Annotated in this window: 50 protein-coding genes and 1 tRNA gene (2 of these 51 only partly in view); 16 read left to right on the forward strand and 35 right to left on the reverse strand. The window is 71.6% G+C overall.

The window, feature by feature from the left end:
* Together CI089_RS03300 and CI089_RS16185 are read right to left on the reverse strand one after the other, a co-directional pair.
* Positions 1-1,679 carry the 5' portion of an alpha/beta hydrolase gene (locus CI089_RS03300; protein ID WP_094260245.1) on the reverse strand. It extends 25 nt beyond the left edge of the window, so the window shows 1,679 of its 1,704 coding nt (coding positions 1-1,679); the start codon lies at positions 1,677-1,679; its stop codon lies beyond the left edge, outside the window.
* A complete protein-coding gene (locus tag CI089_RS16185) occupies positions 1,676-1,969 on the reverse strand; it encodes a hypothetical protein (protein ID WP_143738861.1) in 294 nt (97 codons plus the stop codon). Before CI089_RS16185 ends, CI089_RS03300 begins: the two co-directional genes overlap by 4 nt.
* A 699-nt stretch (positions 1,970-2,668) precedes the next feature.
* Here CI089_RS16185 and CI089_RS03310 point away from each other — a divergent pair.
* On the forward strand, positions 2,669-4,096 hold the full coding sequence (locus tag CI089_RS03310) for a dihydrolipoyl dehydrogenase family protein (protein WP_094260247.1): 1,428 nt from the start codon (positions 2,669-2,671) through the stop codon (positions 4,094-4,096).
* Positions 4,097-4,129: 33 nt separating this feature from the next.
* On the opposite strand, the gene CI089_RS03315 is transcribed toward CI089_RS03310, so the two are convergent.
* The 14 genes from CI089_RS03315 to CI089_RS03380 form a co-directional block, all read right to left on the reverse strand.
* Entirely contained in the window at positions 4,130-4,795 is a 666-nt protein-coding gene (locus CI089_RS03315; protein ID WP_094260248.1) for a hypothetical protein, read from the reverse strand.
* Between the two features lie 13 nt (positions 4,796-4,808).
* Positions 4,809-5,618 (reverse strand): hypothetical protein, encoded by an 810-nt coding sequence (locus CI089_RS03320; RefSeq protein ID WP_094260249.1) that lies wholly within the window; start codon positions 5,616-5,618, stop codon positions 4,809-4,811.
* A complete protein-coding gene (locus tag CI089_RS03325) occupies positions 5,615-6,241 on the reverse strand; it encodes a hypothetical protein (RefSeq protein ID WP_094260250.1) in 627 nt (208 codons plus the stop codon). Before CI089_RS03325 ends, CI089_RS03320 begins: the two co-directional genes overlap by 4 nt.
* Positions 6,238-7,491, reverse strand: coding sequence for a hypothetical protein (locus tag CI089_RS03330; RefSeq protein WP_143738862.1), 1,254 nt, complete (start codon positions 7,489-7,491; stop codon positions 6,238-6,240). The genes CI089_RS03325 and CI089_RS03330 overlap by 4 nt, the downstream gene beginning before the upstream one ends.
* Positions 7,492-7,510: 19 nt before the next feature.
* Entirely contained in the window at positions 7,511-7,849 is a 339-nt protein-coding gene (locus CI089_RS03335) for a hypothetical protein (RefSeq protein ID WP_094260252.1), read from the reverse strand.
* Between the two features lie 85 nt (positions 7,850-7,934).
* Positions 7,935-8,222 (reverse strand): WXG100 family type VII secretion target, encoded by a 288-nt coding sequence (locus CI089_RS03340; RefSeq protein ID WP_094260253.1) that lies wholly within the window; start codon positions 8,220-8,222, stop codon positions 7,935-7,937.
* Positions 8,223-8,377: 155 nt separating this feature from the next.
* The gene (locus CI089_RS03345; RefSeq protein ID WP_094260254.1) at positions 8,378-8,863 is read right to left on the reverse strand and encodes a hypothetical protein; all 486 of its coding nucleotides are present in this window, start codon (positions 8,861-8,863) and stop codon (positions 8,378-8,380) included.
* 33 nt (positions 8,864-8,896) lie between these two features.
* Positions 8,897-9,571, reverse strand: coding sequence for a hypothetical protein (locus CI089_RS03350; protein WP_094260255.1), 675 nt, complete (start codon positions 9,569-9,571; stop codon positions 8,897-8,899).
* Positions 9,571-9,927, reverse strand: coding sequence for a hypothetical protein (locus CI089_RS16350; protein ID WP_094260256.1), 357 nt, complete (start codon positions 9,925-9,927; stop codon positions 9,571-9,573). The genes CI089_RS03350 and CI089_RS16350 overlap by 1 nt, the downstream gene beginning before the upstream one ends.
* An 80-nt stretch (positions 9,928-10,007) precedes the next feature.
* The gene (locus tag CI089_RS03360) at positions 10,008-14,585 is read right to left on the reverse strand and encodes an FtsK/SpoIIIE domain-containing protein (RefSeq protein ID WP_094260257.1); all 4,578 of its coding nucleotides are present in this window, start codon (positions 14,583-14,585) and stop codon (positions 10,008-10,010) included.
* A gap of 42 nt (positions 14,586-14,627) precedes the next feature.
* Positions 14,628-16,040: an RDD family protein gene (locus CI089_RS03365; RefSeq protein WP_179223213.1), complete on the reverse strand. Its 1,413-nt coding sequence runs from the start codon at positions 16,038-16,040 to the stop codon at positions 14,628-14,630.
* A 114-nt stretch (positions 16,041-16,154) separates the two neighbouring features.
* Entirely contained in the window at positions 16,155-17,759 is a 1,605-nt protein-coding gene (gene purH / locus CI089_RS03370; protein ID WP_094260259.1) for a bifunctional phosphoribosylaminoimidazolecarboxamide formyltransferase/IMP cyclohydrolase, read from the reverse strand.
* A gap of 39 nt (positions 17,760-17,798) precedes the next feature.
* The gene (gene purN, locus CI089_RS03375; protein WP_094260260.1) at positions 17,799-18,413 is read right to left on the reverse strand and encodes a phosphoribosylglycinamide formyltransferase; all 615 of its coding nucleotides are present in this window, start codon (positions 18,411-18,413) and stop codon (positions 17,799-17,801) included.
* 4 nt (positions 18,414-18,417) lie between these two features.
* Positions 18,418-19,704 (reverse strand): cell division protein PerM, encoded by a 1,287-nt coding sequence (locus tag CI089_RS03380; RefSeq protein ID WP_179223214.1) that lies wholly within the window; start codon positions 19,702-19,704, stop codon positions 18,418-18,420.
* A gap of 80 nt (positions 19,705-19,784) precedes the next feature.
* Between CI089_RS03380 and CI089_RS03385 the strand changes: the two genes are divergently transcribed.
* Positions 19,785-21,221, forward strand: a complete 1,437-nt coding sequence (locus CI089_RS03385; protein ID WP_094260261.1) for an NCS2 family permease — start codon at positions 19,785-19,787, stop codon at positions 21,219-21,221.
* Positions 21,222-21,315: 94 nt separating this feature from the next.
* Here the strand turns inward: CI089_RS03385 and sucD are convergent, their stop codons facing one another.
* From sucD to CI089_RS03405, 4 genes are all read right to left on the reverse strand, one after another.
* On the reverse strand, positions 21,316-22,218 hold the full coding sequence (sucD, locus tag CI089_RS03390) for a succinate--CoA ligase subunit alpha (protein ID WP_023955687.1): 903 nt from the start codon (positions 22,216-22,218) through the stop codon (positions 21,316-21,318).
* Positions 22,219-22,245: 27 nt separating this feature from the next.
* Positions 22,246-23,412: an ADP-forming succinate--CoA ligase subunit beta gene (gene sucC, locus CI089_RS03395; RefSeq protein WP_094260262.1), complete on the reverse strand. Its 1,167-nt coding sequence runs from the start codon at positions 23,410-23,412 to the stop codon at positions 22,246-22,248.
* A 133-nt stretch (positions 23,413-23,545) separates the two neighbouring features.
* Positions 23,546-24,148: a response regulator transcription factor gene (locus CI089_RS03400; protein ID WP_094260263.1), complete on the reverse strand. Its 603-nt coding sequence runs from the start codon at positions 24,146-24,148 to the stop codon at positions 23,546-23,548.
* Positions 24,145-25,407: a sensor histidine kinase gene (locus CI089_RS03405; protein ID WP_256977443.1), complete on the reverse strand. Its 1,263-nt coding sequence runs from the start codon at positions 25,405-25,407 to the stop codon at positions 24,145-24,147. Before CI089_RS03405 ends, CI089_RS03400 begins: the two co-directional genes overlap by 4 nt.
* 112 nt (positions 25,408-25,519) lie before the next feature.
* On the opposite strand from CI089_RS03405, the gene CI089_RS03410 reads away from it, so the two are divergent.
* Together CI089_RS03410 and CI089_RS03415 are read left to right on the forward strand one after the other, a co-directional pair.
* Positions 25,520-26,020, forward strand: coding sequence for a small multidrug efflux protein (locus tag CI089_RS03410; RefSeq protein WP_094260265.1), 501 nt, complete (start codon positions 25,520-25,522; stop codon positions 26,018-26,020).
* Between the two features lie 62 nt (positions 26,021-26,082).
* On the forward strand, positions 26,083-27,777 hold the full coding sequence (locus CI089_RS03415) for a long-chain-fatty-acid--CoA ligase (protein ID WP_094260266.1): 1,695 nt from the start codon (positions 26,083-26,085) through the stop codon (positions 27,775-27,777).
* 9 nt (positions 27,778-27,786) lie between these two features.
* Here the strand turns inward: CI089_RS03415 and CI089_RS03420 are convergent, their stop codons facing one another.
* Positions 27,787-29,310 carry an FAD-dependent oxidoreductase gene (locus tag CI089_RS03420; RefSeq protein ID WP_094261219.1) on the reverse strand — a complete coding sequence of 508 codons (1,524 nt, stop codon included), beginning with the start codon at positions 29,308-29,310 and terminating at the stop codon, positions 27,787-27,789.
* A gap of 61 nt (positions 29,311-29,371) precedes the next feature.
* Between CI089_RS03420 and CI089_RS03425 the strand changes: the two genes are divergently transcribed.
* Positions 29,372-30,037 carry a TetR/AcrR family transcriptional regulator gene (locus CI089_RS03425; protein WP_094260267.1) on the forward strand — a complete coding sequence of 222 codons (666 nt, stop codon included), beginning with the start codon at positions 29,372-29,374 and terminating at the stop codon, positions 30,035-30,037.
* 46 nt (positions 30,038-30,083) lie between these two features.
* Positions 30,084-31,331, forward strand: coding sequence for an acyl-CoA dehydrogenase family protein (locus CI089_RS03430; RefSeq protein ID WP_094260268.1), 1,248 nt, complete (start codon positions 30,084-30,086; stop codon positions 31,329-31,331).
* A 97-nt stretch (positions 31,332-31,428) separates the two neighbouring features.
* On the opposite strand, the gene CI089_RS03435 is transcribed toward CI089_RS03430, so the two are convergent.
* On the reverse strand, positions 31,429-32,421 hold the full coding sequence (locus tag CI089_RS03435) for a hypothetical protein (protein ID WP_094260269.1): 993 nt from the start codon (positions 32,419-32,421) through the stop codon (positions 31,429-31,431).
* A 72-nt stretch (positions 32,422-32,493) separates the two neighbouring features.
* Positions 32,494-34,365, reverse strand: coding sequence for an alkaline phosphatase (locus tag CI089_RS03440; RefSeq protein WP_094260270.1), 1,872 nt, complete (start codon positions 34,363-34,365; stop codon positions 32,494-32,496).
* Positions 34,366-34,584: 219 nt separating this feature from the next.
* On the opposite strand from CI089_RS03440, the gene CI089_RS03445 reads away from it, so the two are divergent.
* The 4 genes from CI089_RS03445 to CI089_RS03460 all read left to right on the forward strand — a co-directional run bounded on the left by CI089_RS03445 (position 34,585) and on the right by CI089_RS03460 (position 40,377).
* A complete protein-coding gene (locus CI089_RS03445; RefSeq protein ID WP_094261220.1) occupies positions 34,585-35,742 on the forward strand; it encodes an AI-2E family transporter in 1,158 nt (385 codons plus the stop codon).
* A 9-nt stretch (positions 35,743-35,751) separates the two neighbouring features.
* Positions 35,752-36,795, forward strand: a complete 1,044-nt coding sequence (locus CI089_RS03450; RefSeq protein ID WP_094260271.1) for an ATP-dependent DNA ligase — start codon at positions 35,752-35,754, stop codon at positions 36,793-36,795.
* A 103-nt stretch (positions 36,796-36,898) separates the two neighbouring features.
* Positions 36,899-39,007 carry a phosphatase PAP2 family protein gene (locus CI089_RS03455; RefSeq protein WP_094260272.1) on the forward strand — a complete coding sequence of 703 codons (2,109 nt, stop codon included), beginning with the start codon at positions 36,899-36,901 and terminating at the stop codon, positions 39,005-39,007.
* A gap of 71 nt (positions 39,008-39,078) precedes the next feature.
* On the forward strand, positions 39,079-40,377 hold the full coding sequence (locus CI089_RS03460) for a threonine/serine ThrE exporter family protein (protein ID WP_094260273.1): 1,299 nt from the start codon (positions 39,079-39,081) through the stop codon (positions 40,375-40,377).
* Positions 40,378-40,413: 36 nt separating this feature from the next.
* Here CI089_RS03460 and ligD read toward each other — a convergent pair whose 3' ends face one another.
* The 5 genes from ligD to CI089_RS03485 all read right to left on the reverse strand — a co-directional run bounded on the left by ligD (position 40,414) and on the right by CI089_RS03485 (position 47,158).
* Positions 40,414-41,439, reverse strand: coding sequence for a non-homologous end-joining DNA ligase (ligD, locus tag CI089_RS03465; RefSeq protein ID WP_094260274.1), 1,026 nt, complete (start codon positions 41,437-41,439; stop codon positions 40,414-40,416).
* A 186-nt stretch (positions 41,440-41,625) separates the two neighbouring features.
* Positions 41,626-42,705, reverse strand: coding sequence for an SseB family protein (locus tag CI089_RS03470; protein ID WP_094260275.1), 1,080 nt, complete (start codon positions 42,703-42,705; stop codon positions 41,626-41,628).
* Between the two features lie 45 nt (positions 42,706-42,750).
* On the reverse strand, positions 42,751-45,219 hold the full coding sequence (locus CI089_RS03475; RefSeq protein WP_094261221.1) for an ATP-dependent helicase: 2,469 nt from the start codon (positions 45,217-45,219) through the stop codon (positions 42,751-42,753).
* 45 nt (positions 45,220-45,264) lie between these two features.
* The gene (locus tag CI089_RS03480) at positions 45,265-45,924 is read right to left on the reverse strand and encodes a LuxR C-terminal-related transcriptional regulator (RefSeq protein ID WP_094261222.1); all 660 of its coding nucleotides are present in this window, start codon (positions 45,922-45,924) and stop codon (positions 45,265-45,267) included.
* Positions 45,917-47,158, reverse strand: a complete 1,242-nt coding sequence (locus CI089_RS03485) for an ATP-binding protein (RefSeq protein WP_094260276.1) — start codon at positions 47,156-47,158, stop codon at positions 45,917-45,919. Before CI089_RS03485 ends, CI089_RS03480 begins: the two co-directional genes overlap by 8 nt.
* A 114-nt stretch (positions 47,159-47,272) precedes the next feature.
* On the opposite strand from CI089_RS03485, the gene CI089_RS03490 reads away from it, so the two are divergent.
* The 3 genes from CI089_RS03490 (at position 47,273) to CI089_RS16355 (ending at position 49,210) form a co-directional block, all read left to right on the forward strand.
* Positions 47,273-48,730: a PspC domain-containing protein gene (locus tag CI089_RS03490; protein WP_179223215.1), complete on the forward strand. Its 1,458-nt coding sequence runs from the start codon at positions 47,273-47,275 to the stop codon at positions 48,728-48,730.
* A complete protein-coding gene (locus tag CI089_RS03495; RefSeq protein ID WP_094260278.1) occupies positions 48,727-49,071 on the forward strand; it encodes a hypothetical protein in 345 nt (114 codons plus the stop codon). The genes CI089_RS03490 and CI089_RS03495 overlap by 4 nt, the downstream gene beginning before the upstream one ends.
* Before the next feature lie 63 nt (positions 49,072-49,134).
* A tRNA-Met gene (locus tag CI089_RS16355) sits at positions 49,135-49,210 on the forward strand.
* Positions 49,211-49,218: 8 nt separating this feature from the next.
* Here CI089_RS16355 and CI089_RS03500 read toward each other — a convergent pair.
* The 3 genes from CI089_RS03500 to CI089_RS03510 form a co-directional block, all read right to left on the reverse strand.
* On the reverse strand, positions 49,219-49,524 hold the full coding sequence (locus CI089_RS03500) for a biopolymer transporter Tol (protein WP_094260279.1): 306 nt from the start codon (positions 49,522-49,524) through the stop codon (positions 49,219-49,221).
* A 44-nt stretch (positions 49,525-49,568) separates the two neighbouring features.
* Entirely contained in the window at positions 49,569-50,675 is a 1,107-nt protein-coding gene (locus tag CI089_RS03505) for a fatty acid desaturase family protein (RefSeq protein WP_373441587.1), read from the reverse strand.
* A 163-nt stretch (positions 50,676-50,838) separates the two neighbouring features.
* Positions 50,839-51,174 (reverse strand): DUF7882 family protein, encoded by a 336-nt coding sequence (locus CI089_RS03510; RefSeq protein WP_094260281.1) that lies wholly within the window; start codon positions 51,172-51,174, stop codon positions 50,839-50,841.
* A 133-nt stretch (positions 51,175-51,307) separates the two neighbouring features.
* On the opposite strand from CI089_RS03510, the gene CI089_RS03515 reads away from it, so the two are divergent.
* The 3 genes from CI089_RS03515 to CI089_RS03525 all read left to right on the forward strand — a co-directional run bounded on the left by CI089_RS03515 (position 51,308) and on the right by CI089_RS03525 (position 52,970).
* Complete coding sequence (locus CI089_RS03515; RefSeq protein WP_094260282.1) at positions 51,308-51,517, forward strand: hypothetical protein; 210 nt, start codon at positions 51,308-51,310, stop codon at positions 51,515-51,517.
* A gap of 189 nt (positions 51,518-51,706) precedes the next feature.
* Complete coding sequence (locus tag CI089_RS03520; RefSeq protein ID WP_094260283.1) at positions 51,707-52,033, forward strand: DUF7882 family protein; 327 nt, start codon at positions 51,707-51,709, stop codon at positions 52,031-52,033.
* A 19-nt stretch (positions 52,034-52,052) separates the two neighbouring features.
* Positions 52,053-52,970 (forward strand): helix-turn-helix domain-containing protein, encoded by a 918-nt coding sequence (locus tag CI089_RS03525; protein ID WP_094260284.1) that lies wholly within the window; start codon positions 52,053-52,055, stop codon positions 52,968-52,970.
* 11 nt (positions 52,971-52,981) lie between these two features.
* On the opposite strand, the gene CI089_RS03530 is transcribed toward CI089_RS03525, so the two are convergent.
* The 4 genes in view from CI089_RS03530 to CI089_RS03545 are tightly spaced (at most 10 nt apart) and all read right to left on the reverse strand, a layout consistent with a single transcriptional unit that may run on beyond the window.
* The gene (locus CI089_RS03530) at positions 52,982-54,160 is read right to left on the reverse strand and encodes a sensor histidine kinase (RefSeq protein WP_094260285.1); all 1,179 of its coding nucleotides are present in this window, start codon (positions 54,158-54,160) and stop codon (positions 52,982-52,984) included.
* A 7-nt stretch (positions 54,161-54,167) separates the two neighbouring features.
* On the reverse strand, positions 54,168-55,259 hold the full coding sequence (locus CI089_RS03535; protein ID WP_094260286.1) for an ABC transporter permease: 1,092 nt from the start codon (positions 55,257-55,259) through the stop codon (positions 54,168-54,170).
* Positions 55,256-56,197: an ABC transporter ATP-binding protein gene (locus CI089_RS03540; RefSeq protein ID WP_094261223.1), complete on the reverse strand. Its 942-nt coding sequence runs from the start codon at positions 56,195-56,197 to the stop codon at positions 55,256-55,258. The genes CI089_RS03535 and CI089_RS03540 overlap by 4 nt, the downstream gene beginning before the upstream one ends.
* Before the next feature lie 10 nt (positions 56,198-56,207).
* Positions 56,208-57,671, reverse strand: partial view of a PAS domain-containing sensor histidine kinase gene (locus CI089_RS03545; protein ID WP_094260287.1) — the 3' portion only. 159 nt of this gene lie beyond the right edge of the window; only the last 1,464 of its 1,623 coding nucleotides appear in the window; its start codon lies off the right edge, out of view — the gene reads right to left on this strand; it ends in the stop codon at positions 56,208-56,210.

Consider the following 57,671-nt stretch of genomic DNA (forward strand, 5'->3'; position numbering starts at 1 on the left):
AGCCAGTCCAGCCAGTCGGGCAGATCCCAGAAGCCGCGCTCGCTGCCTTCGCCGTCCATCTCCGTCCCGGGCTCGCCGGTGAGGATGATCTGCTGGATGTTGTAGAACGACTCCGATCCTTCCACGAGGTACCCCTCGCCGTCGCCGGAGGGAAGCGGTCCGTTCCCACCCGAGTGCGCGGCATGCCCGGGTGTCGGGGCGAGGTCCTCGCCGTCGGCGCGGCCGCCGTCGCTGCCGAACTCCGTCATTCCCGGAAGAGTCTCCGGCACGGTGCCGTGTGCGCCGCCCCAGCTCGTGTCGCGGCCGATCCGCGCCCAGGCGTCGTTCTCGGACAGCGTCGCGTAGAGCCTCAGGCCCTCGGCGTTCTGAAGGTTCGACAGGATCTGCGGGTCGCTCGGGAATCCGGCCGAGCCCACGGCGATGAACTGGTCGACGCCGAGAGCGTCCCGGCGTGACCCGATCGCGAGGGCGGCGGTCGTGCTGCCATAGGAGTGCGCGATGACGGCCTTCTCAGCTGCCGGATGCACGGCTTCGAGACCCAGCAGGAAGGAACGAAGAGCCGGGGCACCGTCGTTCGCCCGCTGCATGAACGGCTCCTCCGCGACGGTGGGCGAGTCGTATCCGAACCACACGACGCTCGCGATGTTCGACCCGGCAGCGTTGAGCGCACGGGCAGAATCGCCCCATTCGCCCATTCCCTTCACGTTCGAGAGCATCCCGGGCACGAGCACGTTGATGTCGGTCGCGGTCGCGAGATCGCCGTACGCGAGAGCCGCCGTCACCTGAGCCGACCCGCTCGGATCGAACGAGACCAGGAGCGGCGGCGGCGCGCCCTGCGCGAGGGTGTTCCACAGATTCTCGATCTGGTCGCCGAACTCCCCGGTCGGCTGGGTGTTGTAGAGCGCCTCCAGGCGGTCCTGGTTGATCTGCCCGCGGACGTCGTACGGGATGCCGTCGAGGTTCCCGATGATGTCGGGATGTGCACCGATGAGCTCGTCGATGAGCTCCTCGTGCAGCTCGGAGTTCGTCAGCCACAGCTCGAGCACCGCCTGCGGGGTGTCCGCCGCGAGCAACTGGTCGAGCAGGTTCTGCGCCTGCGACGTCATCGCCGGCCCCGCACCGCCGGCGAGCTCGGCGAGCGCCGCGTCGTAGGCCGCATCCCACGCCGAGTAGTGGCTCTCGAACTGCTCCCACAGATCGGCGAGATCCCGCGCCGCGGCGTCCCGGGCCGCGACGGCATCCTGCGCCGCATCGTTCGCGCGCCGGACGTCGGCAGGCTCTCCGGAGCGAGAGGTCCACAGAGCGTTCAGTCCCGCTTCGTCGGCCGCGGCCGATGCCGACGACAACGACGCGTGTGCGGACTCGACATCATCGATGAGCCGGTTCGCCGCCTCCGCCGACGACGAGAACGCGTCGGCGTACCGCTGCAGCACCCCCGCGAGGAGCTCCGCCTCGGCGATCTCCGCCGCGAGTCCGCTGGCGACCTCCTGCGCTTTCGAGCGCGCCGACCGGATCGACGCACCCACGCCGTCGAGGTCGGTCGCGGCCTGAACGGTGGTGCGGAGGTCGCCGAGCGACCCCGCGACGCGGCTGAACGCGCCGCTCCACCAGCTCATCGACCCGGGGTTGCCCTCGAGGCGCTCGAGCGGGTAGCCGCGGTTGGGTGAGGTGAGCGTCACGGCTGTTCCTGCCCGGTGAGCTCGACGTCGAGGTCGGAGTAACGCGTCGCGATCGCCGACAGCAGGGCGCCGACCTCGGATGCCGCGGTCGTGCGCTCGAGCACGGCGCGATTCAGCCCGCTCAGTCGCCGGTTCAGCTCCAGCCGGAGCGCGACCCGGTGCGCGGGGTTCTCGACGCCGGTGTCGTCGCCCTGGATGTCGGCGTTGTCGATCACCGCGTCGGAGACGCGTGCCTGGATCGCATCCGCCGCGCTCGTGAGCGCGTGGTAGTAGATCTCGACGTCCGACATGGGACCCTCTCCGCCGGCTCGCTCCGGCCGACGCCCACAAGCTATCGGCGGCCGGACGCCGCGTCGATGGGGAGAACTCCCCTGCTGTGGCCCGCGTCCTCCCCCGGTCTGCGGTACTCGCGGCCGGCGTGCCCGCGCCCCGCCGTGCCGCGCGGTGCCGCCGTGCCGCGCCGTGCCGCGCCGTGCCGCGCCGTGCCGTGCCGTGCCGTGCCGTGCCGTGCCGTGCCGTGCCGTGCCGTGCCGTGCCGTGCCGTGCCGTGCCGTGAACAGGCTCACCCGACTCCGGCACCCGCGCACACGAGGGATAGGACGGCTCAGCCTGTTCTCGGCACACTCCAACGCGCGGAGCGGTGCCGCTCCTGCCGCTCGGCCTGCGCGCCGGGCGGGTCACCTCGACGCCGGGCAGCCCTCGACCGCCGCCCGGCCGCCCGGCCGCCCGCCGACAGACCGTGCCGTGCCGTGCCGTGCCGTGCACAGGCTCCACACCCGCACCGTCCCCACCCGCCGGCCGGAACGAGCCGCTCAGCCTGTTGGCGGCACGCGCAACCGCACCGGCCGGAACGAGCCGCTCAGCCTGTTGGCGGCACGCGCAACCGCACCTGCCGGCACGCGCCGAGCGCACACGCGCAACCGCACCGGCCGGCACGCGCCGAGCGCAAGTGCTGGCGCGCAGCCCGCCCCCGGGGTTAGCGTCGCGGCATGAGCGAACGCACGTACGACCTCGTCGTCATCGGAGCCGGTCCTGTCGGAGAGAACGTCGCCGATCGCGCCGTGCAGGGCGGCTTGAGCGTCGCCATCGTCGAGAGCGAGCTCGTCGGAGGCGAGTGCTCCTACTGGGCGTGCATGCCCTCGAAGGGTCTGCTGCGGGCCGGCGCCGCCCTCCGCGCAGCGCGTGCTGTCGACGGTGCGAAGCAGGCCGTGACGGGCGATATCGACGTCGCCGGGGTGCTTCGCCGCCGCGACTCGCTCACCTCCGATTGGAACGACGCGTCGCAGGTCGAGTGGCTCCAGGGGGCTGGCGTCGACCTCGTGCGCGGGCACGGACGCCTCTCCGGCGAGAAACGTGTCGAGGTCACCGGACCCGACGGCTCGCTCACCACCCTGGTCGCACGCCACGCCGTCGCGGTGTGCACTGGTTCGGCGGCGCTCCTCCCCGACGTCCCCGGGCTCGCCGACGTCTCGCCATGGACGAGCCGCGAAGCGACCGCCGTGCAGGAAGTCCCGGGCTCGCTCGCGATCGTCGGTGGCGGTGTCGTCGCCGCGGAGATGGCCACCGCGTTCGTCGACCTCGGCAGCGACGTGACGCTCATCGCGCGCAGCCGTCTGCTCGGACCGATGGAGCCCTTCGCGGGCGACCTCGTCGCGCAGTCCCTCACCGACCGCGGCGCGCGAGTGTTGCTGCACACCGACCTCGTCTCCGCCCAGCGCGTCGACGACGGTCAGGTCGAGCTCGAGCTGTCCAACGGCACGCGCGTCCGCGCCGACCAGGTGCTCGTCGCGACCGGTCGCGTTCCCCGCACCGAGGATCTCGGACTGGATGCCGTCGGCTTCGAGCCCGGCTCGTGGCTGGATGTCGACGACACGATGCTCGTCCGCGGATCCGACTGGCTCTACGCGGTCGGCGACGTCAACCACCGCGCCCTCCTCACGCACCAGGGCAAGTATCAGGCGCGCGCCGCGGGCGACGTCATCGTCGCGCGCGCGACCGGCGGAACCGTCGACGACGCCCCGTGGGGCGCGCACGTCGCGACCGCCGACCACGCTGCGGTGCCGCAAGTCACCTTCACCGACCCCGAGGTGGCCTCGATCGGCGAGACCGAGGCGTCCGCGCGTGCCGCGGGGCGCAGCATCCGCGTGCTCGACTACGACCTCTCGTGGATCGCGGGCGCGTCGACGCGGTCGGACGCCTACACCGGGCAGGCGCGCGCGATCGTCGACGAGGATCGCGGCGTTCTCATCGGGGCCACCTTCGTCGGGGCGGATGTCGGTGAGCTGCTCCAGGCCGCGACGATCGCGGTCGTCGGCGAGGTTCCCCTCGCGCGACTGTGGCACGCCGTGCCCGCGTACCCGACGCTCAGCGAGGTCTGGCTGCGCTTCCTCGAGACCTACGGCCGCCCGAGCGTCTGACGCCCCGGGGCGGCGGGATGACCCGGGCTCGGCTCACGCGCCCGGCGTCTCCCAGCGCAGGCTCGAGACCGATAGGTCGAACAGCGTCTTCATCAGCACGAGCGGCTCGTCGTCGGCCGGCGCGTCGACCGGCCGCGCGATCGAGACGGTCAGCTGGAGCGCCTGACGGCGCCGCGTCCCGGGGATGGGAGTGAGGTAGCCGATCTCGGTCGCGAGATAGTCCTGACCATCGAGGGTGCGCCGCGTCTCGCGCTCGAAGCGCAGGAACCGCTTGTCACCGAGCAGCGGCGTGGCGCCGCCCTCGCGGATCAGCGCCCCGACGAGCGGATCGAGATTCTCGGCGGTGGCCGTGCGCGTGGACGCGATCATCGACGCCGGCAGCACGAGCGCGGCGTCGTCCTCGGCCGCGGGCGTGAAGAGGGCGATCACGTCGGCGGAGGCCATCGCGCCGAAAGCCTCGGCGAGCATGGGCTGCAGCCGGGCGTACAGGTCGGGCCGGTGCGCCTGCAGCAGGCGACGGCGCGCGTCCGACCGAAGCTGGTCGATCGTGGCGGTGTCGACGCCCCGCCGCACCCATCCCGTCGGGAGGGCGAGCACGAAGTCGGGCTTCTCGGGGAGCCCCATCGCGGCACGCAACGACACCCGCGCGGGGGCGGGCGACAGTTCGGACGGGGGCTGGGTCTCGGTCGTGTCGGTCACGATCGTCCTCTCGTCACCGGCGCCGTTCGGCGTCGATCAGGTGCAGGGTTCCGGGGTCTCGGGACAGCGCGAGTTCGAGGGTCTCCGCGTCGATCAGTCCGCGCTCGTGCAGGACGGTCAGTGCCGCGTTGCGGTCTTCGACCATCGCTTGACGCTCGTCCCACGGCAGCGCGGCGATGCGGGCGCGGATGTCGCCGGCGCCGAGCCCCGTGGCCGCCACGGCCTCGCCGTCGCCCTCGGGCTCGCGGACGCGGAAGCGCACCAGCATCGCGATCGCCGCGAGCGCCGCGACCCCGAGCGCGATGAACACGGGGGTGCGCCCCCACTCCCAGTCGGCGTAACCGTCGAGCTCGGCGATGCCAGGCATCGTCCCGAGGGTCAGGACGGCCATCGCGGCAGCGATGAGGGGGACGGCGAACTCGGGCCACGAGAACCGCGCCCCGCGAACGAGCCAGGCGACCAGGAACACCGCCTGCCCGACGGCCGTGATGGTGAACATCACCGCGGCGATCGGAATGGAGCGCTCGGCCTCGATCCGATAGAACTCGAACCGGTCGCCCATGAGCACGGCGAGCCCGAGCACCGGCACGATGGCCGCGGCGATCCAGATCGCGGCGACCGCGATGAACCCGATGCCGCGAAGCGGAGATCTCGAACGCGTCTTGCGCTCTCGCTGCGCGATCGCCGCGCCGTCGGCGCCGAAGTGCTCGAAGATCTCGGGATGCCGCTGGTAGGCCATGACCTCCAGCTGTGCGAGACGCACCTCGGACGCCAGCGAATGGTCCTCCGCCCAGGCTCGGGCGGACGGGTACAGAAAGCTCATGATGTCGGCACGGTATCAGGCCACCGTTCGTCGGCTGCGAAACCGCTCGGCAACGAAGCGACGACCGGGACGCCGTCCGGGCCCACGAGGGCGAGCGTCTGCACGAAGGAGTGGAACGAGCCCACCAGGAGCGCGAACAGCTCGGGGATGGTGGGCTGGAGACTCGCATGGACGACGACGTCGCCCGCGATGAAGAGGAAGTCGAGGCCGACGAGGTCGACGTCACCGGCATCCACGGTCGTCGGACGCTGGATGCCGACACCCATCCGCTCGGCCGAGTAGACGAGCCCCGCCCCCGGATCGAGCACGAAGCCCTCCGGAGCGGTGCCGAAGGCCACGAAAGCGTGTCCGACGAGCGGGGCCGGGGCCGGCCAGAGCTGGAACGCCAGCGCCGCCTCCTCGGGACGCGATGCCAGGCCTGCCCGGAGCAGCTCGGCCGCCGCCTGATCGCCGGAGGCGTCCCACCGCTCGGCCCACCCGTCGCGGAGCTGCGCGAGCGAGTCACTCACCCAGGCGTCGACATCCGCGACGTCGGCCGGCAGCAGGAGCCAGCCGCCCTGCTCGGAGGTCGCGTCCAGACGCCACTGCCCGGCGCCCCACCCCTCGGGCATGCGGTCGGTCACAGGACCGCCCCCACCCACGGGAAGACCGAGCTGGGCTTGCGGTCGGCATTGCCGGTCCACAGGGCGATCTTGTCGAGCGCGGCCCAGCTGCCGGAGGCCATCGTGTAGGCCCCCTGCCAGGCGCCGGAGATGACCGTGGAGTTGCACCAGCCGCGGGCCGAGCCGGCGACCGCCTCGGCCAGGTTCGTCACCCCGGCTGAGTTCTGCCCGAACATGAAGCGGCACATGATGTCGCCCACCCCGACCGGGTTGTTCATCTGCCACAGCCCGCGCGCGCCGTTGCCGATGCTCGAGAAGAATCCTCCGCTGAACCCGGAGATCGTGCGCAGCGAGCGCAGCTGCCCGGCGGCCGCCGACCAGTTCGCGGGCCGCAGGCCGAACGCCATGTCGGCGCCGAAGTCGAGCATGCCCGTCTTGCCCTGGAACAGCTTGCCGACCTTGCCGATCGGCAGGACGCTGATGATGGCGATGACGAGCTTCTCGGGCCCGGCATCCCCTCGGAAGACTTGATAGATGGTCAGCAGCAGCGTGATCACTCCGATGACCGCGCCGATGAGGGCGAAGATCGGGCCGCCGATGATGATGCCGAGGATCGCCACGGCGATGCCGATGTACCCCAGGACTTCGATGACGACGGCGATGACACCATCGACGTCGTCCCAGAAGCTGTCGCGGATGGAACCCTCGAGCACGTCCCCGATGGAGGATGCCGCGCGGTCGAACGCTTCTTCCCACGTGTCGTAATGGCGGTCGAAGGCCGCGCCCTCGTCGCGGAACTCGTCGTAGAGCTCACGCTTGCGCGCATCGTCCTCGGCCTGGTCGGCGAGCTGCTGCGCCGCAGCGGATCCCGGCTCGGGCTCGACGAGCGGGGCCGGCCGGTCATCGCGCGTTCCCGGAGCTCCGGCGTAGGCGCTCCAGGCCGCCTCGGCGGCCGACACCGCGGCGCTGATCAGCGGCTGCACCGAGGACACGGCCTGTCCGTACTCGACGAGGATCGGTCCGGTGGGTTCGTAGAGCTCACCTGCCCGCCGCAGCTCGGCGTGCGTGTCCCCGACGATCTCGCGCACCTTCTCGATCGCCTTGCCCTGCTGGCCGTCCTCCCCCTCGACGAGATCGCGCAGCACCTCGGCGCTCTGGACCATCTGCCGACCGATCGACTCGATGCGGTGCCCGCGCGTGGTGATCGTGCCGCCGTCGCCCTCGAGCACCTCGATCCGTCGACCTCGCGGCGACGCTTCCATTCCACTCATACCCGTCTCCCTCGATCCGTCACGCCGGCGTCGGACGCGACGCCGAGCTCAAGCCCGACGCGTCGACGTCCATCTGCGAAGCGGTCTCCTCGTCCCACTCGCGGAATCCGTCGAGCACGCCCACGACGTGCTCGCGGATCTTGGTGATGTCTCTCACCAGATCACCGCGCCGGTTGTCCCACCCCGACTCGAACGAGTCGACGCGGTCGCGCAGCTCGCCGCGACCGTAGGGCCGCCCGATCGCCCCGAGCAGGTCGCCGCTGAGGCTCGCCGCATCTTCGAGCTCGCTCAGGATGCGCTCGAGCTGACCGCTCGTGCGCTCCAACGTCGAGTACTTCACCCAGACCACATCAGCCATGACGTCTCCTCCCCCGCACCCCGGCTGGACTGCGGGCCGAGAGCCTCACGGCCCCGGCCCGCAGAAAGCGATATCCGACTCAGCGTCAGCTGCCGGCGAGCTGCTGGTCGAGGTCCTGGATCGCGCGCATCATGCCCAGCAGCGCCTCGGACATGTCGTTGATGCCATCGACGGCGTTCTTCAGACCCGTCGTCAGCTCGGAGTAACCCTCACCGAACTTGCCCGACGCGTGCTGCGTCTTGAAGTCCTCACCCAGCAGCGTGTCGACCTGCGACTTCAGGGTGTCCAGCTGACCCTGAAAGTCATCACGAGCCTGCGACAGCGAGCTCGCAACCTGCTCCATCTCGCCATAAGACGCACCGAAATCAGCCATGACGGCCCTCCTGAAAGTAGATGTCCCGACCCCCCTCCGGAGCCGACACCCAAAACCTATCGGCACCGATCACCCCAGGTCGATGGGGAGAACTCCCCACCCCGCGATCTGCTATGCAATCGCTTTCCGATGGCAGCTGAAACCGGTGATCTCCGTCAACGCGAGCCCGCGGCCGGAGAACGTCGCGAGACCACCGCGATGCCCACGACCAAGATCATGACGGCGAGGGCGCTGATCGGTGCAGCATTCCATTGCGCACCCCACACGGCGTCGCCGACTCGCACGCCGCGCTCCGGCGTCATGCCTGCGAACAGGACCGCGGCGATCGCGGCGGCGACGGTCGGCCCGATGAGGCCACGCAAACCGGACACGTCGCCGCGACGGGCCGTCGCGACCGTGACGACCGCGAGGGCGACGGATGCGGAGGCCAACGCGATCAGCACGATGGCGGGCATCACGAAGAGCGGGTATGGCACCGCAACGGACCACTTCACGCCCGTGGTCTCGCTGACCTGCCCACCGGAGAGGATCAGAGAGCCCACGAGGTACACGACCAGCGCGGCGGGGGGAACGATGGCGACGACGGCGGTAGCACGCGCGACGATAACGTGCGCGCGGGTCGTCGACGGTGAGGGGGCCACGCGGTCAGCGTACGCGGCAGTCGAGGTGCCGCGTCAGCGAGCGCGCACCGAGCGCGTCAGCCACGACCACAGCGGGTCGCCCGCACTCAGGCCGTTGACGATCCGCAAGACGCCGCCGATCTGACCGATGCCGCTCAGCGCGCCGCACACGCCGACGAGCAGGACCGGCACCGTGAAGATCGAGACGCCGGCGCCGAGGTCGCGCACGAAGACGGCGATCCCGCCGACAGCGACGAGCAGCGCGAGGGTCGCCGTGATCAGGCGGACCAGGATGCGCGGCTCGAGGTTGACGGTACGCGCCTGCACCCACCCGGCGGCGCTCGGCGCGCGCTGGCCCGCGCGGTACGGGGCGCGCAGCCAGAACGAGGCTGCGCGAGTCAGCGCACGGCCACTGCGCCACAGAGCCACGAGCAGCGCTGCCCCGGCGAGGGCGACCCCGGCTGAGATCGCGATAACGATCACGGTATCCGGCGTCACGACAGCCATCGCCACCACGGTCGCGACCAGCCCGCCCGCGAAGAACACGCCGCCCGCGACGGCGATGAATCCGACGATTCCGAGCGCCCAGCGCGACCATCGCTCGTAGTCGGCACGCAGGACGGCGACAGCACGATCGGCCTCGGCCGGCCCCGCGAATGCCGCAGGCTCCCCCGCCTCGTCTGCTCTGAGGAGCGGGCGGGATGCGGCCTGGATGAAAGCGAACGCCATCAGCCGCCGACCTCGTGCACGCGACGTGATCGCACCGCGATGATGCCGAGGCCCACGACCTGCGCCACGGCGAGCGCGAACCACAGCCCCAGCTGCGCTTCCGAGAACGACGTCCCCGCAGACGTGCCCACCACGGCGCGGTATCCGATCGCCCCGACCATCGCCACTGCGACGATCGTGGCGATGATCCCGGCATCCGTTCGCGGGGCCGCGGGCCGGACGACGGCCGCGACGCCGAGCGCGAGAACCGCGACGACGGATGCCGCCACCATGATCGGAAGGGCGAGGCCGGGGTCGAGCCGAATCCGCCGGAGCGGCGGGTACATGACCGCAGCCGAGACGACCGCGGACGTCATCCCGACACCCGCGACCCAGGCCCACCACCGCCTGCCCGCAGTGGCACGCGACGCGCGGCCCGGCCCCGACGACATCCGACTCAGCGAATGGTCTCGGTGACGGTGTCGGTCGACACGACCTCCGCCGCGCTGGCCGCCACAGGACGAGACGCCGCGACGGTCTCGGACTCCACCAGCGGCATCTGCACCGTGACGGCACGACCGGCCTGCACGAAGATCCCGCGGCCCTCGGGGAAGTCGCTGCGCTTGACCTTCGGGAACGGCACCTTGAACACGGCGTCTCCGTCGAAGGCATCCGGTTTGAGGATGATGCCCTTGCGGCCGCCCTTGAAGTCGCCGACGAGGCCGAATCCGCTGGTGACCTGCGTGACGTCGGCGTCGCCGATGAGCAGGTGATCGCTGCGGTTGACCGCCTGGAACAGCGCCTTCATCGGACGCTCGGCCGGCGAGTCGGCGAACTGCGGAACGTCTTCGACGACGATGAGGATGCGGCGCCCCAGCGTCTCGTCGGCGACGAGTTCGGCGAGCTCGGTCGCGAGCTCCTTCGCATCGTCGGGCGTCGTGGCGCTGCGCACCCACGGCGCGAACTCGCGCAGCTGCGACCGGCGCCCGCCGAAGTGGAACAGCGTCACCTCGGGGTCGAGGCGCGTCATCGAGGTGATGATGGCCTTCATCGCGGTCGTCTTGCCGGCCATCGGCGGCCCCGCCACGACGAACGTGCCCACGGGGTCGAAGTCGCGCGCAGCCAGGGTGTCTTCCGCGACGCCGAGCACCGGGAACTCGCCGATGCGGTCGGGAAGGTCCGCGGGTGCGAGACGCGTCGGCAGCGAACCGATCTCGGCGACCTCGCGCACGCCGCGCGAACGCAGCTCGTCGGCGAGCTGACCGAGCAGCTTCGTCTGCTCCGCGACGTTCGGCGTGCCGCCGAGGACGGCGATCTGCGTCTCGAAGCCGTCGACGATCGCGCGTCCGGGCGCGGATCGCTCGTCGAGCACGTCCTTCGGCGCGTTCAGCAGGGCGTAGGCGTTCTCGTCCGAGAGGCGCAGCACGACGCGGCGCGAGATGTTCGAGCTGACCGCCGTCGGCACCGAACCCGAGCGATCGGCGGTCGCCACGACGTGGACGCCGAGCGGGCGGCCCTCGCCGAGGATCCGCATGAACGCCTGATAGAACGGCATCCGTGCCGTCGTGGACTCCCACTCGGCCCGGAACTGCGGCAGCCCGTCGAGGAGCAGCACGATGCGCGCCTCGTCACGGCCGGTGAGCTCGCGGTACTCCGCGATCGTCGATGCGTTGGCGGCGCTGAAGCGCTTGCCCCGATCGTCGAGCACCTTCCCGAGCGAGCGCATGATGCGCTGCACGCGCTCGGCGTCGTCGCCGGGGATCACCGAACCGACATGCGGCAGGATCTCGAGGCTCTTCAGCGACCCCGATCCGAAGTCGAGGCCGTAGACCTCGATGTTCTCGGCACGCCGGCCGGTCGTCGCGGCGGCGATGGCTATCGTGCGGAGCACCGTCGACTTGCCCGAGCCACTGGTGCCGTACACGAGCAGCGAGCCGTCGCGGTCGGGCTCGAAGTACACGGCCTCCTGAAGCTGGCGCTCGGGGATGTCGCTCTTGCCGATGAGGATCGATCCGGCGCGGCCCGCGGGCAGCGAGCGGATGTCGACGGTGGTCTCCAGATCGTCGAGCCACGGCCGGCGCGGCGCGGGGATGGCCGCACGGTTGGCCGCGGCCACGAGCGTGGCGACGATGCGCTTCTGGTCGTTGGGACCGGGATCGACTTCCGCGGCCGGATCCTCGGGCTTCTCGTCGATCTCCCAGCGCTGCACCGATCCGAACCGCAGCTCGGCGACGCTCACATCCGCGGCGACGATCTCGTCGGTGCTCCAGCCACCGGCGTAGGCGGACTGGAAGGGCACGAGCCGGCCCGGTCCGGTCTTCGCGATACCGCGGCCGGGGATGCTGGGGTCGAACCGTGCCGCCACGGGATCGTCGACGACATCCTTCGAGTCGGACTCGTCGGCCATGCGGAGCGCGACGCGCAGGTTCGTGTTGGCGCGGAGGTTGTCCTTGATGACGCCCGCGGGACGCTGCGTCGCCATGATGAGGTGGATGCCGAGCGATCGACCGCGCTGGGCGATGTCGACGACGCCGTCGACGAACTCGGGGACCTCGCCCGCGAGCGCGGCGAACTCGTCGATGACGAGCACGAGCGCGGGCGGGGTCTCCGGGTCCCGGCGCTTCTCGAGCTCGAGCAGGTCCTTGGCCTTCTTGCGGTTGAACAGGTGCTCGCGGTGATGCAGCTCGGCCCGGAGGCTCGTGAGGGCGCGGCGCACGAGGTGGGGGCTCAGGTCGGTGACGAGGCCGACGGTGTGCGGCAGCTCGACACAGTCGGCGAAGGCCGATCCGCCCTTGTAGTCGACGAAGAGGAACGTGACGCGGTCGGGACTGTGAGCGGCGGCCATGCCGAGCACCCAGGCCTGCAGGAACTCCGACTTACCGGCACCCGTGGTACCGCCGACGAGGGCGTGCGGCCCCTGGGTCCGGAGGTCGAGCGTCATGGCGTCGGTGGCGCCCTGGCCCACGATGGCGCGGAGGTTGCCGGCTTTCTTCAGGCGAGGCATCGCGGCGCCCGACCGGTCGAGGATCGTGTTGTTCTCGCGCCAGCGCTCGACGGCGAACGTGGGGTCGGTCGCGAGCTCCGAGCCGACGAGCGAGAGGAACATCACCGAGTTCGGGATGTCGGAGGAGTCCTCGATGATCGTGCTCGCGTCGGTGACCGGCGCGAGCCGCTTCGAGAGCACTGTCATGAGCTCGTTCGAGACGCCCTCGACCTCGGTGACGGGGTACTCGACGCCGCTGCGCACCGTGCCGACGCGCGCCGCACCGAGGCCGGCCGAGACGTCGACGAAGGTGCGGCAGACCGCCGGCAGCGCGTCGACGACGGGCGCGACGAAGATGCCGTACACGCCGACGTCGGCGCCGCGCTCGAGCACCTGGATGAGTCGCGCGCGATCGACGGGCGCGTCGGAGGTCACGATGACGAGCACCGCGGTCTGCCCCGGGAACGTCGCCTCCTCGGCGGCGCGTCGGACGTCGGTGCCGTAGCGCATCGGGTCCCAGTCGTCGTCGAAGGGCAGGCGCGGGGCGGCCGCCGCCTTCGACCGGCGCATGACGAGCTCCTCGAGCCCCGAGAGCAGGGCGGCGCCGGTGGAGGCCGAATCCGACAGGGGCATGTCGCGGAAGGGGCTGCGCTCGCTCGAGGTGTGCGGCAGCCACTTGAGCCACTCGAGCTCCTTCGCCCACTCGGGCTCGGTCAGCGCGACGGCGGCCAGGTCGTTCGGGGAGTGCAGGCCGAACAGCTGCACGGCCAGTCCCCGGAGGGCGTCGGCCGCCTCGCGAGCACCGCCGGCGACGCCCAGGACGCCGACGCTCTGCAGCGACTCGAGCACCGGGACACCGTCGATCAGACGGTAGCGCTCACGCAGCCGATCGACGCGTTCGACGTACTCCTGAAGCGCGTCGGGGTTCTCGGCCCGCTTGACGCTCGTGCGCGACGGGGCCTCGGAGGTGCCCATGCGCACCGAGAGGAAGTTCCAGTGCTCGGGGCGCCGAGTCCACAGCATGGGGCCGAGCTGCATCGCCTGCTCGAACACGACCGCCACCGGCGGCACCTCGGCGTTGCGCACCTCGCGCTCGCGCGGGCGCAGCCGGTACAGCTTCTCCTCGAGCTCCTCGAAGGTGCGCTCGAAGATCTCCACCTCCTTGCGCTGGCGCTGACCGATCTGCGTGCGCTGCGAGACGAAGTTGCCGAGCAGCATCATCGGCGTCATGAAGATGATCAGCAGCGTGCGGGGCTGGTTGGTGATCGAGAACATCGCGATGCCGAGGATGAGCGGGGCGATGAGCATCGGCCAGGGGAAGAGCCGGGAGACCGGGTCCTTCGGCATCCGGGGCTCTTCGAGCTCCTCGCCGACGTAGCGCGCCTCGACCCGGGGGCTGCGGTTGAACAGCAGGCTGCCGCCGCGCTCGAGGACCGGGTCCTGCTCGACCGGAGCGAAGGTCTCGGCCATCGAGACCACGAGCTCGGTGTCGCCCAGCTGGAAGCGCTGACCGGGGATGACGCGCAGCCGCTGCACGAGACCGCCGTCGATCACGATGCCGTTGGCCGAGTTCAGGTCGACCAGCTCGACGGAGGCCCCGATCTCGATGCGGGCGTGGCGCTTGGACACCAGCCGGTCATCGAGCACGATGTCGTTGCCCTGCGAGCGGCCGATCGTGAAATGGCCCTGGGGCAGCGAGAACTCGCGTCCCGCGAGGGGCCCGCCGACGACGTGGAGGATCGCGGCCACGGGGCCGCCGGCTCCGCGCGTGGCGACGTAGTCCGCGCCGAGGTTCGTCACGGAGGCGACGAACCCCGACCCGATCGGCGCGTCGCTGACCAGCATGTGCGGGTCGAGCATGACGAAGTCGGGCGACGTGGGCGGGGCCACCGTCAGCGTCAGGACGTCGGAGTCGCCCGCGGCGACCTCGCGCCGAGGGTCGCTGTCGACGATCCGGCGCGCGACGTCGTGCACGGTCGCGGTCGAGTCGGACGTGACCACGATGTCGGTGCCGGTGTGATCGCGGCGCTGGAGCGTCAGCTTGAGTCTCATCGAGGATTCCTGTCAGCCGTGCGACGTCGGTCGGCGGGGAGGTCAGCGGATGGCGACGACCGCAAAGCGATCGCCGAAGCGGATGGTGTCGCCGTCGCGCAGCTCGACGGGCTGACCGGGAACGAGAGCCTGCTCTCGCGAGCCTCGGACGAGCACGCTGCCGTTCGTCGACCCGCGTTCGACGGCGACGACTCGCCCGTCGGTGCGCAGCAGCGCCCAGTGCGTCTTCGAGATCGACCGGGTGTGGTCGACCACGGGCACCGGTGCGACGTCGCGGTCGTCGGGACCGGTCGCCGGGGCACGCCCGAGCACCACGCCGCCACCGGGCACCGCGATGGTGTCGCCCGAGTCGAGCGTCAGCTCGACGACCGACGAGGATGCGGATGCCGGTCGGGCCGGCGGTTCAGCGGCGGGTGTCGCAGCCGCCGGTGCGGGCGGCGCGGCTGGGGCTGCGGGCGGCGCAGCCGCGGCAGCAGGTTCCTCGAGGAGGGGCGGTGGCGTCCACGGGGCCGACCCGGCGGCGGGGGCGACGATCGCTCCGGGGGCGACGGCGGCGGGCACGGGAGCGGGCGCCGGGGCCGGCGATGCCGCGGGCAGATCCGGCGCGGGTGCCGCGAAGGGCGCCGGAGCCACGGTGGTGGGGATGCCGGGGCGGGCCTCCTCTTCAGCGGCATCCGTCTCACCGATGATGCCGCTGCCGGGGGCGGACCGCACCGCGCCGAGGACACCGCCCTTGTTCCGCGCGAGGGGGACGTAGGCGCCTGCTCCTCCGGACGCGACCGGCGTCGCGAGCGAGGGGAGCTCGGTCTTGACGTCGAGCAGATCCGTTGCGACGGTCTTCCGAGCGATGCGCATGCGCTTGTCGTCGTAGGGGTTGAGGCCGTGCTTGACGTCGACGAGCCAGACGGCGGCGGCGAGGTCGGGCCAGCCGCGGCCCCGCCGGTCGGGGTCGAACAACGGCGACAGCGCGATGACGAGCAGGGGCCCGAGGACCGGAACGATCATGCTCGCGCAGAGCACGAGGTAGCGCACGACCGCTCCGCGCCAGAAGCCCGGCCGCTCGAGGGTGCGGACGTTCACGGCCCGCAGTCCCGTGAGCGCCTTGCCCAGGGTGACCCCGCGACGGCCGAGCAGGATGAGCTGGGTCAGGAGGAACGCGGTCGAGAGGCCGGAGCTGACGGCGGCGAGGATGATCAACAGCACGACGTCGTCACGGGCCGTGAGCGCCTCGACGGGGTCCGTCGCCAGAGCGATGGCGCTCAGCGCCGGGACCACGACGATCAGCATCGGCGACTGGATCAGCAGCAGGACCAGGGCTTCGATGACCGTGGCCAGCACGCGTCTGCCGAACGGTGCGCGACGCAGGCCGAGTGACGCGGCGTACTCCGGCCTCGGGCGACCGTCGGCATCGAGCCCCTCGATCGTCCGAGCGCGCTCATCGATCTCCCAGATCACTCGTTCCTCCCCGAAACGATCCACACCCGAAGCGACCCTATCGCCCGTTGCGGGCCCGCCGATCACCTGTTGACTCGACGGGCCCGCAACGCCTCTGCGGAAGACGCGCGCGTGTCAGTGGAAGAAGTGGCGCTCGCCCGTGAAGAACATCGTCACTCCCGCCGCCTGAGCCGCGTCGACGACCTCCTGGTCGCGGACCGAGCCGCCGGGCTGGATGATCGTCTTGATCCCGGCGTCGATGAGCACCTGGGGGCCGTCGGCGAAGGGGAAGAAGGCGTCGGATGCCGCGACCGAGCCGGCCGCACGGTCGCCGGCGCGCTCGACCGCGAGGCGGCACGAGTCCACGCGGTTGACCTGCCCCATGCCGATGCCGACCGTCGCCGAGCCCTGGGCGAGCACGATCGCGTTCGACTTGACCGCGCGGCACGCCTTCCACGCGAAGATCATGCCCTCGAGCTCGGAGGGGTCGGGGCGCTCGCCCGAGACCAGCTGCCAGTCCTTCGCGACCGACTCGATGTCGTCGGGGAAGCGGTCGGCGTCCTGCAGCAGGAGTCCGCCCGAGACGAGGCGCACGTCCATGCGCTCCTGCCGCCAGTCGGCGGGCAGGCGCAGCACCCGCAGGTTCTTCTTCAGCTTGAACACCTCGAGCGCCTCGGGCTCGAAGTCGGGGGCGACGATCACCTCGGTGAAGATGTCGCGGAGGTTCTCGGCCATCTTGAGCGTGACGGTGCGGTTGGCGGCGATCACTCCGCCGAAGGCCGACACCGGGTCGCACTCGTGCGCGCGCAGGTGCGCGGACGCGATGGGGTCGAGCGCCTGCGGGGCGGTGACGGCGATGCCGCAGGGGTTGGCGTGCTTGATGATCGCGACGGCCGGCTTGACCATGTCGAAGGCGGCGCGCAGGGCGGCATCGGCGTCGACGTAGTTGTTGTAGGACATCTCCTTGCCCTGCAGCTGCTCGGCCTGGGCGATGCCGTGGCCGCCCGCGCGCGTGTAGATCGCGGCGCGCTGGTGCGAGTTCTCGCCGTAGCGCAACGTGGCCAGGCGCTCGGCGCGGATCGTCAGGTGCTGCGGCAGCTCGTCGCCCTCGAGGGTCGACTCGGCGAACCACGTCGCGACGGCCCGGTCGTACTCGGCCGTGTGCGCGAAGGCCCGGGCGGCGAGGTCGCGGCGCTGCGCGAGGCTCGTGCCACCGGCGGCGACCGACTCGATGATCGCGGGGTAGGACGAGGGCGAGACGACGATCGCGACGTTGGCGAAGTTCTTCGCCGAAGCGCGCACCATGGCGGGTCCGCCGATGTCGATCTGCTCGACGACGTCATTGGGCGCGGCCCCCGAGGCGACCGTCTCCACGAACGGGTACAGGTTCACGACCACGAGATCGAAGGCCGAGATGCCGAGCTCTCCGAGCTGGGTCTCGTGGCTCTCGAGACGCAGGTCGGCGAGGAGTCCGGCGTGCACGCCGGGGTGCAGCGTCTTGACGCGTCCGTCGAGCGACTCGGGGAACCCGGTGACCTCGGCGACATCCGTCACCGTCAGACCGGCGTCGCGCAGGAGCGCCGCCGACCCGCCGGTCGAGACGATCTCGACACCGGCGTCGGCGAGGGCCCGGGCGAGGGGCAGGAGGTCGGTCTTGTCGCTCACCGAGATGAGCGCGCGGCGGACCGCGACGAGGTCGCGCGCGCGGTAGAGGGCGGGGTCGTGGCTCGGTCCGGCCATGGCGGTTCTCCTCGGGTGCGGTGTGGGGCCTGCGGTGCGTCAGGCCGTCGGAGCGGTCGGGTTCGGGAAAGCGGGCGCGGCGAGGTCGATCTCGCCGGTCGCGATGAGGCGGACGACGTCGATCAGCAGACGCCGCTCGACGGGCTTGATGCGTTCGTGAAGGGTTGTCTCGTCGTCGCCGGGCAGGACGGGAACGCGCTCCTGCGCCAGGATCGGTCCGGTGTCGACGCCGTCATCGACGACGATGACGCTCGCGCCGGTCTGATCGGCGCCTGCTGCGAGGGCATCGCGCACACCGTGTGCGCCCGGGAACTCGGGCAGGTACGCCGGGTGGGTGTTGATGATGCGGGGCGACCACGCGTCGACGACGGCGGCGGGCAGCAGGCGCATGAGGCCGCTGAGCACGATGAGGTCGGGAGCCCAGGCCTCGAGCTGGCGGAGCAGCTCGTCGCCCCACTCCTCCCGCGTCGCATACTCCCGGAACGGAACCGCGAAGGTCGGGATGTTGAAGGCGTCGGCATGGGCGAGGCCATCGGCGGGACGGTCGGCTCCGACGACCACCACACGGGCCGGGAAGCCGGGCTCGGCCGCGGCATCCAGAAGGGCCCGCAGATTCGACCCGCCACCGGAGATGAGGACCGCGACCGTCAGCACCGTCTTACTCTACCCGCGCCGTTCCGGCCAGCCGTGCGGCGTCGTCATCCCCCGCCGCGGCGCGCTCGTCGCGCGTGTCGATGCGGTGCGAGGAGCGCGGGCCGAGGAGCGCGATCGTCGCTCCGATGCCGATCTCGACGGCGAACGCGAGACCGACGGCCCCGGCCGACGGACCGATCTGGTCGAGTCGTCCCGGTCCGAAGGCGCCGGACGCCAGGAGAGAGAGCACGGCCGCGGCGACGCCGCCCCCGACCGCCACGATCGCCGCGGTGGCCAGGCGGGGCAGGACGGGGTCGGCGATGAGAGCGGATGCCGGCGCGGGCAGACGACGCCGCGCCGCTGCGCCGGCGACGAATCCGACCGCGACGAACAGCAGCGCGACGAGCAGGAGCACGGGCGGTGTCGTCGGCGGAACCGCTCCGAGCACCGGGATCCCCGGCACGACGCCCAGCTGGGTGCCGGAGGCCGCCACCGTCGACCCGGCGCCGAGCGAGAATCCGGGGCCGGCCGCGAACGCACCGCCCCACACGAAGAAGGTCGGCAGATAGGCCGCCTGGCCGAGGGTGACGACCGTCGCACCGATGGCGTCGACGTTGGCCGCCTGGAACAGCGAGACGATCTCTCCGCCGCGCGCGAGCACGGCGACCCCGACGAGGAGTGCCCCGACGCCGGCGAAGCCCGTGACGGCGATCGCCAGCCCGCGGGCGCCTGCCGACACCGCCGCCGCATAGCCGGTGCGGTCGAGCCGGACGAACAACGAGTCGACGGGCCCGTCGTCACCGTCCCGCCAGGCGCGGGTCACGGCTCCGAGCAGGGCGGGGACGGCGAAGACGAGCGTGGGCAGCAGGACGGCCTGCCAGGTCTCGACGACGGCGTACGGAGTGGAGGCGGTGGCGGCCACGACCGCCGAGGCGACGGCGACGGTCAGCGTTCCGGCGAGCACACCGGTGAAACCGGCGCCGGCGCCGGCGGCACGCGCGCCCGACCGGGCGGCGAACAGCGCGACGAGCAGCGCGACTGCGAGCGGCGGCAGCGAGAGCGAGAACGAGACGGCGTCGGTGCCGATCCCGGTTCCGACCGTGTACTCCTGCGGCAGGGTCACCTGCAGCGGCACGAGATTGCCGAACTGCCACAGGCGCACCGACGCGGGCCAGAGCGACGACCAGTCGGCTCCGCCGCCGAAGGCGACCGCCCACAGGACGGTCAGCGGTGCCAGGGCCGCGGCAACGCCGACGGCCACCGCGACGAGGGCGTCGAAGGCGGAGAGGAGGGCGACGAGCAGGCGATTCATGCCTGATCGACCCTACCCAGCGAGTCTGTGCGTGTCGGGCGGACGCGCGCGGGGGCGCTACCGTCTTCTCGGAGGATTTTGTGAACACTACGCAATCGCGCGCGCCCCAGGGTGCCATCGACCGCTTCTTCGACATCAGCCGACGCGGCTCGACGATCGGCACGGAGGTCCGCGGCGGGCTCGTGACCTTCGTCACGATGGCCTACATCGTGATCCTGAACCCGATCATCCTGTCGGGCAAGCCGGATGTGGCGGGCACGTCCCTCGACTTCGCGGCGGTCAGCGCCGCGACCGCGCTGACCGCCGGCGTCATGACGATCCTGTTCGGCCTCATCACCCGCCTGCCGTTCGCCTTTGCGGCCGGGCTCGGGATCAACGCCTTCGTCGCCTTCGGCGTGGTCGGCGAGGTCACGTGGGCCGAGGCGATGGCGCTCGTCATGATCAACGGCGTCATCATCGTGCTGCTGGCAGCCACCGGCCTGCGCAAGCTCATCTTCGATGCCGTCCCCGTGCAGCTCAAGCTCGCGATCACGGTGGCCATCGGCCTGTTCATCGCGTTCATCGGCTTCGTCAACTCCGGCTTCGTGACCTCGACCGGACAGGCCTCTCCCCCGGTCGGTCTCGGCGTCGGCGGCTCCGTCGCCTCGGTGCCGACCCTGATGTTCGTCATCACCCTCCTGCTGACCGGCATCCTCGTCGCTCGCAAGGTCAAGGGCGGCATGCTCATCGGCATCGTCACGGGCACGGTTCTCTCGATCGTCGTCGAAGCGATCTGGCACCTCGGCGCGGCCACCGAGAACCCCGGCGGCTGGGGGCTGACCGTTCCGGCCCTGTCCGGCTCCCCCGTCAGCGTCCCCGATCTGAGCCTCATCGGCGCCGTCGACTTCGGCTTCGACCTCGGGAAGGTCAGCATCGTGACCCTCGTGATGCTCGTCTTCACGCTCGTCTTCTCGAACTTCTTCGACGCGATGGGGACCATGACGGGACTCGCGAAGGAGGCGAACCTCGCCGACGCGAAGGGCGACTTCCCGCGCATCAAGTCGGCGCTGATCGTCGAGGGTGTCGGTGCGATCGCGGGTGGCGCGACGAGCTCGTCGTCGGCGACGGTGTTCGTCGAGTCCGGCTCGGGCATCGGCGAGGGCGCGCGCACGGGACTCGCGAACGTCGTGACGGGCTTCGTCTTCCTGCTCGCGATGTTCTTCACGCCGCTGACCTCGATCGTCCCCACCGAGGTCGCCGCCGCCGCGCTCGTCATCGTCGGAGCGATGATGCTGTCGCAGATCGCGCACATCGACCTGACCGACTTCCGCGTCCTCCTGCCGGTGTTCCTGACGGCCACCGTCATGCCCCTGACCTACTCGATCGCCAACGGCATCGGCGCGGGGTTCATCTCGTGGGTGCTCGTCAACGCGCTCTCGGGCCGCGTCAAGCAGATCAGCCCGCTGCTGTGGGTCGTCGCCGGCGGCTTCGTGATCTTCTTCGCCCGGGGTCCCCTCGAGGCGCTCCTCGGGGTCTGACCCGACCGCGGCGCGCCGCCGCCGGGGGTCGCATCGCAGAACAGCGAAGGGGCGGATGCCGCAGCATCCGCCCCTTCGTCGTGTCCGGGAAGCGTCAGAGCTTCTCGATGATCTCCCGCATGAGCGCGGCGGTCTCGGACGGCGTCTTGCCGACCTTGACGCCGGCGGCCTCGAGGGCCTCCTTCTTCGCCTGCGCGGTTCCCGCCGAGCCGGAGACGATGGCGCCGGCGTGGCCCATCGTCTTGCCCTCGGGCGCGGTGAAGCCCGCGACGTAGCCGACGACCGGCTTGGTGACGTGCGCCTTGATGTACTCGGCCGCGCGCTCTTCGGCGTCGCCGCCGATCTCGCCGATCATGACGATGGCCTTCGTCTCGGGGTCGGCCTCGAACGCCGCGAGGGCGTCGATGTGCGTCGTGCCGATGATCGGGTCGCCGCCGATGCCGATGGCGGTCGAGAAGCCGAGGTCGCGCAGCTCGAACATCATCTGGTACGTCAGTGTGCCCGACTTCGACACGAGACCGATCGGGCCCTTGCCCGTGATGTTCGCCGGAGTGATGCCCGCGAGAGCCTCGCCGGGCGTGATGATGCCGGGGCAGTTGGGCCCGATGATCCGGGTCTTGTTGCCCTTCGACTTCGCGTACGCCCAGGCCTCGGCCGACTCGCCGACGGGCACGCCCTCGGTGATGACGACGAGCAGCGGGATCTCGGCGTCGATGGCCTCGACCATGGCGTCCTTGGTGAACGCCGGCGGCACGAACGCGACCGAGACGTCGGCCCCGGTCTTCTCGATCGCCTCGGCGACCGAGCCGAAGACGGGGAGCTCGACGGCGTTGCCGTCGGCGTCGGTGTGCGAGACGGTGGTGCCGGCCTTGCGTGCGTTGACGCCGCCGACGATGTTGGTGCCCGCCTTGAGCATCAGCGCGGTGTGCTTGGTGCCCTCACCGCCCGTGATGCCCTGGACGATGACCTTGGAGTCCTTGTTGAGGTAGATAGACATGTCGTTGGTCCTTTTCGCGTCCGGAGCTCAGGCGTTGGCCAGCTCGGCGGCCTTGTCGGCGCCCTCGTCCATACCGGCGGCGAGGGTCACGAGCGGGTGGTTCGCGTCGGCGAGGATCGCGCGGCCCTCGTCGACCTGGTTGCCGTCGAGACGCACCACGAGCGGCTTGGTCGCCGAGTCGCCGAGGATCTCGAGCGCCTTGACGATGCCCTCCGCCACGGCGACGCACGACGTGATGCCGCCGAAGACGTTGACGAAGACACTCTTGACCTGCTCGTCGCCGAGGATGACGTCGAGACCCGAAGCCATGACCTGGGCGTTCGCGCCGCCACCGATGTCGAGGAAGTTGGCGGGCTTGACGCCACCGTGCTTCTCGCCGGCGTAGGCGACGACGTCGAGGGTCGACATGACCAGGCCCGCACCGTTGCCGATGACGCCGACCTGACCGTCGAGCTTGACGTAGTTCAGGCCCGACTCCTTGGCCTTGGCCTCGAGCGGGTCGGCGGCGCCCTTGTCCTCGAGCTCCTCGTGCTCGGGGTGGCGCACCTCGCTGGCGTTCTCGTCGAGCGAGACCTTGCCGTCGAGGGCGACGATGTCACCGGCGCCCGTGCGGACGAGCGGGTTCACCTCGACGAGGGTCGCGCCCTCGCCCGTGTAGACGGCGTAGAGCTTGACGAACACGTCCGAGACCTTCTCGACGAGGTCCTCGGGGAAGTTCGCGGCGCGGGCGATCTCGACGGCCTTGGCCTTGTCGATGCCCTGCAGCGGGTCGACCTCGATGCGCGCGAGCGCCTCGGGACGCTCGACGGCGAGCTCCTCGATCTCCATGCCGCCCTCGACCGAGCACAGGCTCAGGTACGAGCGGTTGGCGCGGTCGAGCAGCACCGAGAAGTAGAACTCCTCGGCGATGTCGGCGCCCTGCGCGACCATGACGCGCTGGACCACGTGGCCCTTGATGTCGAGGCCGAGGATGGCCTCGGCCGCGGCATACGCCTCGTCGGGGGTCTTGGCGACCTTGACGCCGCCGGCCTTGCCGCGACCTCCGGTCTTGACCTGAGCCTTGACGACCACGACGCCGCCGATCTTCTCGGCCGCCGCCTTCGCCTCCTCAGGGGTGTCGGCGATGATGCCGGCGAGCACCGGCACCTCGTACTTCTCGAACAGGTCTCGGGCCTGGTACTCGTAAAGGTCCACTGCAATCCTTCGCTGGGCGACGGTGGGTGAGGGGCGTGAGAAATCTCGATGTCGAGATATCGCCCGATCGGAAAGCCTACTACCCGAGCCTGACGGCCCCGTGCCCGATCCCCGCCGAACGAAGGGGGCCACGTCAGATCCAGCCGCGCTCGCGCGCCATGATCGCCGCCTGCTGCCGGGTCGCGAGATGCAGCTTGCCGAGCACCGACGAGACGTGGTTGCGCACGGTCCCGGCCGACAGGTGCAGGGATGCCGCGATCTCGGCGATGGTCTCGCCGCGGGCGCCGGCGCGCAGCACGTCGAGCTCCCGGTCGGTGAGGGGACTCCGCTCGTCGCTGAGCGCGTCCGCGGCGATCTCGGGATCGACGTAGCGCCGCCCCGCGGCGACCTCGCGGATGACGGCGGCGACATCGTCGGCACGGCGCGACTTCGGCACGAAGCCGTCGACGCCGGCGCTCAGCGCGCGGCGGAGAACGCCGGGCCGCGCGTGCCGGGTGACGACGACGCAGCGCGCCGGCACCCGCTGCCGGATGCGGGCGGCCGCCTCGACCCCGTCGATGCCCGGCATCTCGAGGTCGAGCAGACAGACGTCGGGACGCAGCTCGAGCGCTCGTTCCACCGCGCTCTCGCCGTCGCGGCACTCGGCGATCACCTCGAGGTCGTCCTCGAGGCGCAGCAGCGCGGCGAGCGCCGACCGGATCATGTCCTCATCATCGGCGATGAGCACGCGGATCATCCCGGCATCCCCTCGCCCGCCGGCTCCCGCATCGCAGCAGCAGCGGCGCCGAGCGCTGCCGCCGGGACCGAGACGACGACCTCGAACCGGTCGTCCCCGCGGCGGGAGCGCAGGTCACCGCCGGCCACCCCGACCCGGTGCGAGATGCCGGCGAGGCCCGAGCCCGAGCCCAGCGCCGACTCCGGTCCCGGGTCGTTGGCGAAGGCGACGCGCCAGTACCCGCCCTCGCGATCGAGTCTCAGCTCCGCCCAGCGACCGCCGCCGTGCTTGAGCACGTTGGTCGTGCACTCCCGGATCACGGGGCCGAGGATGTCGGCGGGCGCGAGCACCGCATCGGCCGCGACCTCGATCCGCACCGCGAGGCCGGCTGCTCGCAGCAGATCCGCGGCATTGGCCAGTTCGTCGGGCAGCGGCACCCCGCGGAAGCGTCCGGCGAGCTCGCGCGTGCCCGTGCGGGCCGCGTCGACGGATGCGCGGGCCAGACGGATCTGCTCGCCCGCGGCATCCGGGTCGCGCGCCAGCATCCGCTCGGCGAGCTCCAGCTGCAGCGCGATCACCTGCAGATGGTGCCCCTGCAGGTCGTGGAGCTCGCCCGCCAGGCGCAGCCGCTCCTGCGTCGCGGCGAGGCGCGACTCGGTCGCACGCGCACGATCGAGCTCGAGCACGACGTCCCACGACCACAGCGACAGGGCGATGGATGCCGGCAGCGCGACGGCGAAGACCAGCAGCGCGAACGTCAGCGAGCCCACACCCGCGAGGGCCCCTTCGATGCGCGCCCGCTCCGCGAACCAGAGCGCGACGAGGGCGGCCTCGACGAGGATCACGCCGCGCCACCGGATTCCGGGCCCCCAGCGCACCAGGCACAGGATCGTCGCGAGGACCGAGGCCCCGAACAGCACCGTCATCGTCGTCGCGCCGAGGAGCAGCGACCCGGCCACGCCCAGCAGGACGGGCCACGACAGGAAGCGGCGCAGGCGAGGCGGACGATCGGCCTCCCCCACGTCGCCGTCGGTGCGGTACCGAGCCAGCAGCACGACCGTCGAGACCAGGACGGCGATCGAGCCGGCCGCGTAGCCGGCGATCACGACCGGGTCCTCCAGGCGGGTGCGGACCTGCAGCGCCCACAGGCTCCAGATGCCGAGCGCCGAGATCATGAAGAAGACGATGGATGCGGCGATGTACCACGAGGTGGCCACGACCTCGCGGGCGAGTGCCGTGCGGCGCGGCGCGGATGCCGTGCGGGGGTCGCGGTCGTTCACGAGGCCCACAGTAGGGCCATGACGTTTGTCACGGTCCGGGTCGCGGAACCTCCCGGGCGCCGGTGACGCCCCGACACTGCCGTGAGCGTCGGGGCGCCGCTGGGATGGATCCATGACCAACCCCCTCGCAGACCTCATCCTCGGCTTCCAGGACCTCGTGGCCCGGATGCCCGACATCCTCCAGCCCGTCATCGTCGCCCTCGCGGGCGCTGTGCCCTTCATCGAGGGCGAGGGCGCGGCCGGCATCGGCATCATCGGCGGCATCCCTCCCGTCGTGGCCGCCCTCTCCGGCGCGATCGGCAACTTCGTCTGCGTCGCCGTCGTCGTGCTCGCCGCCGCGCGCGTGCGCACCGCGGTCACGACACGCGGCGGGGCACCCGAGAAGCCGACGTCGGCCCGCAGCGAGAAGTTCCAGAAGGCGTACCACCGCTACGGCACCCCGGGCGTGAGCCTGCTCGGTCCGCTTCTGCTGCCCACGCAGTTCACCGCGGCCGCGCTGACCGCCACCGGAGTGCCGCCGCGCACCGTCCTGCTGTGGCAGGCGGCGGCGATCGTCATGTGGACGACGATCATCACGCTGTTCATCACCGGTGTGCTCTACGTCGCCACCTGACCCGCCCGCAACCCCCAGGCCGTATTCAGCGGCGGGCATGCCGCGGAATGCAGGATGGGGGCATGACCGCCCTCGAGTCCCGCCCGTGGCTGTCGGCCTACGCCGACGGCGTCCCCGCCCAGATCGACGAGGTGACCCAGACCCTGCCGGAGATGCTCGCCGCGACCGTCGCGCGGCACGGCACCCGGACCGCTCTGGAGTTCTTCGGCGCGACCATGACGTATCGGGAGCTCGGCGCGAGCGTCGACCGCGCTGCGGAAGGCCTGCGCCGGCTCGGGGTGACCGCGGGCGACCGGGTGGCGATCGTGCTGCCCAACTGCCCGCAGCACGTCATCGCGTTCTACGCGGCGCTGCGCCTCGGCGCGATCGTCGTCGAGCACAACCCGCTCTACACGGCACGTGAACTGCGGCACCAGTTCGAGGACCACGGCGCGCGGTTCGCGATCGTCTGGGACAAGACCGTCGACACCATCGCCGACTTCCCGACCGACCTGCGGGTCGAGCGCATCATCAGCGTCGACGTCACCGAGGCGCTGCCGCGCGGCAAGCGGATGCTGCTCCGCCTGCCGATCGCGAAAGCGCGGGAGTCGCGCGCCCAGCTGACGGCCAAGCCGCGGACGAAGGATGCGCTGCCCTGGTCGAAGCTCGTGGACCACCGCCCGCTGTCGCGTCGCGTGGCGGGGCCGGTTCTCGACGACACCGCGCTGCTGCAGTACACCAGCGGCACCACCGGCATCCCCAAGGGCGCCGTTCTGAGCCACCGCAACCTGCGCGCGAACGCGATGCAGGGTCGCGCGTGGGTTCCCGGCCTCGTCGAGGGCGAGGAGACGTTCTACGGCGTCCTGCCGCTCTTCCACGCCTACGGCATGACGCTCTGTCTCACGTTCGCGATGAGCATCGGGGCGAAGCTCGTGCTGTTCCCGAAGTTCGACGTGGGCCTCATGGCCGATGCCGCCAAGAAGAGCCCGCCGACCTTCCTCCCCGCCGTGCCGCCGATCTACGACCAGCTCGCGCGCGCAGCATCCCGTGGCGCCATCGACCTCTCGCGCGTGCGCTTCGCGATCTCGGGAGCGATGAGCCTGCCGGTCGCCACCGTCCGCCGATGGGAGGACACCACGGGCGGGCTCCTCGTCGAGGGCTACGGCATGACGGAGTCCTCCCCCGTCGCGCTCGGCAACCCCATGGGACCCTCGCGCCGCCCCGGCACGGTGGGAGTGCCGTTCCCGAGCACCGACATCCGCATCGTCGACCCCGACGACCCGTCGGTCGACCGCGAACCGGGCGAGGAGGGCGAGCTACTCCTGCGCGGACCGCAGGTGTTCTCGGGCTACTGGCGCCGCCCCGCCGAGACCGCCGACGCTCTGCTGCCCGGCGGGTGGCTGCGCACGGGAGACATCGCCGTCGTCTCGCCCGACGGCTTCGTCACGATCGTCGACCGGCTCAAGGAACTGATCATCACGGGCGGGTTCAACGTCTCGCCCAGCGAGGTCGAGGACACCCTGCACGCGCACCCGGACGTCGAGGCCGCGGCCGTCGTCGCGGCTCCCCGCTCCTCGGGCGGAGAGGAGGTCGTCGCCGCCGTCGTCCTGCGCGACGGGGCCGAGCTCGACGTCGAGGGCCTGCGCGACTTCTGCCGGACGCGGCTGGCCGCCTACAAGGTCCCCCGCCGGATCGTCGCCGTCGACGACCTTCCCCGATCGCTCATCGGCAAGGTCCTGCGACGTCAGGTGCGCGAACAGCTGCTCGCGCGGGACTGACCTCTCGGGTCAGCGCAGACGTCTCAGGTCCGTCGAGGCGGGACCCTCGATGCGCTCGCCGTCGGGAGTGAAGCGCGACGCGTGCAACGGGCAGTCCCACGTGCACTCGAGGTCGTTCCATTCGAGCACGCCGCCCAGGTGCGGGCAGATCGCGCTGACCGCCCGGGTCCGACCGTCAACGGTCGAGACGCCCACCGGCCGGGCGTGGTGCTGCGCGACGGTCCCTTCGCCTTCCGCGGGCTGCGCGACCGGGGTGGACCGCCTCGCGGCGGAGGCCCAGCCGCGCGCGGCGACCCCGCCGATCTTGGCGTTCTCGGCCGCGCCACGGACGAGATCCGCGGGCACCGTCAGCCGGGTGCCGATGACCGTCATCCAGGTCGGACGCTCGCGCATCCTCTCGCCGCGCAGTTCGCTGGCGATCCGCAGCGCCGCCGCGGGCGCGTTCGTGAGCCCCCATTTGGCGTAACCGGTCGCGAAACGGACGCGACCGAGCGAGCGGGGCATCGCGCCGATGAACGGCACGAGGTTGTGCGAGGTGTAGTCCTGCGCCGACCAGCGGTGGGTCTCCGCGCCCACCGTGAACGTGTCCCGGGCCCACGCGACGAGCTCGTCGAGCTTCGCGAGCTCGCTGTCGGTCCGGCCGACGGGGTGTCCGGCGCCGCCGACGATGAGCTGCGGCGACCGCTCGGGACCGCCCGCACCGTCTGCGGCCGTCACGCTGCGCACCGATCGGGTGGGGCTGTCCGCCGACAGGTACATGCCGTCGGGCACCTCGCCCTCGAGGTCGAACGAGACGCACGCCGACCGCATCCCGCTCACCTTGGCGAAGTACAGCCCGCGGTCGGTGATGGGCGCGCCCGTGGCGAGCACGATCTTCCCGGCGAACAGCGGGCCCGCCTCGGTGTCGATCCGCGGCCGCGGCACGACCCGCACCCGCCGCACGGCCGTGCCCAGGTGGAGCCGGCCTCCGGCCGCGACGAACGCGGTCGCCAGTGCCGCCAACAGGCTCATCGGGTCGATCGCGCGCTGATCGTCCAAGGCGACGGCGCTGGTCATGCGGACGGGACCGGCAGCGAGCTCGTCGGCACCCGCGAGTCGCACGTCGAGGCCCGCCTCGCGCGCCGCCCGGTACTCGTCGGTCACGGCCGCCACACCCTCGGCGCCCTGGGCGTGCGTGTACGCGGTGCGGGTGGTGGTCGAGACCCCGAGCTCGTCGGCGGCCCGGGTGATCCATTCGAAGCCGTCGCGGTTCGCGTCGACGTAGGCCCGGACGAGGGATGCCGGGTGGTGCCGGCGCAGCGACGAGAGCGTGGTGCCCTGCAAGAGCGAGATCTTGCCGGTGTTCGAGCCCGAAGCGAGCTCGCCGATGCCGCCGCGCTCGACGATCGCGACATCCATGCCGCTGCGGACGAGTTCGAGCGCCGTCGCGAGGCCGGTCAGCCCGGCCCCCACGATGACCACGTCGTGGCGCCGCCCGGGTTCGAACGGCGTTCCGGCGGGCACGGCGACGTCGGACTTCCACAGCGCGGTCATTCCCGCAGTCAACGCCGAGCGCCGGACGGCGGCAAGCGACTTGACACTAGGCTCGGTGCCCATGACCGAGGCCTCGCGCACCCCCGGCGACCCTCTCGTGGCCGCGGCGGTCGCGCTGTTCGACGAGCAGGGGTACGAGCGCACCTCGGTCGACGACATCGCGCGGGCAGGGGGTCTGTCGCGGTCGACGTTCTTCCGGCAGTACGGGGGCAAGGACGATGTGGTCTTCGCCGACCACGACGTCGCGATCGCGGCTCTGCGCGAGCTGCTCGAGACGCCGCACGAGAGCCCGTGGCGGGCCGTGTGCGACGCCGCCCTCGCGGCCTTCGACCACTTCGCCGCCGACGTCGCGCTGGCGCGGCGCCGTTATCGCGTGGTCCGCGGAGTCCCGGCGCTGCGCGACCGCGAGATCGTCATGGTGTTCCGGTACGAGCGACTCTTCGGCGATCATCTGCGCGGGCGCCTGCCCGACCTCGATCCCGCCGAGGCCGTCGCTTTCAGCGCTGCCGTGACCGCCGTGCACAACCATGTCCTGCGCCGGCTCCTCCGCGGCGATGACGCCGTCACGCGGGCCACGGTGGAAGCCGCGCTCGACGATCTGCTGCGGCGCTTCGGCGTGCATCCCGACGGCGAGGCACCCGCCGCCGACGATGTGGTGGTCGCCGTCTTCCCGCGCCGGATGCCGCTGGCCGAAGTGACTCGCCGTCTCCGCGCCGACCTCTCCTGAGGACCACGAGTGACACTCAGTCCCATTCGGGGTGATACTGGATGCCATGAGCGATGAAGCCGACCGTCACCTCGACGCGCTCCCCGGCGAGCGCGTCGCGTCCTACGCCCTCACGGGCCGCCGCGACACCGATTACTACGCCGTCTTCGCCGACGTCGACGACGCGGACCGCGCCGCTTGGGACCGCGCCCGCGCCTTCGTCGACGAGGTGGGCGACCGGATGCAGCAGGCCTGGGACACCGCGGCCTACCCGCTCGATCTCGTCCGCCGGATGGGCGAGCTCGATCTCTTCGTCGACGGCATCGAGCATCCCGACCTGACACGCATCACCCCGCTCGGGGCGGGTCTGGTGACGATGGAGATCTCCCGCGGCGACGGCTCGCTCGGCACGGCGCAGGCGGTGCAGGGCGGGCTCGCGCTGCGCACCCTCGCCCTCTTCGGCTCCCCCGCTCAGCAGGAGCGCTGGCTGCGGCCGCTCGCCGCGGGCGAAGTGCTGGGCGCATTCGCGCTCACCGAGCCCGACCACGGCTCCGACTCGGTCTCGCTCGAGACGGTCGCCCGCCGCGAGGGCGACGAGTGGGTGCTGCGCGGGGCCAAGAAGTGGATCGGCAACGGAGCATCGGGCGGCATCACGTTCGTGTGGGCGCGGGTCGACGACGAGGGCGATGAACTGCATGGCTCCGTGCGCTGCTTCCTCGTCGAGCAGGACCGCCCGGGCTACACCGGCACCGTCATCACGGGCAAGGCGTCGCTGCGCGGCATCCACCAGGCTCACGTGGCGCTGCGCGACGTGAGGCTGCCGGCCGATGCCGTCCTCGAGGGGACTCGGTCGTTCCGGGATGCCTCGACCGTGCTCTACGCCACGCGTTCCGGAGTCGCGTGGTCGGCGCTCGGTCACGCGACCGCCTGCTACGAGGCCGCGGTCACGTACGCCGGCGAGCGCATCCAGTTCGGGCGTCCGCTCGCCCGCTCGCAGATGGTGCAGGAGCGGCTCGCGCAGATGCTCGACGAACTCACCGCGATGCAGCTCTACTGCCGCCGCCTCGCCGACCTCGAGACGTCGGGCGGCCTGCGTCCGACCCAGGCTTCGCTCGCGAAGTACCACAACACCCGGGCAGCGCGACGGATCGCGCAGATCGCGCGCGACCTGCTCGGCGGCAACGGCATCCTGCTCGAGAACGGCGTCATGCAGCACATGGCCGACATCGAGGCGATCCACACCTACGAGGGGACCGAGAGCGTCCAAGCCCTCCTGCTGGGCCGCGACATCACCGGCGTCGGCGCGTTCACCTGAGCCGTCGCCGGGGCGGCGGTTCGGAGGGAATCCGCACAAGGGAGGATGCTGCGCCGGATGCAGCCCTCCGACGCGCGGATCTCCTCCGAACTGCGACTCAGCGCGCGCGCCGGCGCAACGCGATGACCGCCACGAGCACGATGCTCCCCGCGCCCACCGCGAGGACGACCATCGACGACCACGGCACGGCCGTCGCTGAGAACCCCGCGGATGCCGCTTCGGGGAGCGGCACGCGATCGTCGCCGAGCGAGATCGGGGTCACGGTGACCTCGCCGGCGGCGAGGAACAGGGGCGCGAGCGGCAGCTCGATGCGCTGCGTCGCCGTGCCGCCGGGCAGCACCTCGAACGCCTCGGCGCCGCCCCCGCCGGGCAGAAGCCCCAGCGGACCGGCAGCCTCGGCGGCGCCGCTGACCCCGAAGCGGACGTTGCCGGTGTTCGTCACCTGGTACTCGACCGTCAGGGTGCCGGGAACGAAGGGGATCCACGAGGGCGTGAAGCTCGCCGTCGCCGCATCGATGCGGAGCGCCGGAGCGATCTCGCCGGCGACCTGCAGGTGCACGCGCACCCCGACCCGGTGCGTCACCGTCACCCCCGATTCCGCGGCGCTGAGCCCCACGACGATTCCGGCCGGGTGATCTCCCGGTGTCGCATCCGCCGGCACCGTGATCGTGACGGGCAGCACACGGGTCTCGCCCGCGGCGAGCGCGAGACCGTCGCCGTCGAGCCCCCCGACGTCGATCCACGCCCCGCCCGCTTCCGGATCGTCCGCACGGACGTCGTACGCGCCGTCGGCGCCCACGACACCGTCACCGGCGGCGACGGTGAACACGGCGGGCTCGACGGAATGGTTGGTGACCGCGATGGCATCGGTGATCGCGGCGCCCGGGTCGATCGTGTGGCGCAGTGACACCCGGCCGTCGGGACCGGCGGCGTCGGCGGGGACGACGCCCCACTCGATCGCCGGCGGCTCCGGTGCCGATGCCGATGCCGATGCCGATGCCGGGACGACGGTGAGCGAAGCGGATGCCGTGAGCGCGGCGAGCACGCCTGCCGCCAGCAGCACGGCACGGATGGGAAGGAGGCGGGGCATGAGGTCTCCGGTGAGCTGGGGCGGGGACGGGCCGGAGCCCGCCCCCGCCGATCCATCGGGGTCGCGGACCGGTCAGTCCTGCGCGAACAGGGTGAGCGTGATCTCGCTGCCGTAACGGCCGCCCGCGGCGTCCGCCGGAACCGTCAGATCCAGATCCGCGCCGATCACCGTCGAGCCCAGACGCGACGTCCGGTCGGCGGTGGCGAGCGTCGCGGGCGCGTCGAGCGTCGCCCGGCCGCCCGCGGCGGCGCCCGACTCGGAGCGGACGATGCGCGGCGCCCACGCGAGGTTCTCCGCTGCCAGCGTGCGGTTGCCGGCCACGAAGTCCGTCGCCGATCCCGCGAGCGTCCAGCCGCGTCCCTGAGCGCGGACCTCGTTGCGCGTGTCGGCGACGGTCACGAGCGGCAGCGTGGCATCCAGACTCGCCCCGGAACCGCCGAACGAGACGCGCTCCCCGTGTCCGGCGACGCTCAGGCTGAGCGCGCCGTCTGCCGGCTGGCCCGCGATCGTGGCCTCGAGCGCCACCGCATCCGCCGAGCTCCGCTGGCCGTGCCCGAGGAAGTCGAAGATCGTCTCGCCGATCGCGGTGTTGTCGAGGTAGGCGCCGCGGACGACATCCCACTGGTCGGCCCGGGCTTCGAGCACGTCGGCCCCGGCCCCCTTGGCGAACAACGGGACGAGCGCGTTCGTGTGGCCGCCCGAGTGCCACGTCAGGTCGGGAAGCTGCCCCGCCGTTCCCGTCATCGGCGTCCACCCGGTCTCGGCCCCGGCACCCGCGCCGGCGAGGTAGCCGGTCTCGTGGTCGGCGGTGACGATGACGAGCGTCTCGTCCCAGCTGCTGTTCTCCTCGACCCACGACTCGACGGCCTCGACGGCGTCGTTGAAGGCGATCTGCTCCTCGATGAGGCGCGTGGTCTGGTTCGCGTGGCCGGCCCAGTCGACCGCGCCGCCCTCGACCATGAGGAAGAAGCCGTCGTCACCCGTGTCGAGCACGTTCAGCGCTCCGCGGGCGAGGGTGTCGAGGTCGGCGACGTCGTTGGCCGGGTCGGTGTACGGCAGCGCGGCGTCGTTCGCCAGCCCGGGGCGGTTGTACTGCAGGGTCTCGGCGACCTGCGCGAGACCGAACACCTTGTCGGGGACGGCGGTGCCGGCGGCGAGAGCGTCGAAGTCGGCCGTGTCGTCGATGAAGGTGAACGGCGTTGCTCCGGTCGAGACGCGCTCGTAGTCGCTCTGCGCGATCCACGTCCAGTCGGCGGGGCGAGGCTCGTGCGCATCGGTGTACATCGGGTGGCCGCCGCCCATCAGGACGTCCACGCCGCTGTCGATCATCTCGGTCGCGAGGCCCTGGTAGTCGTTGCGGTCGGCGTTGTGGGCGATGAAACCCGCGGGGGTGGCGTGGTTGAAGGGCACGGAGGTGACGAGCCCGACCTTCTTCCCGACCTCCTGCGCCTGCTCGCCCACGGTGAGCAGGCGGTCACCGCCCGGCTCGAAGCCGAGCGTCCCGTTGTTGGTCTTCACCCCGGTTCCGAGAGCCGTGCCCGCTGCGGCGGAGTCGGTGGCGCCCGAGGCGACCCAGCCGAAGTCTCCCCACGCCTTCTCGGTGACGTACTCCGCCCGGCCCGAGGCCGAGTAGTGCGACTGGGCGACCTGGACGGGCCAGGTCTCGTAGACCTGACCGGGCGTGGCCGCCTCGTGCGCGATCGCGCCGGTCGCGGGGTCGACGGTGACCTGGTGCGCGCTCGTTCCGTGCTCGTACAGGCTCGCGGCGTCGAACTGGTTGTAGCCCGCGCCATCCGAGATCATCAGGATGACGTTCTTCGGAACGGATGCCGCGTCGGCATCGGCCGCGCTCGCGGCGACGGCCGGGGCCGACGCGAGGACGAGACCGGCGACGACGCTCGTCGCGGTCAGGGTGCAGGCGCGCGTATGCGCTCTCCGGTGCATGGAGATCCTCTTTCGTATCTGAGGGGAGGTGCGAAAGCCGCCGCGTGCGGGCGGCACTCCCACGGTCGTCGGCGGGGGTGACCGCGGGGCGACCTCTCGGCGACGCGACGGTGAACGGGAGCAGCCGCGGAGGTGACCGCCGTGGATCGCGCCCTGCCCCGCGCGCGGCTCGAGCGCAACCCCGCGTCAGGGGCGTCGCGGTCCGCTAGCGTCGTCGTCATGAGCCTGTTCCGACGCAGACCGCGGCCCGAGATCGTGCTGGCGGATGCCATCGACCGCGACGCCGAGCGACCCCCTGCGGGCCTGTGGGCCGACGGCTTCGGCCGCCTCGCGATCCGCGGCGTGCAGATCATCGTCCTGGTGATCCTCGCGATCGGCGTCGTCTACGTGCTGCGGCAGGTGTCGGTCGTGGCGATCCCGCTGATCCTCGCGCTCATCTTCGCGTGCGCGTTCGCCCCCGCCATGGGCTGGATGCGCCGCCACGGCGTGCCGTCGCTGCTCGCGACGATCATCACACTGCTCACGATCGTGGTGCTGCTGAGCGGCCTGTCGTGGCTCATCGTCTGGGCCGTCCGCGACCAGTGGGACGACCTGTACTCGCAGGCGGAGGAGGGCTTCCAGCAGCTCGTCGCATGGGCGCAGACGCTTCCCTTCTCGATCGATCAGAAGCAGATCGACGAGTGGCTGGGCGCTCTCGGCGACTTCGTCACCAGCGCTCAGTTCGGTTCGGGCGCGATCGCAGGGGTCAGCGCCGTGGCGACGTTCATCACCGGGGCCGTGCTGCTGGTGGTGATCCTGTTCTTCTTCCTCAAGGACGGACCCCGCATGTGGGAGTTCCTGCTGCGCCCCTTCCGCGGGGCGAACGAGATGCGCGCTCGCCGCATCGGCGACAAGACGGTGGTCGTGCTCGGCTCCTACATCCGCGGCACCGCGGCGGTCGCCTTCGTCGACGCGGTCGGCATCTTCATCGCGCTGCTCGTGCTCCAGGTGCCCCTCGCCATCCCCCTCGCCGTGCTCGTGTTCCTCCTGGCCTTCATCCCGATCGTGGGTGCGACCCTCGCCGGCATCCTGGCCGCACTCGTCGCCCTCGTCGCGAACGGCCCGCTCAACGCCGTCCTCGTCGTCGGCGCCGTCGTGCTGGTCAACCAGCTCGAGGGCAACTTCCTGCAGCCCGTGCTCATGGGTCGCACGATGAAGCTGCATTCGTTCGTCGTGCTGGTCGCCCTGACGGCCGGCACCGCGATCGGCGGCATCCTGGGCACGCTGCTCGCCGTCCCGATCACCGCCGTCGTCTGGGGCATCGTGCAGGTGTGGGACGGCCCGAACCTTCCGGCCCGCTGGGCCCGGCCCAAGCCCCGCGAACAGCTGCAGGCCTGAGGAATCGCGATGACGTACGACATCCCCGCCCCGATGCTCGCGAAGGCGGTGCCCGCGATCCCGGATCCGGGCCGCTACGAGGCGGGGCTGTCGTTCGAGCCCAAGTGGGACGGATTCCGCGCGATCGTCTCGTGGGACGGCGAGAACGTCGAGATCGGCAGCCGGGGGTCGAAGCCCCTCACCCGCTACTTCCCCGAGCTCGTCGACGCGTTCGCGCGGCTGCTTCCCGAGCCGTGCCTCATCGACGGTGAGATCGTCGTGGCGACCGACACGGGGGCCGGCCGGCGGCTGCAGTGGGAAGCGCTGTCGCAGCGCATCCATCCGGCGGCGTCGCGGGTGACGCTGCTGAGCCGGCAGACCCCGGCGATGTTCATCGCGTTCGACCTCCTGGCGCGCGGCGAGCGCGACCTCCAGGGCGACCCCTTCTCGCGGCGGCGCAGCGAGCTCGTCGAGCTGCTGCGCGCCGTGCCCGATCCGATCCACGTGACGCGCGCGACGGACGACGTGGAGACCGCCCGCCGCTGGCTCGCGGAGTTCGAGGGCGCGGGCCTCGACGGCGTCGTCGCCAAGCCCAACGATCAGCCGTATGCCCCCGGCAAGCGCACGATGCTCAAGATCAAGCACGCGCGCACCGCGGACGTCGTCGCGATCGGATACCGCATCCACAAGTCCGGCACGGGCGTCGGCTCGCTCCTCGTCGGGCTCTACGGCGACGACGGCGAGCTGCACGGCGTCGGCGGCGTGTCGGCCTGGAGCGACAAGCGGCGCCGTGAGCTGATCGACGAGCTCGAGCCGCTGGTCGAGCGGGACGCCGCCGGGGCCGCGGTCACCGGCGAATCCGACCGTTCGCGCTTCGCGTCGTCGAAAGACGTCTCGTTCGTGCGGCTGCGCCCCGAGCTCGTGCTCGAGGTGCGCTACGACCAGCTCGAGGGACGGCGGTTCCGGCACACGGTCCAGTTCGAGCGCTGGCGCCACGACCGGGATGCCCGCTCGTGCACCTTCGATCAGCTCGAGACGGTCGCGGCGTTCGACCTCGCCGACGTCCTGGACTGACGGCGCGGGCGACACCGCCCGTTCACTCCGCGGTCACCGGTCGTTGCGCGCCCCTTCCTAGCGTGCGGGAGTCGCTCTCCCCCTGCATCCGAAGGACCGCTGCATGCATCCCGCTCCCTCCCGTCCGCAGTCGCGCCCCCGTCGCGCCGCCGTCCCGGCTGCGGCTGTCGCCGCGTTCACCGCCGCGTCCCTCGCCCTCGGCGCCGCGGCCCCTGCCGGCGCCGCCGACGGAGAACTCCTCGACGACAGCGCGATCGCGCCGCACGCCGCCCCCTACGGCACGTTCGTCGACACCTACACCGCGAACAGCTCCGCCAACACGACCCCCGAGACGAACCCCGCGATCGGCGTGCTCTCGGGCATGCTCGACCTCTGGCAGCCCGGCGCGACGTGGGACACCGGCCGGGCGACGGATGCCGGCGCGCCGGTGCTCGACGCCAACATCGCGCGCAACGTCGAGGTGGCGCGCACGCGCACGGCGGCGGACGAGACCGCCGCGTGGGTGTTCGACCGCCGCCACCAGAGCTACAGCGCCATCGACGGGCTCGGCCCGGCCGCGTCGGCCTTCCGCGCGGCGATGAACGCCGGAACCACGATCCCGGGCACCGTTCCCGCCGATGCCACGACCGTGCGCTACGACGACGGCGGCAACTCCGCAGGACGCTGGGCCGACCCCGGATCCGAGCTCGGTTCGGTCGTCGCTCTCGTCGACACGGTCCGCGGGCCCGCGGCCTCGTCGAACCCGTCGAAGAACTTCTTCGGCTACAAGCGGCCGTTCCGGTGGGTCGACGACTCGATCATCGTCCCCGCGCTGCTGCCCGTGCGCAAGCCCGACAGCGAGGCGGCGAGCGACGGCGGGTTCCCGAGCGGTCACACCAACGCCGCCTACCTGGCCTCGTTCGCCCTCGCCGACGCGGCGCCGCAGTACCAGGACCGGCTCATCGCGAACGCGGCCGAGATCGGCGACAGCCGCATCGTCGCGGGGATGCACTCGTCGCTGGACGTCATCGGCGGCCGCGTGCTGGCGACCGCCCTCGCCGCCGCCAGCCTCAACGACCCCGCCAACGCCGAGCTGCGCGCCGCCGCGTCGGCCGAGGCGCAGGGGCTGCTGGCGACGCTCCCCGCCGCGGCATCCACGTCTGCGCTCGACGACGCCGGCTACGATGCCCTCGCGCAGGAGTACCGCGAGCGCATGACGTACGGACTGCCGACGACGGGCGACACCGGCCAGCCGGCTCGCGTGCCGGCGGGGGCCGAGGTGCTTCTCGAGCACCGCCTGCCCTACCTCGACGCCGAGCAGCGCCGCTGGGTGCTCTTCTCCACGGCCATCGGCTCCGGTCACGCCGTGCTCGACGACCCCGAGGGCTGGGGACGGCTCAACCTGTTCGAGGCGTCGAACGGATACGGCGCCTTCGACACCGACGTCACGGTGACGATGGACGCCGATGCCGGCGGCTTCGCCGCAGCCGACGAGTGGCGCAACGACATCGACGGTGCCGGGTCGCTGACGAAGGACGGCTCCGGCGCCCTCGTCCTGTCGGGCGAGAACTCCTACACGGGTGGCACCGTCGTCGACGCCGGAACGCTGCGGGCCGCGGCACCCACCGCCCTCGGCGCTGGAGACCTCACGGTCGCCGGCGGCTCCCTCGTCGAGACGACGTCGGGGCTGATCGTGGGCGGCGACTACACGCAGGCGGATGCCGCCACCCTCGAGCTGTCGATCGACGACGCAGGTCCCGCTCTCGCGATCTCCGGCACGGCCACGCTCGGCGGAACCCTGCGCGTCGATCTCGCGGGGGCTGCGCCGGTCTCGCCCCTGCGGCTGATCTCCTACGGCGCTCGCGTCGCCGACACGAGCTTCGACGCGGTCGAGCTCACCGCGGCCGGGGCGGGCTTCGACGGCAGGCTGGAATACCGCGCCGACGGCGTCTACCTCGTTGCGGCCGCGGCGCCGGGTGAGGTACCGGGTGAGACGCCCGGCGCGACCCCGGGAGAGACTCCGGGCGTCCCCGCGCCCGCCGACCCGGATGCCGACGGAAGCGGTTCGGCCGCAGCCGGAGGAGCCGGCGTCGCAGCACGTCCCGCCGCGGACCGCATCGCGCGAACCGGCGGGGAGGGAGCGCCGATCGGCCTGATGATCGGTGGCGTCCTCCTGGCAGCAGGCGGCGGGACCGTGCTGCTCTCGCGCGGCCGGCGTCCGGCGCGGCGCTGACCGGACCGCAACCGGATTGGCCCGGCCGATCCTCCCACCCGAGCCCTCCCCTCGGGTGGGAGGATCGAACCATGCGGGATGACCAGCGCGACGACGTCCCCGACGGCACCGCCGAACTGCACCTCGAGCCGCTGCGATTCATCGCACGGACGGATGCGGTGCTCCGTCTCGGGACGCTCATGCTCGGCGCCGGGGCCTCGTCGGCGCGCGTGCGCGACACGATGGACCGCACCGCCCACGGGCTCGGTCTCGAACGCTTGGAATCGCGCGTCGGGATGACCGACATCGTCATCACGGCTCAGCGGGGACAGCTGTTCCGCACGCGCGTCGCCGAAGTGCGGCATCCGGTCGTCAACTCCGAGCGCATCGCGGAGGTCATGCACCTCTCGCACCGGGTCGCGGCGGGCGTCACCGCCGACGAGCTGCAGCGTGAGCTCGACCGGATCGAACGGATGCCGCCGCGCTACCCCACCGCCGTGCGGGTGCTCGCCGCGGCGGCGGCTTGCACGGCCTTCGCGTTCCTGAACAACGGCGGCTGGGCGGAGTGCCTCAGCGTGGCGCTGGCCGTCGCGCTCGGCCAGTACGTGCGCATCCGCGGCGCCCGGCTGCAGGTCAACGAGTTCCTCCTCGTGTTCCTGTCGGCCTCGGCCGCACTCCTCGCCTTCCTCGGCGTCTCGCACCTGATCGAGCTGCTCGGCGCGCCGTCGCCGCAGTACGGCGCGGCCCTGACGAGCGCCGTGCTGTACCTCGTGCCCGGCTTCCCCCTGGTCACGGGCGCGCTCGACCTCGCCCGGCTCGACCTCAACGCGGGAGTGAACCGCGTCGTGTACGCGTGCCTGGTGCTGCTGTCGACGGGGTGCGCGGTGTGGGCGGTGGCCGCCGTGTTCCAGACGAGCGCCGTCGCGATCGCGGCCCCGGAACTGGGCGAGCCGCTGCTGTCGCTGGGACGCCTCGTCGCGGGCTTCGTCGGCGTCATGGGATTCGCGCTGCTGTTCTCGACACCGTGGCGCATCGCTCTCGCCGCGGCTGCGATCGGTGCGATCGCCAACGTGGGCCGTCTGCTCATGATCGATCACGGCACGATGCAGCCCGTTGCGGCAGCCGCCGCCGGTGTCGCCGTCGGATTCGGGGCCTTCGCCGTCTCGCGCTTCGTGCGGGCGCCGCGCATCACGCTGACCGTGCCGGCCGTTCTCATCATGGTGCCGGGAGCGTCGGCCTACCGCGCGATCGTCGGCACCATCGAGGGCGACACCATCAGCGCCGTGCAGTACGGGGTGACCGCCGTGTTCGTCGTCGTCGCTCTGGCGGTGGGACTCACCGTCGCCCGCGTCGTCACCGAGCGCGAATGGCAGCGCCCCTCCGCACGGTGACACGAGCCGTGCGCGCCGGCGCCAGCGCTGCTGTGGCTACTCCGGCTGCCGAGCGCGGCTGGGCTGCACGCGCGGCGGCTCGCCCGGCATCTTCGGGAACTCCGGCGGGAACGGCAGCTCGCCGAGTCCGGCATCCAGGTCGCGCTGCCACCACGCCAGGAGGGTGTCGATGCGGCCGGGCGCGGCCTGCAGCTCGGCCCAGGGGTCGCCGACGTCGGCCAGCCGCTGCGGCACCGAGCGGACCGTGAACGATGACGGATCGACTCCGGCCTCGAGCTCGTCCCAGGTGATCGGGGTGGCGACGGTCGCCGCCGGCAGCGCCCGCGCACTGTAGGCGCCGGCCATCGTACGATCGCGGTTGGCCTGGTTGAAGTCGACGAAGATGCGCTCGCCCCGCTCCTCCTTCCACCAGTTCGTCGTGACTCGGTCGGGCATCCGGCGTCCCAGCTCCCGCCCGGCGGCGATGACCGCGTGGCGGACGTCGAGGAACTCGTGCGTCGGCTCGATGGGGCAGAACACGTGCAGGCCGCGGTTGCCGCTGGTCTTGAGGAACGCCGTCAGCCCGGCCTCGGCGAGGACCTCGCGGAGGGCGGGCGCGACGGCCGCGGCGTCGTCGAAGTCCGTGCCGGGCTGCGGGTCGAGGTCGATCCGCAGCTCGACGGGGTTGTCGGTGTCCGCGGCGAGCGACGCCCACGGGTGGAAGACGACGGTGTTCATCTGCACGGCCCAGACGACGGCGGCCGTCTCGTTCAGCACGACCTGCGGATGCCGCCGCCCGCTGTTGTAGGTGCACACGACCTGATCGACGTATGCCGGGGCGCCCTTCGGCGGATTCTTCGAGAAGAACCGCTCCCCCTCGATGGTGTCGGGGAAGCGCTCGAGCGAGACGGGGCGATGGCCGTTCGCACGGAGGAACGGCTCGGAGACGGCGATCGCGTACTCGGCGTACTCGTGCTTGGTGATCCCGAGCTCGGGCCACAGCACGCGGTTGGGGCTGGAAAGACCGACCTCGCGGTCGCCCTCGGGGCCTGGCACGGTCAGGGTGATGCGCTCGCTCGCCATGGCCCGACCCTAGGCCGTCGGGATCGGATGACGTACCCCCTGGACAATTCCGCCGGCGGAATGCTCGGCGACGGAGCCGATGTACCGATACACCTGTCGGATCGGCGGTGCTGGTGATGCCTCGAGCCGGGAGCGAGGGCTCACGAGCCACGCCGGCCCGACGGATGTATCAGCGCGACGGCGTCGTCAGGATGCCGGTGGCTCGGAGGCCGGCTCGGCCGGCGCCGGCGCAGGCGCGGGATCGGGCTCGTCGGCGCGGGCGAGGACGGGGCCGAGATCGGCTCGGTCGACGTGGATCCACGGGCCGCCCGGGTCGACGATGACGCCGTTCAGCGCGGGGTTCGACTGCAGCGCGCGCCCGAGCTGCGCGGCGGTGACCGGCACCGGCCGGTCGCCGCGCTGCAGCACGAGCACCTCGAGCGGGTGCGAGTAGACCTCCAGGCGCCGTTCGCCCGACGCGGTGCGCGACTCGGCGAGGCCGAGCTGACCGCTGTCGCCCGCGGGTCCGGCCGCCACCCACAGGGGCACCTGTGCGAGAGCCGCGCCGACAGCGGCAGCGGTCTCGGGGCCGCGCGGTCCGGCGAGCAGGTTCTTGATCGTGAAGGCGGGATCGCCCTCCTCGAACGCCTTCGTGATGAGCTGCACCGGCAGGACGATCCGCGAGCCGGCGACCGCGTGATCGATGATGAGGCCCTCGTACGGCCCCTCGATGGCGTTGCGGAAGACATTGGCGACCGGAAGCCCGAGAGCCGAGGTGTCACGATCGCCGTCGGCTTCGACGCTCGCGCGGAGCGAGGCGCCGCCGGTGAAGGCGAGGAGGAAGCGGGCGCCGTCGATCTGCGAGACGGCGAGCGTGATCGGCTTGCCCTCGGCTGTGAGGGCCCGCGCATCGCCGCGAACGCGGACGTACATCGTGCCCTGCATGCTCTGGCGCATGACGTTCATGACGTCGACGTTGCCGGGCTTCTCGGGCAGCGAGGCCAGCGCCGCCTGCACCAGCGTGTTGTCGGGCATGCCCGTCACCGTCTCGGTGCGAGCCGGCGCCTCTGCCGGCGGGCGGGTGACCGTTCGCTCGGGCTGGGCCGGCGCGACGGGCTGAGCGGGAGCGCCGAACGTCGACATCGAGATGCCCACGTGGGGCACGGTCTCGGCCGACGCCTCCTCGGCGGCAGGCGCGGCGGCATCGCCGTCGACGTCGGCGTCGACCTCGTCGGCGTTCGTGGTCTGGCTCGTGGTGTCTCGCGCGGAGCGCTTGAAGATCGCCATGCCCTCGAGCCTAACCCGCACCCCCGCGCAGCGCCGGGGGTTGCGTCACAGCTTGACGATCGGTGCGATCTTGATGAGCAGCTTCTTCGGGCCGGCCGAATCGAAGCGAACGTGCGCGACGCGCTTCGCGCCTTCGCCCGTGACCGCGTCGACCCGGCCCTCGCCGAAGTCATCGTGCTTGATGCGATCACCGGGGCCGAGCTCGAGGTCGCCGTTGTCGCGCACCTTGGCCGGGATGCGGTTGGCGAACTTGGCGATGTCGCCGCTCTTCTCGCGGCGCGGGAGCGGCACGAGATCATCGCCGTAGCGCTTGCCCGACCCGCCGAATCCGCCGCCGGCCCCGCCCGTTCGCCGGCCGTTGAGCGCGCGCGACTGCATGCCGCCGCGTGAGTTCACGTCGCCGGGAGACTGCCGCCAGTCGATGAGGTCGTGCGGGATCTCCTGCAGGAAACGGCTCGGCATGGCGGCGGAGACCTCGCCGAACTGCGCGCGCGTCATGGCGAGCGAGAGGTGCAGGCGCTTGCGAGCACGGGTGAGCGCGACGTAGAAGAGGCGCCGCTCTTCCTGGGGACCGCCGGGCTCGTTCGCCGAGATGCGGTGCGGGATGAGGTCTTCTTCGACGCCCGTGACGAACACGGCGTCGTACTCGAGGCCCTTGGCCGTGTGCATCGTCATGAGGGAGACGGTTCCCGAGGCATCATCGAGGTCGTCGGCGTCGGCGACGAGCGCGACCTCGGTGAGGAAGTCGAGGATGGTGCCCTCGGGGTTGTTGCGGGCGAACTCGCGCGTCACCGCGATGAGCTCGTCGAGGTTCTCGAGGCGCGCCTCATCCTGCGGGTCGCGGCTCGCGCGCAACGCGTCCATGTAGCCCGACTTGTTGAGCAGGAGCGTCAAGCCCTCGGTCACGGCCGTCGGCGGGGCGATCTCGCCCGAGCTCGGCAGCATGATCTCGGATGCCTCGGCGAGCACGGCGTCGAGCTGCGCGATCACGGCCTGGATCTTCGGCCCCACACCGAGCGCCGCGGCGTTGGCGAGTGCATCGCGGAAGGTGATCTGGTGGTCGGCCGCGTACCGCGCGATGGACGTCTCGGTCACGTCGCCGATGCCGCGGCGCGGGCGGTTCAGGATGCGGCGGACCGCGAGCTCGTCGGCGGGGTTCGCGACGGCGACGACGTAGGCCAGCGCGTCCTTGATCTCGGCGCGGTCGTAGAACTTCGTGCCGCCCATGATCTTGTAGGGGATCGCTGCGCGGATGAAGATCTCTTCCAGCGCGCGGGACTGCGAGTTCGTGCGGTAGAACACCGCCATCTGCGAGTACGGCACCGACGAGCGGTGCAGCGCTTCGATCTCGTCGGCGACGAACTGGGCCTCGTCGTGCTGCGAGTAGCCGGTGAAGCCGACGATCGCGTCGCCGGCGCCGACATCCGTCCAGAGCTTCTTGTCTTTGCGGTCGAAGTTGTTCGAGATGACGGCGTTCGCGGCCGAGAGGATGTTCTGCGTCGAGCGGTAGTTCTGCTCGAGGAGCACGACCTTCGCGCCGGGATAGTCGCGCTCGAACTCGGTGATGTTGCGGATGTCGGCGCCGCGGAACGCGTAGATCGACTGGTCGGAGTCACCGACGACGGTCAGCGAGGCCGCCTCGACCTCGGGGGCCGACTCGGGCTCGAAGATCATCATGCCGCCCGACGAGAACGCGTCGCCGCCCTGTCCCTGAACGGGACGGGTCAGCTCGTGGATCAGCGCGTACTGGGCGTGGTTGGTGTCCTGATACTCGTCGACGAGGATGTGTCGGAACCGCTTGCGGTAGACGTCGGCGACGTGCGGGAACGCACGGAACAGGTACACCGTCTGCGCGATGAGGTCGTCGAAGTCGAAGGCGTTGGCGCGCTGGAGGGCGGACTGGTACGCGCCGAAGAGCTCGACGAACACGCGCTCGGCGGGATCGGACATGTTCGCCTGGCGCGCATACGAGTCGGCGTCGGCGAGCTCGTTCTTGAGCTTGGAGATGCGGCTCTGCACGCCCGCGGGCGTGAGCCCGAAGGCGTCGGCCTCGTGCTCTTTCACGAGACGCTTGATGAGAGCCCGCGAGTCACCGGAGTCGTAGATCGTGAAGTTCTTGGTGAAGCCGAACTGCTGCGCCTCACGCCGGAGGATGCGTACGCACGCCGAGTGGAACGTCGAGATCCACATGCCCTGCGCGCTGTCGCCGATCAGCTGCTGCACGCGCTCGCGCATCTCCCCGGCGGCCTTGTTGGTGAAGGTGATGGCGAGGATCTGGCTCGGCCATGCCTCGCGGCCGCGCAGGAGCGAGGCGATGCGATGCGTGAGCACCCGGGTCTTGCCCGAGCCGGCGCCCGCGACGATCAGCAGCGCCGGGCCGCGATAGGTCACCGCCTCGCGCTGGGGCGGGTTGAGCCCCTCGAGGAGGTCGGCGTCGGGACGCTCGCCCGAAGAGGCGCCGGGGCGCACGGATGCGGCGGACCCGACGATGACGGGCTTGATGGGCTCTGGCATGACCACTCGATTCTACGTTCGGCCGCCGACACCCGTTCGGACCGGTCAGAGCAGACGACGGGCCGTCGCCCAGGCGGTCAGCTCGTGCCGAGACGACAGCTGCAGTTTGCGCAGCACCGCCGAGACATGCGTCTCGACAGTCTTCACCGAGATGAACAGGTCGGCCGCGACCTCCTTGTAGGCGTAGCCGCGGGCGATGAGGCGCATGACCTCCTGCTCGCGCGACGACAGCCGGTCGAGCTCATCGACCGCCGTCGCCGTCTCACCCGCCACCGCGCCGAACGCGTCGAGGACGAAACCCGCGAGGCGCGGGGAGAAGACGGCGTCGCCGCCCGCCACCGCCACGACGGCGCGGCTCACCTCGTCACCCGACGACCCCTTGGTGATGTATCCCCGCGCGCCGGCTCGGATGACGCGGACGACGTCGTCGGCGGCATCCGAGACGCTCAGCGCGAGGAACCGCGCCGATGTCGGGGCGGCCCGCCCGATCACCTCCGCTCCCCCGGCGCGGTCCTCGCCCGATCCGCCGGGCAGATGCACGTCGAGCAGCACGACGTCGGGTTCCGTTCGCGCGATGACCTCGACGGCGGATTCCACGTCGGCGGCCTCGCCGACGACCGCGATCCCGGCGGACAGATCCGCCCGGAGCCCCGACCGGAAGATGGAGTGGTCGTCGACGATGACGACGCGCAGCCCGTCAGCCACGCGCGTCACCGGCACCGCCGACGTGGAGGTGGACCTCGGTGCCGCCCGATGCCGCCGTCCGGACCGTTGCCGATCCCCCGGCGCGCCGCATCCGGCCGATGACCGACTCGCGAACGCCCAGCCGGTCGTCCGGGATCGCGGTCACGTCGAACCCGGGGCCGCGATCCCGGACGTACACGTCGACCCCGCGGGATCCGCCCTCGATGTAGACCGAGACGTCTCCGCCGGCGTGCCGGGCGGCGTTGAGCATCGATTCGCGCGCTGCCGCCGCCAGTTCACCGCTGGCCTGCTCGGCCGACAGCCCAGCGGAGACCACGTCGATCCGCACCGCATAGTCGAGCTCGAGCGCGGCGGCGTAGTCGCGCAGGTCGGTGGCGAGGTCGCTGTCGGGGTGCGCTTCGCCGTCGAAGAGCCAGGCGCGGAGCTCCCGCTCCTGCGCCCGGGCGATGCGGGCGGCCTCGCTCGAGGCACCCGCCGTGTTCTGGATGAGCGCGAGCGTCTGCAGCACCGAGTCGTGCAGATGCGCCGCCATCGCGCTTCGCTGCTCCTCGCGAATGCGCCGCACGCGCTCCCCCGACAGATCTCCCCACCGGCTCGCGAGGGCGGACCCGACCAGCGCGAGCAGTCCCGCGACGGGGACGATAAGGGCAGGAAGCGCCACGATCCCGTCGGAATCAACGCGCGGCAGCATCGCGAGGAGCACGACGATCAGGATGCCGGCCGCGGCGGCCCGCACCGCGACGGCGTGTCGGGCTCCGCGATCGACGTCGCGGCGGTCGACGAGCTCCGCCCAGCATCCCGAGACCGTCGCGAGAACGCTCACGACCGCGACCACCGCGACGAGCGCCGGCGAGAACGACCGTGACATCCACGCGTCTCGCGCCTCGACGGCCAACACCGCGAAGAGGATCGGCAGCGCGGCGGTCGCCGCGGACACACCGATCCACGCGACCGGGGCCCGCCGCGTCGGCTCGGCCGGACCCGGCTGCCACGGCACGAGGGTCCAGAGCCAGAGGTACAGCAGCGGCCCCGCCCCCGCGACGAGCGTCAGGACGACGAACAGCGCACGGATGCTGCCCGCACTGACCCGGAGGTGCCTCGCGAGCCCCGCGCTGACGCCCGAGACCACGCTGTCGCGCGAGCGCTCCAGCGGCGGCCGCGTGCCCGGGCCGATGGCCGGTCGCCGGGGCGGAGGTCCCGGGTGCACGGCGGGAGTCGCGAGAGCGGAGGACATGGCGACATCCAATCACTCCGGCCGCGGCCGCACACCAGCGCCGGCGCAGGATCAGGGATGCCTCAGGGCGATCCCCCATATCGTCCGGCGCCCCGTTCGCCGCAGGATCGGATCATGACTTCCGCGCCGCCCCTCGCCGCTCCGCCGGCACTCGATCCCGCGTCGCCGACGGAGGGCCGGTTCTTCCGCTGGGTCGATGCCCTCGGCGTCGCCCGCCGAGACGGGTGGATCGGCGGCGTGTGTGCGGGAGTGGCGGCACGGTGGGGCATCGACCCGGTCATCGTGCGCGGCCTCGCCGCGGTCGCGATCGTCATCGGTCTTCCCGCCATCGTCGCCTACGCCGCCGCCTGGGCGATCCTGCCCGACATGTCGGGGCGTTCCCATGCCGCCGACCTCGAGCGCGGCCGGTTCTCGTACGCTCAGGGCGCGATCCTCACCGTCGCGATCGTCGGCGTGCTCCAGGGCCTCGGCCTGCTCGTCACCGTCACGGCGCTCGCGACCGGTTCGAGCGCCGGCGCCGTCGTGACCGTCCTCGTGGCGCTCGCCCTCATGGGCGGAACCGTCCTCGCGGCCGCCGTGATCGCGCTGCTCATCCGCAGCGCCCGCCGGGCTCGGCGCCCGGAGAAGGTCCCGGACGCGCCCGCCGGTGACTCGACCGCGGATGCCGGCGCCGAGGCGGCGGAGGTCGCGGCCGCGCCCGCCGAGCCCGCGCCACCGAGCGACGACGCCGACGCAGCCGGCCTGGCCGCCTGGCGCGCGCAGCACGCCGCCTGGAAGGAGCGCGATCGCGCCTGGCGCCGAGAGCAGGACGACGCCGATCGCGCCGCTCGCACCGCCGCGCGGGACGAGCGTCGCGCCGCGGCCGCCGTATTCGCACGCGAGGCGGCCGAGCGCCGTCGAGTTCGGCGCGCGGAGCGGCCGCGCACCAGCATCGCGTTCGTCGCGGTGACGGCCGGCGCTGCCGTCGTCACAGGCACGATCGCCGCGCTCACTGCTTCGGGCGATGCGGACGTGGCGCTCGGGCTGTTCGCCGCGGCCACCGTCACGGCGATCGCCATGATCGTCGCCGGAGCCATCCGCCGCCGGAGCGGCTTCCTCGCCTTCGCGACCGTGTGCCTGCTCATGGGCGGAGGCGTCGCGGTCGCCGCCTCCGTCGTCGAAGAACTGCACATCGGCGTCTACGGGATCTCGAACGTCTCATCCGATGCCGGGGCGGAGACCTACCGTCAGACGTTCGGCGAGCTCCGCGTCGAGCTGGTCGATGCGCCCGATGCGGCGCCGCTGACCATCGAGAAGGGGTCGGGCTCGACGTATGTGACGGTCGCACCCGGTGTCGAAGTGACCCTGCACGCATCCGTCGGCGACGATACGTCACTGATCCTCTCGGAGGGCGACGAATGGACCGTGCTCACCGACGGCCCCGACGCGCGGGACCTCGGCGCGAACCGGACCGCGGTCGATATGACGATCCCCTCTCGAGGCGAGACGACGACGCGTCAATCGCTGACCCTCGACCAGGAGAGCGGCTACATCGAGATCCGCCTCCTCGAACCGAAGGAGACCGACCGATGACCGACCTGGTCACCACCGAAGGCACAGCGTTCCCCTCGCCTCCTGCTCGCCCCCGGGTGCGGTGGGCCGGTGTCGTGTGGGGCCTCGCCTTCGCGACGCTCGCCGTCGCCGGCATCGTGCTCACCCGTTCACCTGACGCGTACGGCGGACTGATCGAGTGGGTGACGGCGATCTCGATTCCGACGCTCATCGCGACGGCGCTGTTGACCGCGGGCGCCGCGATCCTGGTCGCGGGAATCGTCGGCATGCTGCGGCACGCTCAGCGCTCGCTGGCGGCCCGCCGCACTGCCGCTCCTGCCGCGGATCACGTGACCGAGGCACCCGCGCGTCACACGACGTAGCACGACGACTTCGGCCTTCACACCTCTGGCGACCCGGCCGGCGCCCACGTAGCGTGAGGGCATCGCGGCGATCCGGGTGGTCCCGGGCATCGGCTCATAACCGATCGCGTTGCGGGTTCGACTCCCGCCGTCGCGTCCATTCGGGTCTCAATCCTCATCGAGCGCATCGAGCCGTCGCAGCGCATCCCGCGCTCGGGCGAGACGGTCCGCCTCGGGCTCGTCCCACCAGTACGGCCCGCGCTCCCCCAGGCCGTGCTTGGCAAGGCCCACGCGCTCGCGCGCCGCAGCCACCGCGTCGTCGTCTCCGCGACGCTTCGCGGCTCCCACCGCGGATCGACCGCGGCCGAGGTGGGATGTCAGCGCGGCGACGACATCGTCGGGAAGCGACGGATCGGTGCGTCGCCAGCGCCGCCCGTCCACGACGAGCCAGCGCTCGGAATCGACATCGGCCACGGACTCAGTATGAGCCGTGGCCGATGTCGAAGGGATGCTGCGGGTCAGGCGCGACGGAACTCGGCGCGAATGGGGCAGTCGAACGGGTCGCGAGCAGCGAGTCCGACGCGGTTGAGATAGTCGATGACGATGGCGTACGACCGCCACAGGGTCGTCTCGGTGTACGGAACGTTCAGGGCGTCGCACTGGTCCTTGACGATCTCGCGGGCGCGGGCGAGTGCCGGCCGCGGCATGTTCGGGAAGAGGTGGTGCTCGATCTGGTAGTTGAGGCCGCCCATGAGCCACGTCGCCCACCAGCCGCCGCCGATGTTGCGCGAGGTGCGCACCTGCTTGCTGAAGAAGTCGAGCTTCGCGTCGGGCGCGATGATCGCCATGCCCTTGTGGTTCGGCGCGAACGAGGCGCCCATGTACAGCCCGAACACGGCGACCTGCACTCCGAAGAAGGCGAAGGCCATGCCGATCGGCAGGAAGATGAAGACCGGCGCCACGAAGAGCGCGAACCGCGCGAGGATCAGGGTGATCTCGAGCGCGCGCTTCTTCACCGGGCCTCGGCTGACGAGGTGGCGCATCGACAGCGCGTGCAGGTTCAGGCCTTCCAGCAGCAGCAGCGGGAAGAAGAACCAGCCCTGGCGCTGCGTGATGAACCGGCGTATGCCGCGGGCGGTGGCCGCGTCCTCTTCGATGAACGAGATCGTGTCGATCTCGATGTCGGGGTCCTTGCCGACCTTGTTCGGGTTCGAGTGGTGACGGGCGTGCTTCGACGTCCACCACGACAGGCTCATACCGACGACGCCGACGGCGAGGAAACGGGCGAGCCGGTCGTTCGCGGGGCCGGAGGCGAGCACCTGACGGTGGTCGGCTTCGTGGGCGAGGAACGCGACCTGCGTGAAGACGATGCCGAGCGCTGCGGCGATGAGCAGCTGGAACCAGCTGTCGCCGAGGAGGACGAAGCCGGTGACGCATCCGCCGATCGCGAGGACGAGGGCGAGGCCGACGAGGCCGTAGAACCACGGCGTGCGGCGGAGGAGACCCGATTCACGGACGACACGCGAGACATCGGTGAAGGCGTGGGCCATCGGAGGGAAATCGGCTGTTCCGGCATAGGTGGTGCGGACGGGGCCGAGACGCGACTCGACGACGGATGAAGCGATGGGAGCACCTGCTGACTCGTTCGTGACCGGGATGGTCGGGGAGCGGAAGGCGGATGCCGACGGCTGCGGCCCACACTACGGAGCGATGGATCGCCGCAGCGGCATATGCCCGGCTCTCATCGCGGATGCACGGCGACCGCTCAGGTGACGGTGGCCGGCTCGGCTACTCGGAGCCGTCGAGGAACGCTCCGGTGCGCGGAGTGTCGGGCGGCTCCGGCACGACGTACAGTCCCGTCGGCGAGTTGGCGGTGTAGGTCAGCGCCTCGAGCCACGCGCGATTCAGCGACGGCGTCCGGCTGCCGTAGTACTTGAAGACGAGGCCGCAGCCCGGGTGCAGCCACACCGTCGTCCGGCCGTCGCCGATGCTGACGTCGTCCTTCCACGTGAGGGTGAACGCCTCGCCGCGCCGCAGCTTCGTCGTGATCACGGTCTGAAGGTGCGCGAGCGTCCGATCCTCGAAATCCGCTCGGATCTGGTTCTCGTAGATGAAACGACCCATCGCGTCTCCTTCCGGTCCGGCCCGACCCTAGTGCCCGCGAGCCACCGCCGGCATCCCCTTGTGCTCGAGGACGGGATCGGTAGTCTCGCCTGACGCGGCGTGCTCGACGCCGGTGCGATGAAGGGCGGATGCCGTGTCCAAGAGAGTCGACGTGTTCTACGGCGGTCGCCCCTACAGCATCGGCGGCCGCGACATCGATGACATCCGAGCCGAGATCGCCGCCGCCCTCGCGCTCGGTCACGGCTGGCTCACCGTCAACGACGGCGAAGGCGTGGCCCAGACGACGGACCTCCTCATCACCCCCGGCGTCGACGTCACCCTCGCCGACATTCCCGGCGAATGAGCGTGTTACGTAGTCAGCCGTAAAAGTCAACCCCCTCCCCACTCCCTGACAACTGCCTGAAATCTGCGGTGGCACAGCACGTCTGTGCGCGTCGCGGATCGAGTGCGCGCGGAACGGATTCTTCCGCGCGACCCCCCGACACGATCGCGGAAGCTGTTGATCGCGCCGAAGGGCGCGCAAGGAGGAATATTGGGCAGGTTTGTTTACGACGGCAACAATCGCGTCGAGATCGAGGACCGTACGCTCGCACACCTCCAGATGACCATCGGGGCGAAGCTCCGCCGCGGTGAGGCGTTCTTCTTCACCTGGAAGGACGACGTCAGGGTCGGCAAGGGCCGCACGACCGTGTGGATGCACGCCGGCGCCTCTCTCGTCTTCACGTTCCACGGCAGCCGCACACCCGCGATCAATCGCGCCTGGCTCGAGGCGCTCATGTATACGGCCAACTCCCCCAGCGGGCTCTACGTCGTCCCCGAGCCGGCGGAGTCCGCGACCGACAAGCTCGTTGTTGAATAGTCAGCCCAATCGGCGGGGGTTGCAGACCGACGACCCCGGTCGGGCACAGGAATCGGTCAGCTCGCTGTTCGAGACCCCCGTATCGCTCGCCGTCGACGGCGCGGCGCCGTTCCGCTACGAGATGGCGGCGCTGGCCCACCCGGCCGCCGCCGCAGCCGCCATGCGGTTCACCGGGACGATGCGTTCGGGTACACGGGCTTTCCCGCGTCTCGTGGTGGCGCACGCGGCGCACGGCAGCCACCGCTGGCAGATCGGCAGCGAGTCGGGCGACGGCCGGACCCCCTTCATCGTGCCTCCGGACACGGAGTTCGCGGCCGAGTTCGGCCAGCTGCACCTGCGCACCTTCAGCATCACGACCGAGACGCTCGATCACGTCCTGCGAGCGATGATCGGAGACGACCCACGCCACCTGCAGTTCTCGGGCCTGAACCGTCGGGCCGAGAACCCGCGGCTCGTCGCCGAAACCCTGCGCTTCCTCGAGGCGACCGTGCTGGCCGACGAGAAGGTGGCTGCTTCGCCCCTCATGCGCACTCAGCTGGTGCACCAGGCGGTCGCCTCGCTCGTGACCGCGTTCCCCCTCATCGACCCCGACGAGGGCGAGCGGCGCCGCCCGACCGCGCGCGCCGTCCGCCGGGCCGTGGCCTTCATGGAGGAGAACGTCAGCAACCCCATCAGCATCAGCGACATCGCGGTGGCCTCGGGAACGTCGGTGCGAGCACTCCAGAGCGCGTTCCACAAGGCGTTCGAGATACCGCCGAGCACCTACCTGCGCCGCCTGAGGATCGAGGGCGCGCATCGCGAACTGCGCGCCGCGCCTCCCGGCTCGACGACGGTCCGGGATGTCGCCCTGCGCTGGGGCTTCGCGCACACGGGGCGCTTCGCGCAGCTCTACGCCGCGATGTACGGCGAGCACCCGTCGCACACGCTCCGCCGCTGAGGGCGGTTCCGTCAGGCGGCCGCCGGATCGGGAAGCAGGATCCATACGCGGGCCCCGCCGAGCGGTGAGTCGTCGAGACCGATGCGCCCGCCGTGCGCTTCGATCACACGGCGGCAGGTCGACAGGCCGATGCCGAGCCCTTCGGCCTCGGAATCCCCGCGCTCCATGAGGGCGAAGACGCGTTCGCGGTCGGTCGGCGGCACGCCGGGACCGTTGTCGTCGACGGTGATGCGCCACCCGCCGTGGACAGCATGCGCCTCGACTCGCACCTGCGGGACCCGCCCCGCCGCGGCAGTGAACTTCAGGGCATTGGCGACGACGTTCTGCAGGACTGCGCGCAGGAGAGTGGGGTCGCCGACGGGCTCCACGTCGATGTCCTGTCGGATGCCGGCACCCGAGGCCGTGATCGGCGCGTCGAGATCCTCGACGACGGCATGCATCACGGCATCCAGGTCGACCCGCTTCCGCTGCGGGCTCGCACCGCCGACGCGGGCGTAGGAGAGGATGTCGGAGATCATGGCGTTCATGCGGTCGGCCGCCGACTCGGCGCGGGCGAGCACGCGGGCCGCCTCGGGGGCGTTGTCCATGTCGGGACTGTCGATCGCCAGCTCGAGGAAGCCGGTCAGAGCCGTCAGCGGATTGCGGAGGTCGTGGCTGATCTGCCCCGCGAACCGCGAGAGCTGATCGTTCGACGCGCTGAGCTCGCGGCTGATGCGGCGGAGCTCGAGCAGATCGACAACCTGATGCGCGAGCAGGTCGAGCGCCTCGCGAGACGACTCGTCGAGGTCGCCGACCGAGTCGTTGAACACGCAGAGGGTGCCGATGGCGACCCCCGCCGGCGTGATGAGCGGACTCGACGCGTAGAACCGTACGTGCGCGATCTCGCCGGTGACGAACGGGTTCGCGGCGAAACGCTCGTCGAGTCGCGCATCCGGCACGATGACCCGGCCGGGCCGGGCGATGACCGCGGCGCACATCGAGTCCTCGCGCGAGCACACAGCCGGTTCGAAGCCGACGGCGGCGATCTGGTGCTGCGAGCGGTCATCGATGATGTTGATGACCGCGGTGTCGACACCGCAGACCGTGGCGGCCAGGCGCACGATTCCCTGCAGGTCGGGCGCGGGCGCCTCACCGATCACGTGATAGGCGTCGATCGCTTCGCGGCGGGTGATGTCGAGTTGCGTGACCATGGCACTCTTACGCTATCCGCGTTCCGGGCGGCAGGCTCCGCGCCGGCGTCCTCGTCCGAGACCAGGCTCCCGCCACCAGCAGACCGGCGACGGCCACCTGTCCCCCGAGCCCGACGAACCAGCTCGGCACCGTCCGCTCGCGGATCTCCGCGGGGGTAGAGACCACCTCGTCGCGAACCGGACGGCATTCGTCGAAGCCGGTCTCGAGATCCGGCGCGATCTGCGCCTGACGGACCCCCGATGCGATCTGCCCGAACAGGTCGACGGGGTAGCCTAACCGGTCGTACTCGGCGGGTGTCGCGTCCGCCAGGATGACGAACGGATTGGCTGCGAGCACCCACCAGACGCGATCGAACCGCGGCACGGTGTACGTCGATTCCTGCGGCTCGCCGCACACCATGCGGGCCGGATCGTTCCAGCACTCGTCGCTGCCGTCGACGCACTGCGGCGACCCGTCGGGGTTGTACATCGCGGGGCGATAGGTCGTGGTCGCCTCGCTCGAGAAGGCCGTCGCGCCGAGGCCGAAAGCGATGAGCGTTCCGAAGACGAGCGCCGAGACCACGAGGTAGGTCGCCGCCACAGAGAAGAGCGGGCGGGCGATGAGGCCGCTCAGCCCGACGCCGATCGCGGCGATGATGCCGATCTCGATCACGAGGACGACCAGCGAGACCACGACGACGACGGGGTCCACTCCCCCGGCCAGGGTCGCGATGACGAGGAAGGGGGCCGCGACGGCAGCGAAAGCGAGACCCGTGATCCAGGCCGCGAGGACCTTGCCGAGCAGGATCTCGGAGGTGCGCGCGAGGGTCACCTGGACCGGAGCGAGGGTCGCGGCATCCCGGTCGCCGTTGACGGAGTTTCCGCTCAGTGTCGGCGAGACGAGCACGACGAGCAGCAGCGTGATGATGACGATCGTGGAGTAGATGCCGGCGCCCCGCTGGTCCGCTTCGGAGACGATCCCGCCGAAGGCCAGGAACGCGAGCGCCGTCACACCGATGAGAAGCACCGCGAAGATTCCGAGCAGCACGTACCACGACACGGTGCGCACGCGCTGGAGCAGCTCGAGCCGAGCGACGGTCCACAGTCGGGCGATGCTCATGACGCCTCCGTCCCCTCGGCACCGAGATCGAGGAAGGTGTGCTCGAGCATCCCGGTCGCTGCCGAGAACTCGGCGACGGCGACACCGGCATCCACCAGCGCCCGCAGCCCCGCAGCCGCATCGCCCTCGGAGGCGAACGGGATCAGCACGTCGCGACGGTCGATCGGCACCCGTGCGACGTCGAGCCCGAGAGCCGTCGCGATCGGGAGCACCGCGGCCTGGGCGTCGAGGTCGGCGACGCGCACGCGCCAGGCGCGGGTGCGGCGCGCGGCCGCGGCGACCCGGTCGGGGCTGACGGTCGCGCCGTCGAGGAGGAACACCGCGTCGTCGACGACCTCCTCGAGCTCGGAGAGGATGTGGCTGGAGATCAGTACGGTCTTGCCGGCGGCGGCGAAGCCGCGCAGGAGCCCGCGCAGATCGACCCGCGCCTGGGGGTCGAGTCCCGAGGCCGGCTCGTCGAGGAGGAGGACGGACGGGTCGTGCACGAGCGCGCGAGCAAGCCCCAGCCGCTGCTTCTGCCCGCGCGACAGCACGCGAGCGGCCGACCCGGCCAGCCCCGCGAGTCCGACCTGATCGAGGAGCTCGCCCGCGCGGCGAGCCGCGGCGGACGTGTCGAGATCGTAGAGCCGGCCCGTCATCTCCAACGTCTCGCGCACCGTGAGCGAGCCCCAGGCTCCGAGCGCGTCGGGCATCCATCCCAGCCGCGCGCGGGCCTGCGCCGGGTCGGCGACGGGGTCGATACCGGCGATCCGGATGCTGCCGGCATCGGGCTGCAGCAGCGACGCGAGCATCAGCAGCAGCGTCGTCTTGCCGGCGCCGTTGGGTCCCACGAGCCCCGTGACGGCCCCGGCTCGCGCATCCAGGTCCACGCCGCGCACAGCCTCGACCCGCCCGAACGATCGACGGACATCACGGACGCTGATCCCGGCGGTGAGCATGTCCGACACCCTAGGGGACGGCGGTGGCGGGATCGAGCGGCGGATCCGAGAGGGGCGAGTCGGCCCGCGGGAGCCGCACGACCGCGGTGGTGCCCTGCTCCGCTCGGGGCAGCAGGCGGATGTCGCCGCCGTGGGCGCGGGCCAGCCCCCGCGCGAGCGAGAGCCCGAGGCCGAGTCCCTGCTCGGCGCTTCGGCGCGACCGCGCGGTGCGGTAGAACCGCTCGAAGGCCTGTCTGCGCTCGGCGGGACTCATCCCCGACCCGGCATCCGCCACGGCGATCGCGATCTCTCCCGGCTCGGTCATGATCGTCACCGTCACGTCACCGCCGGGAGGAGACGCCTGCCGGGCGTTGCGCAGCAGCTCCGTGATGATCGAGTGCAGATCGCGGGCACCGATCCGCGCGTCGGCCGGGGCGCCCGACACCTGGACCCTCACTCCGGCCCCACCGTCGCCCGCATCGGCGGCGGCGCGGTCGACGACGGCACGCACGTCGCACGACGTCGGCCCGGGCGCCACGTGCGCGCGACCGGTCGCGAGCATCAGTTCGACCGTGTGCTCCAGGCGCTCGGCGGCGCGGTGAACGGTCTCCCAGCGGTCGCGATGCTCGGGCATCGCCCCGGCGACCGCGAGCTCGGCGTTGCCGAGGATCACCGTGAGCGGAGTGCGCAGCTCGTGACCGACCGTGTCGAGGAAGCGGTCGCGCACGTCGACCGCCTCGACCAGCTCGGTCACGTCCTGAGCCACGACGAGCACTCCGATGGGCTCGCCGTCGAGGGCGATCGGCCGCGCCACGAAGCTCAGCGCCACCTGGTCGCCCGGCTGGCCGACCCACACGCGACGCGGTTCGGCGAGTTCACCCGAAAGGATGACGCCGCGGAGCCAGGGGCCCAGCGCGATCGGAGTGACCCTGTCCTCCTCGTAGACGGACGTCCCCCCGTCCTGATCGAGCGAGATCGCGATCCCGGCGCGCCGTGAGAGCGCGCGTGCCGGGGCGTTCGCGAGCAGCACCGCGTCATCGTCGCCGAAGACGACGATCGCGTCCGGGCTCGTGTCGAGCAGTTGTTGCAGGGCCGCGTCGGTCCGGCTCGACGACTCGAGCGCCTCGGCCAGCCGATGTCGGGCGCGCCGGGCGCTCGTCCGCTGGCGTCCGAGATCGACGGCGACGAAGCGACTGCCGATCGCGAACATGCCGAGCAGCGCCGGCACCGTCACGAGCGACACCCACTCGCCGAGCCCCGACGGGACGGCGGGCGACGCGGCAAGAGGAAGCAGCCCCGCGACGACCACGCCGAGCGCCGTGACGACGGGTGGGAACGCGAACGCGAGCCAGGCGATCGGGAAGATGACGAGCATCCCGGTCACCGGCAGCAGATCGATCGCACTGCTGCGCAGCGGCGCGCAGGCGAGGATCGACACGAGCGGGACGATGCACACCCAGACGGTTCCGCGGGTCGGCTTGTCGTGCCAGATCAG

Source organism: Microbacterium sp. Yaish 1 (genome assembly GCF_002245215.1).
Lineage (GTDB): Bacteria > Actinomycetota > Actinomycetes > Actinomycetales > Microbacteriaceae > Microbacterium.

Bases quoted from the DNA above. Each gene is read 5' to 3' on its own strand.
- CI089_RS03310 (WP_094260247.1), top strand. From the start codon at position 2,669: ATGAGCGAACGCACGTACGACCTCGTCGTCATCGGAGCCGGTCCTGTC.
- CI089_RS03410 (WP_094260265.1), top strand. From the start codon at position 25,520: ATGACCAACCCCCTCGCAGACCTCATCCTCGGCTTCCAGGACCTCGTG.
- CI089_RS03435 (WP_094260269.1), bottom strand. From the start codon at position 32,421: ATGCCCCGCCTCCTTCCCATCCGTGCCGTGCTGCTGGCGGCAGGCGTG.
- CI089_RS03490 (WP_179223215.1), top strand. From the start codon at position 47,273: ATGACTTCCGCGCCGCCCCTCGCCGCTCCGCCGGCACTCGATCCCGCG.
- CI089_RS03320 (WP_094260249.1), bottom strand. From the start codon at position 5,618: ATGAGCTTTCTGTACCCGTCCGCCCGAGCCTGGGCGGAGGACCATTCG.
- CI089_RS03360 (WP_094260257.1), bottom strand. From the start codon at position 14,585: ATGAGACTCAAGCTGACGCTCCAGCGCCGCGATCACACCGGCACCGAC.
- CI089_RS03535 (WP_094260286.1), bottom strand. From the start codon at position 55,259: ATGAGCATCGCCCGACTGTGGACCGTCGCTCGGCTCGAGCTGCTCCAG.
- sucD (WP_023955687.1), bottom strand. From the start codon at position 22,218: ATGTCTATCTACCTCAACAAGGACTCCAAGGTCATCGTCCAGGGCATC.
- CI089_RS03460 (WP_094260273.1), top strand. From the start codon at position 39,079: ATGCGGGATGACCAGCGCGACGACGTCCCCGACGGCACCGCCGAACTG.
- CI089_RS16185 (WP_143738861.1), bottom strand. From the start codon at position 1,969: ATGTCGGACGTCGAGATCTACTACCACGCGCTCACGAGCGCGGCGGAT.
- CI089_RS03330 (WP_143738862.1), bottom strand. From the start codon at position 7,491: ATGAGTGGAATGGAAGCGTCGCCGCGAGGTCGACGGATCGAGGTGCTC.
- CI089_RS03445 (WP_094261220.1), top strand. From the start codon at position 34,585: ATGAGCCTGTTCCGACGCAGACCGCGGCCCGAGATCGTGCTGGCGGAT.
- CI089_RS03335 (WP_094260252.1), bottom strand. From the start codon at position 7,849: ATGGCTGATGTGGTCTGGGTGAAGTACTCGACGTTGGAGCGCACGAGC.
- CI089_RS03475 (WP_094261221.1), bottom strand. From the start codon at position 45,219: ATGCCAGAGCCCATCAAGCCCGTCATCGTCGGGTCCGCCGCATCCGTG.
- CI089_RS03495 (WP_094260278.1), top strand. From the start codon at position 48,727: ATGACCGACCTGGTCACCACCGAAGGCACAGCGTTCCCCTCGCCTCCT.
- CI089_RS03350 (WP_094260255.1), bottom strand. From the start codon at position 9,571: ATGGCGTTCGCTTTCATCCAGGCCGCATCCCGCCCGCTCCTCAGAGCA.
- CI089_RS03400 (WP_094260263.1), bottom strand. From the start codon at position 24,148: ATGATCCGCGTGCTCATCGCCGATGATGAGGACATGATCCGGTCGGCG.
- CI089_RS03430 (WP_094260268.1), top strand. From the start codon at position 30,084: ATGAGCGATGAAGCCGACCGTCACCTCGACGCGCTCCCCGGCGAGCGC.
- CI089_RS16350 (WP_094260256.1), bottom strand. From the start codon at position 9,927: ATGACGTCCGCGGTCGTCTCGGCTGCGGTCATGTACCCGCCGCTCCGG.
- CI089_RS03415 (WP_094260266.1), top strand. From the start codon at position 26,083: ATGACCGCCCTCGAGTCCCGCCCGTGGCTGTCGGCCTACGCCGACGGC.
- CI089_RS03470 (WP_094260275.1), bottom strand. From the start codon at position 42,705: ATGGCGATCTTCAAGCGCTCCGCGCGAGACACCACGAGCCAGACCACG.
- CI089_RS03455 (WP_094260272.1), top strand. From the start codon at position 36,899: ATGCATCCCGCTCCCTCCCGTCCGCAGTCGCGCCCCCGTCGCGCCGCC.
- CI089_RS03510 (WP_094260281.1), bottom strand. From the start codon at position 51,174: ATGGGTCGTTTCATCTACGAGAACCAGATCCGAGCGGATTTCGAGGAT.
- CI089_RS03530 (WP_094260285.1), bottom strand. From the start codon at position 54,160: ATGGTCACGCAACTCGACATCACCCGCCGCGAAGCGATCGACGCCTAT.
- CI089_RS03540 (WP_094261223.1), bottom strand. From the start codon at position 56,197: ATGCTCACCGCCGGGATCAGCGTCCGTGATGTCCGTCGATCGTTCGGG.
- CI089_RS03380 (WP_179223214.1), bottom strand. From the start codon at position 19,704: ATGAATCGCCTGCTCGTCGCCCTCCTCTCCGCCTTCGACGCCCTCGTC.
- CI089_RS03340 (WP_094260253.1), bottom strand. From the start codon at position 8,222: ATGGCTGATTTCGGTGCGTCTTATGGCGAGATGGAGCAGGTTGCGAGC.
- CI089_RS03440 (WP_094260270.1), bottom strand. From the start codon at position 34,365: ATGCACCGGAGAGCGCATACGCGCGCCTGCACCCTGACCGCGACGAGC.
- CI089_RS03450 (WP_094260271.1), top strand. From the start codon at position 35,752: ATGACGTACGACATCCCCGCCCCGATGCTCGCGAAGGCGGTGCCCGCG.
- ligD (WP_094260274.1), bottom strand. From the start codon at position 41,439: ATGGCGAGCGAGCGCATCACCCTGACCGTGCCAGGCCCCGAGGGCGAC.
- purH (WP_094260259.1), bottom strand. From the start codon at position 17,759: ATGGCCGGACCGAGCCACGACCCCGCCCTCTACCGCGCGCGCGACCTC.
- CI089_RS03420 (WP_094261219.1), bottom strand. From the start codon at position 29,310: ATGACCGCGCTGTGGAAGTCCGACGTCGCCGTGCCCGCCGGAACGCCG.
- CI089_RS03425 (WP_094260267.1), top strand. From the start codon at position 29,372: ATGACCGAGGCCTCGCGCACCCCCGGCGACCCTCTCGTGGCCGCGGCG.
- CI089_RS03485 (WP_094260276.1), bottom strand. From the start codon at position 47,158: ATGTCCTCCGCTCTCGCGACTCCCGCCGTGCACCCGGGACCTCCGCCC.